This window comes from Novosphingobium sp. MBES04 (genome assembly GCF_000813185.1).
Taxonomy (GTDB): domain Bacteria; phylum Pseudomonadota; class Alphaproteobacteria; order Sphingomonadales; family Sphingomonadaceae; genus Novosphingobium; species Novosphingobium decolorationis.
In genome coordinates this window covers 223,813-273,844 of sequence record NZ_DF850488.1, presented here as the reverse complement: position 1 = coordinate 273,844, position 50,032 = coordinate 223,813, and the positions used below count along the sequence as shown (strand labels likewise).

39 protein-coding genes, 1 tRNA gene and 4 pseudogenes are annotated in these 50,032 nt (G+C 66.3%); 36 read left to right on the top strand and 8 right to left on the bottom strand.

Going from position 1 to position 50,032, the window contains the following annotated elements; genetic code table 11:
- The 3 genes and pseudogenes from MBENS4_RS01155 to MBENS4_RS01145 all read right to left on the bottom strand — a co-directional run.
- Window positions 1-886: pseudogene (locus MBENS4_RS01155) on the bottom strand (sulfatase-like hydrolase/transferase); the annotation flags it as partial.
- Window positions 887-1,278: 392 nt separating this feature from the next.
- Window positions 1,279-2,796, bottom strand: coding sequence for a Ppx/GppA family phosphatase (locus MBENS4_RS01150; protein WP_039388162.1), 1,518 nt, complete (start codon window positions 2,794-2,796; stop codon window positions 1,279-1,281).
- Between the two features lie 65 nt (window positions 2,797-2,861).
- A complete protein-coding gene (locus tag MBENS4_RS01145) occupies window positions 2,862-5,012 on the bottom strand; it encodes an RNA degradosome polyphosphate kinase (RefSeq protein ID WP_039391497.1) in 2,151 nt (716 codons plus the stop codon).
- Window positions 5,013-5,326: 314 nt separating this feature from the next.
- On the opposite strand from MBENS4_RS01145, the gene MBENS4_RS01140 reads away from it, so the two are divergent.
- From MBENS4_RS01140 to MBENS4_RS01125, 4 genes are read left to right on the top strand one after another with little or no spacing between them, the layout of a single operon-like run.
- Complete coding sequence (locus tag MBENS4_RS01140) at window positions 5,327-8,698, top strand: transglutaminase family protein (RefSeq protein ID WP_039388161.1); 3,372 nt, start codon at window positions 5,327-5,329, stop codon at window positions 8,696-8,698.
- Window positions 8,688-11,183 (top strand): circularly permuted type 2 ATP-grasp protein, encoded by a 2,496-nt coding sequence (locus tag MBENS4_RS01135; protein WP_039388160.1) that lies wholly within the window; start codon window positions 8,688-8,690, stop codon window positions 11,181-11,183. Before MBENS4_RS01140 ends, MBENS4_RS01135 begins: the two co-directional genes overlap by 11 nt.
- Entirely contained in the window at window positions 11,183-12,064 is an 882-nt protein-coding gene (locus MBENS4_RS01130; RefSeq protein ID WP_039388158.1) for a transglutaminase family protein, read from the top strand. The genes MBENS4_RS01135 and MBENS4_RS01130 overlap by 1 nt, the downstream gene beginning before the upstream one ends.
- A 12-nt stretch (window positions 12,065-12,076) precedes the next feature.
- Window positions 12,077-12,376, top strand: a complete 300-nt coding sequence (locus tag MBENS4_RS01125; RefSeq protein WP_039388155.1) for a DUF1294 domain-containing protein — start codon at window positions 12,077-12,079, stop codon at window positions 12,374-12,376.
- A 133-nt stretch (window positions 12,377-12,509) separates the two neighbouring features.
- Here the strand turns inward: MBENS4_RS01125 and MBENS4_RS26300 are convergent, their stop codons facing one another.
- Window positions 12,510-12,731 carry a hypothetical protein gene (locus tag MBENS4_RS26300; protein ID WP_242404732.1) on the bottom strand — a complete coding sequence of 74 codons (222 nt, stop codon included), beginning with the start codon at window positions 12,729-12,731 and terminating at the stop codon, window positions 12,510-12,512.
- Window positions 12,732-12,784: 53 nt separating this feature from the next.
- On the opposite strand from MBENS4_RS26300, the gene MBENS4_RS26295 reads away from it, so the two are divergent.
- Window positions 12,785-13,084 carry a hypothetical protein gene (locus MBENS4_RS26295; RefSeq protein WP_242404731.1) on the top strand — a complete coding sequence of 100 codons (300 nt, stop codon included), beginning with the start codon at window positions 12,785-12,787 and terminating at the stop codon, window positions 13,082-13,084.
- 404 nt (window positions 13,085-13,488) lie between these two features.
- Here MBENS4_RS26295 and MBENS4_RS01115 read toward each other — a convergent pair whose 3' ends face one another.
- Together MBENS4_RS01115 and ccmA are read right to left on the bottom strand one after the other, a co-directional pair.
- On the bottom strand, window positions 13,489-14,148 hold the full coding sequence (locus tag MBENS4_RS01115) for a heme exporter protein CcmB (RefSeq protein ID WP_039388154.1): 660 nt from the start codon (window positions 14,146-14,148) through the stop codon (window positions 13,489-13,491).
- Complete coding sequence (ccmA, locus tag MBENS4_RS01110; RefSeq protein ID WP_039388152.1) at window positions 14,145-14,735, bottom strand: heme ABC exporter ATP-binding protein CcmA; 591 nt, start codon at window positions 14,733-14,735, stop codon at window positions 14,145-14,147. The genes MBENS4_RS01115 and ccmA overlap by 4 nt, the downstream gene beginning before the upstream one ends.
- A 78-nt stretch (window positions 14,736-14,813) precedes the next feature.
- Here ccmA and MBENS4_RS01105 point away from each other — a divergent pair, with 78 nt between their 5' ends.
- Genes MBENS4_RS01105 through MBENS4_RS01095 form a run of 3 tightly spaced genes read left to right on the top strand, consistent with a single transcriptional unit; the run spans window position 14,814 to window position 16,674 of the window.
- Window positions 14,814-15,122 carry a 4a-hydroxytetrahydrobiopterin dehydratase gene (locus tag MBENS4_RS01105; protein WP_039388150.1) on the top strand — a complete coding sequence of 103 codons (309 nt, stop codon included), beginning with the start codon at window positions 14,814-14,816 and terminating at the stop codon, window positions 15,120-15,122.
- Window positions 15,123-15,156: 34 nt separating this feature from the next.
- Window positions 15,157-16,266 carry an acyltransferase family protein gene (locus MBENS4_RS01100; protein ID WP_039388148.1) on the top strand — a complete coding sequence of 370 codons (1,110 nt, stop codon included), beginning with the start codon at window positions 15,157-15,159 and terminating at the stop codon, window positions 16,264-16,266.
- Between the two features lie 48 nt (window positions 16,267-16,314).
- Window positions 16,315-16,674 carry a YigZ family protein gene (locus tag MBENS4_RS01095; protein ID WP_039388146.1) on the top strand — a complete coding sequence of 120 codons (360 nt, stop codon included), beginning with the start codon at window positions 16,315-16,317 and terminating at the stop codon, window positions 16,672-16,674.
- Between the two features lie 6 nt (window positions 16,675-16,680).
- On the opposite strand, the gene MBENS4_RS01090 is transcribed toward MBENS4_RS01095, so the two are convergent.
- Window positions 16,681-16,923, bottom strand: coding sequence for a hypothetical protein (locus MBENS4_RS01090; protein WP_039388144.1), 243 nt, complete (start codon window positions 16,921-16,923; stop codon window positions 16,681-16,683).
- A 243-nt stretch (window positions 16,924-17,166) separates the two neighbouring features.
- Window positions 17,167-17,784 carry a DNA-3-methyladenine glycosylase family protein gene (locus MBENS4_RS01085; protein ID WP_039388142.1) on the bottom strand — a complete coding sequence of 206 codons (618 nt, stop codon included), beginning with the start codon at window positions 17,782-17,784 and terminating at the stop codon, window positions 17,167-17,169.
- Between the two features lie 151 nt (window positions 17,785-17,935).
- Between MBENS4_RS01085 and MBENS4_RS01080 the strand changes: the two genes are divergently transcribed.
- The 28 genes and pseudogenes from MBENS4_RS01080 (at window position 17,936) to MBENS4_RS00945 (ending at window position 49,583) form a co-directional block, all read left to right on the top strand.
- Entirely contained in the window at window positions 17,936-18,253 is a 318-nt protein-coding gene (locus tag MBENS4_RS01080) for a 2Fe-2S iron-sulfur cluster-binding protein (protein ID WP_039388140.1), read from the top strand.
- A 196-nt stretch (window positions 18,254-18,449) separates the two neighbouring features.
- Complete coding sequence (locus MBENS4_RS01075; protein ID WP_039388139.1) at window positions 18,450-19,460, top strand: cysteine synthase A; 1,011 nt, start codon at window positions 18,450-18,452, stop codon at window positions 19,458-19,460.
- A gap of 17 nt (window positions 19,461-19,477) precedes the next feature.
- Window positions 19,478-19,870 carry a hypothetical protein gene (locus MBENS4_RS01070; RefSeq protein WP_239026357.1) on the top strand — a complete coding sequence of 131 codons (393 nt, stop codon included), beginning with the start codon at window positions 19,478-19,480 and terminating at the stop codon, window positions 19,868-19,870.
- Window positions 19,871-20,792: 922 nt separating this feature from the next.
- Window positions 20,793-21,296, top strand: coding sequence for a division/cell wall cluster transcriptional repressor MraZ (locus MBENS4_RS01065; RefSeq protein ID WP_039391495.1), 504 nt, complete (start codon window positions 20,793-20,795; stop codon window positions 21,294-21,296).
- The gene (gene rsmH, locus MBENS4_RS01060) at window positions 21,293-22,276 is read left to right on the top strand and encodes a 16S rRNA (cytosine(1402)-N(4))-methyltransferase RsmH (protein WP_039388137.1); all 984 of its coding nucleotides are present in this window, start codon (window positions 21,293-21,295) and stop codon (window positions 22,274-22,276) included. The genes MBENS4_RS01065 and rsmH overlap by 4 nt, the downstream gene beginning before the upstream one ends.
- The gene (locus MBENS4_RS01055) at window positions 22,273-22,854 is read left to right on the top strand and encodes a hypothetical protein (RefSeq protein WP_039388135.1); all 582 of its coding nucleotides are present in this window, start codon (window positions 22,273-22,275) and stop codon (window positions 22,852-22,854) included. The genes rsmH and MBENS4_RS01055 overlap by 4 nt, the downstream gene beginning before the upstream one ends.
- Before the next feature lie 86 nt (window positions 22,855-22,940).
- Window positions 22,941-24,627: pseudogene (locus MBENS4_RS01050) on the top strand (peptidoglycan D,D-transpeptidase FtsI family protein).
- The gene (locus tag MBENS4_RS01045) at window positions 24,624-26,096 is read left to right on the top strand and encodes a UDP-N-acetylmuramoyl-L-alanyl-D-glutamate--2,6-diaminopimelate ligase (RefSeq protein WP_039388134.1); all 1,473 of its coding nucleotides are present in this window, start codon (window positions 24,624-24,626) and stop codon (window positions 26,094-26,096) included. The pseudogene MBENS4_RS01050 and the gene MBENS4_RS01045 overlap by 4 nt, the downstream one beginning before the upstream one ends.
- Window positions 26,093-27,590: pseudogene (locus MBENS4_RS01040) on the top strand (UDP-N-acetylmuramoyl-tripeptide--D-alanyl-D-alanine ligase). The gene MBENS4_RS01045 and the pseudogene MBENS4_RS01040 overlap by 4 nt, the downstream one beginning before the upstream one ends.
- A gap of 16 nt (window positions 27,591-27,606) precedes the next feature.
- On the top strand, window positions 27,607-28,677 hold the full coding sequence (mraY, locus tag MBENS4_RS01035) for a phospho-N-acetylmuramoyl-pentapeptide-transferase (RefSeq protein WP_039388133.1): 1,071 nt from the start codon (window positions 27,607-27,609) through the stop codon (window positions 28,675-28,677).
- A 14-nt stretch (window positions 28,678-28,691) separates the two neighbouring features.
- Entirely contained in the window at window positions 28,692-30,089 is a 1,398-nt protein-coding gene (murD, locus tag MBENS4_RS01030; RefSeq protein WP_052321918.1) for a UDP-N-acetylmuramoyl-L-alanine--D-glutamate ligase, read from the top strand.
- Window positions 30,089-31,366, top strand: coding sequence for an FtsW/RodA/SpoVE family cell cycle protein (locus MBENS4_RS01025; RefSeq protein WP_242404730.1), 1,278 nt, complete (start codon window positions 30,089-30,091; stop codon window positions 31,364-31,366). The genes murD and MBENS4_RS01025 overlap by 1 nt, the downstream gene beginning before the upstream one ends.
- A complete protein-coding gene (murG, locus tag MBENS4_RS01020) occupies window positions 31,363-32,649 on the top strand; it encodes an undecaprenyldiphospho-muramoylpentapeptide beta-N-acetylglucosaminyltransferase (RefSeq protein WP_039388132.1) in 1,287 nt (428 codons plus the stop codon). Before MBENS4_RS01025 ends, murG begins: the two co-directional genes overlap by 4 nt.
- Complete coding sequence (murC, locus tag MBENS4_RS01015; protein WP_039388130.1) at window positions 32,646-34,067, top strand: UDP-N-acetylmuramate--L-alanine ligase; 1,422 nt, start codon at window positions 32,646-32,648, stop codon at window positions 34,065-34,067. Before murG ends, murC begins: the two co-directional genes overlap by 4 nt.
- On the top strand, window positions 34,064-34,966 hold the full coding sequence (gene murB / locus MBENS4_RS01010; protein ID WP_039388129.1) for a UDP-N-acetylmuramate dehydrogenase: 903 nt from the start codon (window positions 34,064-34,066) through the stop codon (window positions 34,964-34,966). The genes murC and murB overlap by 4 nt, the downstream gene beginning before the upstream one ends.
- The gene (locus MBENS4_RS01005) at window positions 34,963-35,919 is read left to right on the top strand and encodes a D-alanine--D-alanine ligase (RefSeq protein WP_039388127.1); all 957 of its coding nucleotides are present in this window, start codon (window positions 34,963-34,965) and stop codon (window positions 35,917-35,919) included. Before murB ends, MBENS4_RS01005 begins: the two co-directional genes overlap by 4 nt.
- A complete protein-coding gene (locus MBENS4_RS01000) occupies window positions 35,916-36,854 on the top strand; it encodes a cell division protein FtsQ/DivIB (RefSeq protein WP_039388125.1) in 939 nt (312 codons plus the stop codon). The genes MBENS4_RS01005 and MBENS4_RS01000 overlap by 4 nt, the downstream gene beginning before the upstream one ends.
- 49 nt (window positions 36,855-36,903) lie before the next feature.
- The gene (ftsA, locus tag MBENS4_RS00995) at window positions 36,904-38,184 is read left to right on the top strand and encodes a cell division protein FtsA (RefSeq protein ID WP_039388124.1); all 1,281 of its coding nucleotides are present in this window, start codon (window positions 36,904-36,906) and stop codon (window positions 38,182-38,184) included.
- A gap of 206 nt (window positions 38,185-38,390) precedes the next feature.
- Complete coding sequence (gene ftsZ, locus MBENS4_RS00990; RefSeq protein WP_039388123.1) at window positions 38,391-39,962, top strand: cell division protein FtsZ; 1,572 nt, start codon at window positions 38,391-38,393, stop codon at window positions 39,960-39,962.
- Between the two features lie 282 nt (window positions 39,963-40,244).
- On the top strand, window positions 40,245-42,185 hold the full coding sequence (locus MBENS4_RS00985; RefSeq protein ID WP_084591906.1) for a tetratricopeptide repeat protein: 1,941 nt from the start codon (window positions 40,245-40,247) through the stop codon (window positions 42,183-42,185).
- Between the two features lie 210 nt (window positions 42,186-42,395).
- Complete coding sequence (locus MBENS4_RS00980; RefSeq protein ID WP_039388121.1) at window positions 42,396-42,902, top strand: type III secretion system chaperone family protein; 507 nt, start codon at window positions 42,396-42,398, stop codon at window positions 42,900-42,902.
- 153 nt (window positions 42,903-43,055) lie between these two features.
- The gene (gene proC, locus MBENS4_RS00975; protein WP_039388119.1) at window positions 43,056-43,868 is read left to right on the top strand and encodes a pyrroline-5-carboxylate reductase; all 813 of its coding nucleotides are present in this window, start codon (window positions 43,056-43,058) and stop codon (window positions 43,866-43,868) included.
- Between the two features lie 144 nt (window positions 43,869-44,012).
- Window positions 44,013-44,750: a Bax inhibitor-1/YccA family protein gene (locus MBENS4_RS00970; protein WP_039388118.1), complete on the top strand. Its 738-nt coding sequence runs from the start codon at window positions 44,013-44,015 to the stop codon at window positions 44,748-44,750.
- A 189-nt stretch (window positions 44,751-44,939) separates the two neighbouring features.
- On the top strand, window positions 44,940-45,638 hold the full coding sequence (locus MBENS4_RS00965) for a hypothetical protein (protein ID WP_039388116.1): 699 nt from the start codon (window positions 44,940-44,942) through the stop codon (window positions 45,636-45,638).
- 145 nt (window positions 45,639-45,783) lie between these two features.
- Window positions 45,784-45,859, top strand: a tRNA-Ala gene (locus MBENS4_RS00960).
- A gap of 137 nt (window positions 45,860-45,996) precedes the next feature.
- A pseudogene (obgE, locus tag MBENS4_RS00955) lies at window positions 45,997-47,051 on the top strand (GTPase ObgE).
- 390 nt (window positions 47,052-47,441) lie between these two features.
- Window positions 47,442-48,620, top strand: coding sequence for a glutamate 5-kinase (proB, locus tag MBENS4_RS00950; RefSeq protein ID WP_039388115.1), 1,179 nt, complete (start codon window positions 47,442-47,444; stop codon window positions 48,618-48,620).
- 39 nt (window positions 48,621-48,659) lie between these two features.
- The gene (locus tag MBENS4_RS00945) at window positions 48,660-49,583 is read left to right on the top strand and encodes an NAD-dependent epimerase/dehydratase family protein (protein ID WP_039388114.1); all 924 of its coding nucleotides are present in this window, start codon (window positions 48,660-48,662) and stop codon (window positions 49,581-49,583) included.
- Window positions 49,584-50,032 lie beyond the last annotated feature (449 nt).

Sequence of the window (50,032 nt, the reverse complement as noted above, 5' to 3'; positions counted from 1 at the left end):
GTGCCCGCCGGAATGTGCCCGGGCCAGGACACCATCATGGGGACGCGGAAGCCGCCTTCCCAGCCGCCCACGCCCTTTTCGCCATGGAACGGGGTGTTGCCGCCATCGGGCCAGGAATTGCAGGCAGGGCCGTTGTCGGTCGAGAACATGACCATGGTGTTGTCGGCCACGCCCAGCTCCTCGAGAAGGTCGAGCAACTGGCCAACCTGATCGTCGAGCTGTTCCATGCCATCGGCGTAAAGGCCATAGCCGGTGACGCCGTCGTACTCGGGCGGCAGGTTGGTGCGGTAGTGCATGCGCGTGGTGTTGTGCCACACGAAGAAGGGCGTTCCGGCGCGGGCTGCGTCGCTTATGAAGCGTTTGGATTCCTTGAGGAACTCATCGTCGAGATGGCGTTGGCGCTCCTGCCCGAAGGGGCCCAGGTCCTCGATCTTCTTGCCACCTTTGCCGTCCGCCCAGGTGTGGACCACGCCGCGTTGCTGGAAGGCGGGATTGTCCTTGGGGTAGTCGTACTGCTCGGGATATTCGCCCGCGTTCAGGTGGTAGAGAATACCCATGAACTCGTCGAAGCCGTGCGCGGTGGGCAGGTGCTCATCGCGGTCACCCAGGTGGTTCTTGCCGAACTGGCCGGTCGCATAGCCCAGCGGCTTGAGCATCTCGCAAGCGTCGGGTCTTCCTTCTGGAGGCCGAGCTCGGAGCCGGGCAGGCCGACCGTGCTCATGCCGGTGCGGATCGGGTACTGGCCGGTGATGAAGGCGGCGCGGCCCGCCGTGCACGAGGCCTGCGCGTAGTGGTCCATGAACAGCATGCCCTTCTGGGCGATGCGGTCGATGTTGGGCGTCTTGTGGCCCATCATGCCGCGGTGGTAGGCGCTGAGGTTCCACATGCCCACGTCATCGGCCCAGATGACGAGAATGTTGGGGCGGCTGGCGCTACCCGACTGGGCGAGCGCGCGGCGCGGTGCGGCGAGCTTGCCGATGACCGGAAGGGCGGCCAGCAGGCTGGAGCCCTGGAGCAGCTTGCGCCGTGAGACATCGGACGGCGCGCGCGTTTCGGTCCGAGTGAGGGGAGGGCGGTTCTCTGTGTCCATGAGCCGGTTTCCAGTCCTTGCAATGGGCGTGTCGCCGATGTCGACGACCGGCAGCTAGGCTCGCGCAGGGCTGGAGAGAACCCCATCGGGATAAACCCTGATGCAAGCAGGGGATGTGCTGGAGATACCGAAAGTAAATGCTTTTTCGTGTGCGGAGTGGGCGAGGCCTGGGATCCTGGGGGCTGGGATCAGCCTTCGGCAATCACTTCGTCGTCCGGGCCAAGTACCCGCCAGGAGCGGCCCAGCCATTCGCCCAGCGCCTTGATGTCCTTGGCGGCGGCCGGATTGAACAGCGGCAGGCCGCGCTCCTGGAGCGAGAGCGTGATGATCTCGGGCGTCGTGGCAAGCTGGCTGAGATCGAGCGCGGTATGGCATCCGCCGTGAAGGCGGCGGCACAGGCGGATGGCAAGGCCCCAGCCGATCGCGCGGTCGAGATCGGCGCGCGTTGCCAGCCGGTCGAAGGGTTCGGGAATGCCCGAGAGACCCGCGTTGGCAAAGACGGTCATGGCCATCATCCCGCGCCCGCGCATGTCGAGCCCGATCCAGCGCTTGCGCAGCGCCCAGGTCGTGGCTTCCTCGGTGCGCAGGTTGGGCTCGGTGCGCATGGCGGCCAGAGCCAGAAGCGTCGAGGCCTGGCGCAGGATGCGGTCGTTCTCGTTGCCCGGGCCGTGTCCGTTGCTATCCTCGCCATCGTCGCAGACCGGTGCAGTCCACTTGGCCACCGCGACCGCTTCCTCGGCCGAGACCCGTACGCCAAGCGCGAAACCGGCGACGCTGGCGAGCATCGGCGGTTCGGCCTGCACTTCGGGTTCGAGCTGGGCGTAGAGCAGGCCTTCACGAAGCCCCCAGGAGGAAAACACGATCTCGCTCGGCTGGAGGGCGATCACCAGTTCGGCGAGCAGCGCAGCCGCGTCGGGCAGGCTGGCGAGGCGTGAGGAGGAAATGCGTGGGTCCGGGTTTTCGATCCGGCCCTTGGCGAACTGGCGGGCGATGCGCAGCACATCGTCGGCGGGAAGCGCGAAGCCGTGGGGGTCATCGACCGGCCATTTCAATTCGCGCATGGCCTGTTGGGCGAGCGCGCGCCAGGAACCGCCCACGATGTAGAGCGGCTCGTCCTTGCCGCCGTTCCAGCCGTTGGCCGCGAGGCGCTCGTGCACCACGGTGGAAAAGGCCTTGGCGTCATTGCTGCGCAGGCCCGGCAGGCGCAGGGTGCCGAACGGCATGGTGATGCCGCGCGGGCTGATCGTGCCGTTCTCCACGCCGATGAGTTCCAGGCTGCCGCCGCCAAGGTCGGCCACGGTGCCATGCGCGCCAGGAAAGGCGGCGATGACCGCATGGGCGCTGGCGCGCGCTTCCTCGTTGCCCGAAAGCAGGCGGGGCGAGAGGCCAAAGCCGCGCACGGCCTCCAGGAACTGGGGGCCATTGCTGGCATCGCGCGCGGCAGCCGTCGCCACGCAGTCGACATCGCGCACCCGGTGCAGTGCCAGCAGGCGCGAAAAGCGTTCCAGCGCGCCTAGCGCGGTCTTCAAGGCTTTTTCCGAGAGCGTGCCGTCGCGGTCGAGGTCACGGCCAAGGCGCGCGTTGACCTTCTCGTTCAGCATGACAACGGGCGCGCGCAGCGGCCCGTTGTAGATGACGAGGCGCACGGTGTTCGAACCGATGTCGATAATCGCGCGCTTTTCGCTCGAGTGGCTGATGCCGATCATGCTTTCCAGACGAATCCGAGAGGGACCTTGTTCCGACACTCTTGTGTCAGAACTTGGGCCCTATGTCAGATATTCCCCCGTCGAAGCGAGAGCTTGGGCACTTTTCGTCCACTGGCAAGCGAAGCACCGCGCCCCGAAAGCGAGGGATTGGTCATGAAATAGCGGTGCAGGTTGAAGGGCTCCTCGACCTCGCCCACGCGCTCCGATGTGCCGTCGGGGTGGAGCAGCCAGGACTGCTCGGTGTCGATGAAGTTGGCCAGCATGACCTGGTCGAGCACCTGGTCGTGGACCGTCTTGTTGCGCATCGGGATCATGATCTCGACGCGCCGGTCGAGGTTGCGGCTCATTCCGTCGGCCGAGGTGATGAGCACTTCGGCCTGGCGGCTGGGGAGGTCCGCGCCGTTGGCGAAGGCCCAGATGCGGCTGTGTTCGAGGAAGCGGCCGATCACCGATTTGACCGAGATGTTCTCCGAGAAGCCCTCGATGCCGGGCCTGAGGCAACAGATGCCGCGGATCACGAGGTCGACGTCCACGCCCGCCTGGCTGGCGGTGTAGAGGTGGTCGATCAGCTCGGGATCGGTGAGCGAATTCATCTTGGCCCAGATCGCGGCGGGTTTGCCCTCCCTGGCGTTCGCGATCTCGACATCGATCAGTTCATAAAGTCGCGAGCGCAGCGTCATGGGCGAGATGGCGAGCAGCTCGGTCTCGTCCGGCTCGACGTAGCCGGTGACGAAGTTGAAGAGCTTGCCCGCATCGCGGCCCGCCGCAGGGTCGGCCGTGAAATACGAAAGGTCGGTGTAGATGCGCGCGGTGATCGGGTGGTAGTTGCCCGTGCCGAAGTGGCAGTAGGTGCGATAGCCGCCCCGGCCATTGCCCAGGTCGCTTTCGCGGCGCACCACCATCGAGACCTTGCCGTGGGTCTTCCAGTCGATGAAGCCGTAGATCACCTGGACGCCCGCGCGTTCGAGCTGACCGGCCCACAGCAGGTTCTGCTCCTCGTCGAAGCGGGCCTTGATCTCGACCACGGCGGTCACCGACTTCCCCTGTTCGGCCGCCGCGATGAGGGCGGAGATGATCGCGGACTGCTTGCCGGCGCGGTAGAGTGTCTGCTTGATCGCGATCACGTCCGGGTCGCGCGCGGCCTGGCGCAGGAAGTCGATCACCACCTCGAAGCTTTCGTAAGGGTGGTGGATGATGATGTCCTTCTCGCGGATCGCGGCGAAGATGTCGCCGTCATGCTCCAGGACGCGTTCGGGATAGCGGGGCGAATAGGGCTCGAACTTGAGCTCCGGGCGGTCCTCGTCGCAGATTGCCGAGACGCCCGAGAAGCCGATCAGCCCCTCGGTCTTCATGATCAGCGCCTGGTCGAGGCCGAGCTGGCCGCGCAGCATTTCCTCGGCCGCCGGATCGAACTTGCCCTGAAGCTGGAGCACGATGACAAGGCCGCGGCGGCGGCGCTGGATCGCCGAGCGGAAGTAGCGCACGAGGTCTTCGGCGTCTTCCTCGATCTCGAGGTCGGAGTCGCGCAGGATGCGGAACACGCCGTGCCCGCCCACCTTGAAGCCGGGGAAGAGGGTCCCTGCGTTGCGGCAGATGAGGTCCTCGATGGAGATCCACGCCGCCTCATCGCCGGGGATGCGCACGAAGCGCGGCAGGGGCGCTGGGATCAGCACCATCTCCATGACCGGCGCGTTGTCGGCGATGCGGTTGAGCGAGAAGAGCACGCCGATCCCCTGGTTCGCAACGAAGGGGAAGGGGTGCGCCGGGTCGATCGCCTGGGGCGTGATGACCGGCATGATGTCGGTCGCGAAATAATCCTTGAGCCACTGCTCACGCTCAGGGTCGAGGGTCTCATCGCCAATGACCGCGATGCCCGCCTCGGCCATCTCGGCCTTGAGCCCGGCCCAGGTCTTCTGCTGGATCGTTTCCAGCTCGAGCACCTTCTCGTGCGTGGCGGCGAGCGCCTGCCCGGGGGTGAGCCCGTCGATCGAGGCTTCCTCGATCTGGCGGCGCACTTGCCCGGCAAGACCCGCCACACGAACCATCAGGAATTCGTCGATATTGCTGCCCGAGATCGAGAGGAAGCGCAGGCGCTCGAGCAGGGGGTAGTTCATGTTCGAGGCTTCGGCGAGCACGCGCTCGTTGAAGGCCAGCCAGCTCAACTCGCGGTTGAAGAAGCGCGAGGGGCAGGAGGCAAGCGCGGCAGGATCGATCATGAGGGGCGCATCGGCTTCCGCAGGTGCGGGTACCTGCGCACGGGCGGGCGACATCGTATCCGTATCTCCGGTCGGCTGCATTACGGTACCTGTCGTCTCGTCCATGTGACCCTCTTCTGGTGGTCTTGCGGTGCGGTCCAGGGCGCGGATTTCGGCCCGTGGCACGTACGTGTCTCTAAAAACGCGGCCCTTGCCAGTTCTCGATGACGCTTTTGCGGCAAATGGTACACGTAAAGGGCACTGTAACGAAAACTCTTTCTAGGCCAAGTGAACAGCGTTGCAGTGCAGCAGCGTTTCGCGCAAAGTCTCCCGCGATGATAAAAGCGGCACTGCACCACCTCACTCGCTACCGCTACTCCAAGCGGATCAAGCTCGGCCCCCAGGTGATCCGGCTTCGTCCGGCGCCGCATTCGCGCACGCAGGTGCCGAACTATTCGCTCAAGATCAGTCCGCCTGAGCATTTCATCAACTGGCAGCAGGACCCGCACGGCAACTGGCTGGCGCGGATCGTCTTTCCCGATCCGGTCGACCATTTCCAGATCGAGGTCGATCTGCTGGCCGAACTGGCGGTCATCAACCCCTTCGATTTCTTCGTGGAGCCCGACGCCGAGGAATACCCGTTCCAGTACACGGATACGATGAAGGCGGACCTGGCCGCCTATTTCGACGTGGAAGAGCAGGGCCCGCTTTTCGAGGACCTGGTCAAGCAGTACGAAGGCCACGAGGGGCGTACGGTCGACTTCCTGGTCGAGATCAACCGCCAGCTTGAACAGCGCATCGACTACGTGATCCGCATGGAGCCGGGCGTGATGACGCCCGAGGAGACGCTGGAGGCGGGGCGGGGCTCGTGCCGCGATTCGGCCTGGCTGCTCGTTCACCTGCTACGCCGGCTGGGGTTCGCCGCGCGCTTTGTCTCGGGCTACTCGATCCAGCTGGTCGCCGACGTGATCCCCAAGGAAGGCCCGCAGGGCGTGCTTCAGGACGTGACGGACCTGCACGCCTGGGCCGAGGCCTTCGTGCCGGGCGCGGGGTGGATTGCGCTCGACGCGACCTCGGGCATGTTCGCGGGCGAGGGGCACATTCCCTTGTGCGCCACGCCCCACTACCGTTCGGCGACACCCATCGAAGGGCTGGCCGAACCGGCCGAAGTCGATTTCGATTTCAAGATGGACGTCAGCCGCATTGCCGAGGCGGTGCGCATCACCAAGCCCTTCACGCCCGAGCGTTGGGAGAACATGCTGGCGCTGGGCGACAAGGTCGATGCCGATCTGGTGGCGAACGGCGTCAACCTGACCATGGGCGGCGAGCCGACCTTCATTGCCGGCGGCGACTTTGAAGCGGGCGAATGGAACGGCGAGGCGGTCGGCCCGACCAAGGCGGCCTACGCCGACCAGTTGATCCGCCTCCTGCGCCACAAGTTCGCGCCCGGTTCGCTCCTCCACCACGGGCAGGGCAAGTGGTATCCGGGCGAGACGCTGCCGCGCTGGGGATACTCGATCTACTGGCGCAAGGACGGTGAGCCGATCTGGCGCGACGATTCTCTGCTGGCAGGGGAAAAGCCGCTGGAGAAGGACGGCGATCCCGATCCGGTGCCTTCCATCGATGTGCAGCAGGCTGCGAAGGTCCTGAAGCAGGCCGCCGCGAACCTGGGGGTCGAGCCCGAGTTCGTCCAGCCGGTCTATGAAGATTCAGGCGTGTGGATGCTGCGCGAGGACGAACTTCCGGTGAACACCACGCCGATGGACCCGGCCATCGAGGACGAGGAACTGGCCCGCCGCTTCAAGCGCACCTACCGCCGGGGCCTGGAAAGGCCGGTGGGCTTCGTGCTCCCGATCCAGCGTTGGCAGACGAGGGTCGCGCCGATCCAGCGCCATTGGCAGAGCGAGCTGTGGCGCGTGCGCAAGGGCGTCCTGACCGCCGTACCAGGCGACAGCTCGCTGGGCTACCGCCTGCCGCTGGGGTCGCTGCCGCATGTGCCGCCCGCCGACTATCCCTATATCCATCCGCGCGACACTGCCGAGCCGCGCGAACCTCTGGCCGATATCCGCGCGCAGGTGACCCAACGCGGCCGCCAGATGCGCGAGGAACTGGCCAGCCAGCGCTTCGAGGCCGTGCCCGAACCTGCGCAGTTCGGCCCGCAGATCGTGGAGCAGGACATCATCGAGGGCGCGGTGCGCACCGCGCTCACGGTGGAGCCGCGCGGGGATTACCTTGCCGTCTTCATTCCGCCGACCGAGTGGCTGGAGGACTACCTCGAACTTGTCGCCGCGATCGAGCAGGTGGCCGAGGACATGGGCCTTCCGGTCCGCATCGAGGGCTATCCCCCGCCGCCCGACCCGCGCCTTACCGTCCTCAAGGTCACCCCCGATCCGGGCGTGATCGAGGTCAACATCCACCCCAGCGCCTCCTGGCGCGAGACGGTGGAGATCACCGAGACGCTGTACGACTGCGCGCGCGAGATCGGCCTGACCGCCGACAAGTTCATGGTCGATGGGCGCTCGATCGGCACAGGCGGTGGCAACCACATCGTGCTGGGCGGGCCGAGCCTGCTCGACAGCCCCTTCATTCGCCGTCCGGACCTGCTCAAGAGCTTCGTGCTCTACTGGCAGCGCCACCCCTCGCTTTCCTACCTGTTCTCGGGTCTTTTCATCGGTCCGACGAGCCAGGCCCCGCGCATCGACGAGGCGCGCCATGACGCGCTTTACGAGCTGGAAATCGCGCTGGCGCAAGTGCCCGGGCCGCAGGCGCCGCAGCCCGCGCCCTGGGTGGTCGACCGTCTGTTCCGCAATCTCCTGGTCGATGTCACCGGAAACACCCATCGCACCGAGATCTGCATCGACAAGATGTTCTCGCCCGATGGGCCCACGGGGCGCCTCGGCCTGGTCGAGTTCCGCGGCTTCGAGATGCCGCCAGACGGCAAGATGAGCCTGGCACAGCAGCTGCTCCTGCGCGCCCTCACCGCCTGGTTCTGGAAGGAGCCGCAGCAGGGCGACCTCGTGCGCTGGGGCACGCAGCTCCACGACAAGTTCATGCTTGGCCACTTTGTCTGGGACGATTTCCTCGACGTCCTCGCCGACCTTGGCCGCGCGGGCTACCAGTTCGATCCGGCCTGGTTCGAGGCGCAGCGCATGTTCCGCTTCCCCGTCCACGGCGAGGTCGAGGGCGGCGGTGTGAGCCTGGAGATCAGCCACGCGCTCGAACCCTGGAACGTGCTGGGCGAGACCGGCGCGATCGGGGGGACTGTGCGCTATGTCGACAGTTCGACCGAGCGCCTGCAGGTCAAGGCCACGGGGCTCGTCAAGGGACGCCACGTCATCACCTGCAATGGGCGCCGTGTGCCGATGACGATGACCGGGCCCGAGGAAGGCGTGGGCGGCGTGCGCTACAAGGCCTGGTGGCCGGCCGAGTGTCTGCATCCGCTGCTGGAGCCGCACACCCCGCTCACCTTCGACATCTTCGACACTTGGAATGGACGTTCGCTGGGTGGCTGTGTCTACGAGGTCGCCCATCCGGGCGGGCGCAATTACGACACCGTGCCCGTCAACGGCTACGAGGCCGAGGCGCGGCGCAAGGCGCGCTTCACACCGCACGGCCATTCGCCAGGCCCCATGGCGCCGCCGCCCGAGGAACTGCCGGGCGAGTTTCCCCATGCCCTCGATCTGAGACGTCCGCCGCGTGTCCACTAGCCCCTCGTCCCGGCGGCCGGTGCGCTCGCGGGGATGGCTCGATCGCTATTCCGCAGGGCCCGAGGGCGGCGATCTCTACACCGACGCACCCAGTTGGGTGGGGGAGCGCTGGCGGGCGGTCGCCGCCGAACTCGCCCGGCTGGGTGAGAATGACGCCGCTGCATTGCAGGAAGCGACCAGTCGCAACGCCGCCGACCTGGGTTTGACCTTTCGCGTCACCGGCGATGAAGAAGAACGCGCCTGGCCGGTCAATGCCATGCCGCTTGTCATTGGCGCGGACGAATGGGCCAAGCTCGAACGCGGCCTCGTCCAGCGCGCCGACATGCTGGAGAAGCTGGCCGCCGACATTTACGGCGAGCAGAAGCTGGTGAAGGGCGGGCATCTGCCCGCAGCCGTCATCGCCGGAAATCCCTTCTTCGTGCGCCGCATGATCGGCCATCCCCCGGCCTGCGGGCGCTTCCTGCAGGTCTACTCGGCCGAACTGGCGCGTGGGCCGCGCGGGCAATGGCGCATCCTTCAGGACCGGGTGCGGCTGGCCAGCGGCATCGGCTATACGCTGGAAAACCGCCTGGCCCTCTCGCGCACGACGGGCGATCTGCTTGCGGCAAGCCATGTGCGCCGCACGGCCGGGTTCTTTGGCGCGATGCGCGAGGGCATGGCCGCGGTCTGCGGGCGCGAGCGGCCGCGCGTTGCGCTCCTGACCCCGGGCCGCTTCAACCAGACTTACGCGGAGCAGGCGCATCTTGCGCGCTATCTCGGCCTGCCACTGGTGGAGGGTCGAGACCTCTCGGTGCTCGACAACCGCCTCTACGTCGGCACCATCGCGGGGCCCAAGCGGGTCGATGGTATCTGGCGCTGGATCAACACCGACCTGCTCGATCCGCTCGCTTTCGATGCGCGCTCGCAGATCGGCGTCGCCAACCTGTTCGAGGCCTGGACCTCGGGCGGGGTAGGTATCGCGAATGCGCCGGGCAGCGAGGTCCTCGAGTCGGCAGCGCTCGCCGCCTTCATGCCGCGCCTGTGCCGCCTCCTGATGGACGAGGAACCGCTCCTGCCCAGTATCGCGACCTGGTGGTGCGGGCAGGCCAGCGAGGGCGCCACCGTGGCCCGCCGGTTCGACGATCTGGCACTGCTTCCCGCCTTCGGGCAGCCGGTGGAAGGGTTGGCGGGGCGCGATCCGGTGGCAGGGGCCTCGCTTACGCCGGAAGAGCGCGCGCTCTTCGCCGAGGCCCTGCGCCGCCGTCCCATGGACTATTGCGGGCAGGAGATCGTCCAGCTGTCCACCGCGCCCGCGATCATCGACGGTGAAATCGTGCCGCGCCCCTTCACGCTGCGCGCCTTTGTCGCGCGCCGTGCCGATGGCGGCTGGACGGTGATGCCCGGCGGGTTCGCACGTCTGTCCTCCAGCCGTGACTTGCCGACCACGATGATGGGCGCGGGTGATCTCTCCGCCGATGTCTGGGTGGTCGATGAGACGTCGGCCGAGCAGCACCAGCGCACCACGCTTCAGGGCTCCCCTCCGATCTCGCGCGGGGGCGGCATTCTTGCCAGCCAGGCGGCGGACAACCTCTACTGGTTCGGACGCTACAACCAGCGTGCCGAACTGGTGCTGCGGGTGGTTCGCTCGCTGCTGGGCAATTCGATGGAAGGGGAAAGTGGGCCGACCGGTGGCGGGGCGGTCGCGGCCAGCCTTGTCGGCCTGCTCGAATACTGGGGCGCGGCGGATGCAGGTTCGGTTGGCAAGAAGCTGGAAGATGTCTGCGCGCAGGCCCTACTTTCATCCAACCTGCCGGGCTCGGTGGCGACGCTCCTGAAGCGCCGCATGGACGTGGGCATGAGCCTGCGCGAGCGTTTCGCGCGCGACTTCTGGCGCATCGTCAGCCGTCCGATGCCGCCTGTCACTGTCTCGCGCCCGCAGGCCATGCTCGAAAGCGCGCGCTGGCTCGGCGAGCATTTCAGTGCGCTCTCGGGCCTTGTCGCGGAAAACATGGTGCGCTCCTCGGCCTGGCGCTTTCTCAAGATCGGCGAGCGGATCGAGCGCGCGCAGGCCATCTGCCGCATGACGCACGACCTTTCCGCCTTCACGGGCGAGAGCGAGGACGTGGCAAGCGGCGTCCTTCTCGACCTGTGCGATAGCCAGATCGTCTACCGCACCCGCTACCTCACCGCGCCGATGCCCGATCCGGTGCGGGATCTGGTGCTTCTTGACCCTGACAATCCCCGAGCCCTGGCTTTCCAGATTGCCGATATTGCCACGCACCTCCAGGCGCTGCCGAGTGTTCGGGATGACAACGTGCCCGAAGCGCCCCTGCGCTCGGCCCGTGCGTTGCAGGGCGAGCTTCAGGCCGCGCTGGTCGAGGACATGACCCGTGCGCGCCTGCGCACTCTTGAGGGGCGCCTGTTCGCGCTTTCCGATGCGATTTCGCAGCGGTATTTTCTCCAGTTCGACCGCGAAGGCGCCGAACGCCGCACGAGACTTCTGTGATGCGCTATGCCGTCAGCCACAAGACCACGCTGTCCTACGCAGCGCCGGTGCGCCTCGCCCAGTTCAACGTGCGCCTGCGCCCCGCGGCCTGGCCCGGGCAGAGCGTCTCCGACTATTCCCTCACTGTTGATCCCCGTCCTGCCGCGATCTCCGAAGGGGAGGGCAGCTACCACGTCAACGAGGCGCGCTTCGGGCTTCAGGAACCGATCAGTCGCCTGGTCATCGAGAGCCGCTTCACGGTCGAGCGCGAGGATGCCCCCTTTTTCTTCGCCGAGGCCAAGGGGCCCGCGCTTGTCGAACTGCGCGAAAAGGCCATGGCGCTTCCCGACCTTTCCGCGCTGGGGCCTGCGTCCTACAGCTTTGCCTCGCCCATTGCGGTGCCCGAGCACGAGATCGCCGTCTGGGCAGGCGAATATCTGGTCGAAGAGATGCCGGTGATGGACGCGGGGCGCACGCTGATGGAGGCGATCCATCGCGAATTCAGCTTCGATTCGCGGGCCACGGCCACCGACACGCCGCCGATCGAGGCTTTCCGCAATCGCCATGGGGTCTGTCAGGACTTCACCCATGTCATGATCATCGCGGCGCGGGCACGCGGTATCCCGGCGGCTTACGTCAGCGGCTACCTGCGTACGATCCCGCCTGCGGGGAAGGCGCGGCTGGTCGGCGCGGACGCCATGCACGCCTGGGTCAACCTGTGGTGCGGCGAGGAACTGGGATGGGTGGGCTTCGATCCGACCAACAACAAGCTGGCCGATGCCGACCATATCTTCATCGGCATGGGGCGTGACTATTCTGATGTCGCGCCACTCGATGGGACGTTCCGGGGAAGCTCGGAGCAGACGATGCACTTCGCTGTCGACGTTGCGCCGCTGGACTGAGCGGCCCGCGTCATGCCTGTCCCCATCGAACCGGCCTTTGTGGTTGGCGCTCTTGTGGCGCTCAATGCGGTGACGTTCCTGCTGTTCGGCTGGGACAAGCGTCAGGCCCGGCGGGGTGGGCGGCGTGTACCCGAGGCTCGGTTGCTGCTCCTCGCCGCTCTTGGCGGCACTCCTGGTGCCTACGCCGCGCGCCGCCATTTCCGCCACAAGACGCGCAAGCAACCGTTCGTGGGTCAATTGCACGCATTGGCTGTACTGCAGGTCCTGGCGATCGCGGCGTTGATCGGCTGGAGCGCGGGTTCGCCGCTCTAAGGCATGGTGCCTTCCGGCCCTGGAAGCGTTGTCCTCGCCTCCCTGAGCCCGGCTCGAGTGCCTTCGGTGCGCTGGACGGTTTTGGGAGCCCGAGGGCGATGGCCCTCGGATCACCTGGTCTCCCCCTCAAGGTTCAATCGCGGGGGCCGCGCACGGGCGCGACCTCACCGGGAAATATCCCGGCGATGGCCATGGCCGCCCCAATGCGGGTGAGGGTGTCGAGCAGGTCGCCGACCGCGTCTTCGGCGACGACGAGTTCGAGCGTCTGGCGTGTCTCGCCAGCTCCGCGTTCGCGCAGGGACGTGACCAGTTCCAGCAGGATCGCCTCGTGTTCGGAGACGTGGTTGCAGCCCACCGGACAGAACTGGAGGGTGTCGAGGCTTCGCGGTTGAGAATCAGCATGAGGCGGTGGAAGGGCTGAAGAGCGCCGATCAGGCGCCAGCGGGCGAAGGCGGGCGCGAGCATCTGCGCGGGGCAGTTGCGCTTGGAAATCGCGGTGACCCAACCGCGCATGGAAGCAACGAGAAAGCGGCAGCCTTCATCGAGCGTGCTGAGCGGGCGGTCGACATATTTGTACATGCGAGTCTCTCCATCGGGGCTCTGGCCGCGGGTGCGGGCTGCGGTTCAAAACGACAATTTCTCAGCGACTTGGCTAAATCTCACGGCGATGTGAAATTAGGGGTTGTAGCTGCGAATGATTATCATTAGCTACTGATACGCGGCTTGATGCTTCCGTCAAGCCCCCGGGAAACGAAGTCAGAGCCGTCCGGCTCGCGTCATGGGGCTTCGATTTTCCCATCCTGTGTCCTTGGCCGGGGCGGCTCCTTGCCTTGCCCGCCCCGGCCTTTTTTTCGCGCGCCGCCAGTGCGTAGATGCACAGCTTTTACGCAGCCTATCTTCAGCTCTTGCGTAGGTTATGCACAGTGTTGTCGACATCAGGTGCGCAGAGAAAATTGTCCTCAGCTTGCCAACCGCTTCTGAACATTTTGGGAACAGGTTATGCACAGGCTTGTCGCCAGGGGCTCAAGGGCGTGCAGCCTCTAGGCTTCTTAGGATAGGCAGGGGAAGGAGCCTGGTGCCGTGCCAGCCAGACAAAGGCCCCGCTGGCGATGTCAGCCGCGTGCGGCGCGCACCGCGGCACCGCCGGCAAACGGGGCGATGGCCAGCAGGACAAGGCTGGCCGCCGCGGTCAGGGCCAGGCCGCTCTCGCCGCCGATGGCAAGGCTTCCGGCTCCAAAGATCAGGATGGGGACAGCCATCGGAATAACGAGCAGGCCGGCAAGGGCGGTGCCACCGCGCAGGCCTGCGGTCAGGGCCGCTACGGTGACGCCCAGCGCGGCGAGACCCGGGGTTCCGGCGAGGAGTCCCAGTTCGACGATGCCCAGTGTTCCGGCCTCAAGCCCGAGTAGGGCTGCTGCGGGGAGGGTGGCCAGCATGAGCGGAGGCCCGAAGCTGAGCCAGTGGGCCAGGACGCGCACCGCGATCACCAGTTCCTCGGAAATTCCGCGCAAGGCCCACTGGTCGAACTGGCCCTGTTCGATGTCGGGCTCCACCAACCGGTCGAGCGGCAGGATCGCAGCGAGAAGCGCGGCCACCCAGATCACGCCGCCACCGGTGCGGGCCAGGAGGGGCGCGTCCGGCCCGACCGCGAAGGGGTAGAGCATCGCGACCGAGAGAAAGAAGAGCACCGGCATCAGCGCGCCGCCACCGCGCCCACCTAGCAGCAGGCGCGCAAGGTCGCGTTTCAGGAGGGCGAAGACCCGGCCCGTCACGCGGCGTAGTCCGCCAGGGCGAGGCGCTGGAGCCCCCCGACCCGAAAGGGCTGGTGCGAGGCGACAAGGGCAATGCCCCCGCCCGCACAATGCTCGGCAACGATCGCTTCGGTCAGTTCGACCGCATGGACATCGAGGCCGTTGAGTGGTTCGTCCAGAAGCCAGAGCGGGGCGGCCTGGCCGATCAGGCGGGCCAGCGCGGCGCGCTTCTTCTGGCCGGTCGACAAGTAGCGCACGGGAACGTCGAGAAGATCGGTGAGGCCGAGCCGGTCGCGGGCCGCCTGTGCTGCATTCTCCGAAGTGCCATCGATCCGCGCCCAGAAGGCTAGCGCGTCGCCGAGCGCGTGCGAGGTGTCGAGCGCGGGACGTTCGTCGACCAGGCCAATGGCGCCTTCGCGCTCCACCGTGCCGGCAAAGGCCGGGGCGAGCCCGGCAACGATGCGCAGCAGGCTCGACTTGCCGATTCCGTTGCCGCCCGCAACCTGCAGCGCCTCGCCTGCGTTGAGGGCAAGCGACAGGCCGCGAAAAAGCACCCTGTCGCCGCGGCGACAGGCAAGGTCACGGATCGCGATCTTGGCCTCTTGCATGACGCCGTGCCCTAGTGGAAAGGCCCTGATCTGCCAAGCGTTCTGACGCGGCAGGCGATTCGAGGAAAGGTATCGCGCATGTCTGTCACCCCGCTCTCCGCCACCGAACTGAAATCGCTGCTGGAAAAGCACGCTGCGTGGCATTTGCGCGGTGATGGCAAGGCGATCGAACGCACCCTGAAATTTGCCGATTTCAACGCCGCTTTCGGCTTCATGACGCGGGTCGCGCTGCACGCGGACAAGGCCGATCACCACCCTGAATGGTCGAACGTCTACAACACCGTGGAGATCACGCTGACGACCCACGATTGTGGTGGCCTGTCGGGCCGCGATGCGGACATGGCGCAGTTCATCGACACGGCGGCAACGGCTGCCGGGGCCGACTGAGCGCGCACCCCGAACCCGTCCCGAGCGCGCCACCATGCAGAGCCCCTTCCTGACCCGGCCACTGTCGGTCGTGCTCGATTTCGTGCGCTTCCTGGCCGCGTTCCTGGTGGTGGTGGGGCACAGCGTGCAGCTTCAGCTCTACACCGGGCCCTATCCGTTCTCGGGGCGGCTCCAGCACTACTGCGTGATCGTCTTTTTCGTGCTGTCCGGTCTTGTCATCGCGACCTCGGTGACGGCGCGTCCCTCCAGCCTCGCGCGCTACACCATCGCGCGCGTCAGCCGTATCCTGCCGGTCGCGGTGCCCGCGCTGCTGTTCGCGGCGCTTTCAGCCTATCTTCTGGCGGGGGACGCGCACGTGCGCATCGACAATAGCCCCGATGATCCTCTGCTCTTTGCCGAGCGTATCCTTCCGCCCCTGGTCTTCCTGAGCGCCTGGCCGGGAATGCCCGCACCGGTCTGGAACCCGCCGTACTGGTCGCTGTGCTACGAGGTCTGGTACTACGCGATCTTTGCGCTGGCCTTCTTCCTCAGGGGCTGGGCGCGCGTGGCGGCGGTTAGTCTGGCGTGTCTTCTGGCGGGGCCGACGCTGCTGCTCCTCTTTCCCGTCTGGCTGATGGGCGTGGCGCTCACCGCCATGACGTCGGCGCAAAGATTGCCTCTGCGCCTCGCGCCCCTGGTTCTGGCGGGCTGCGGATTTGCGGCCTGGGGGCTGTTCCAGATCGATATGACGGTCCTTAACCCGCTGGCGGCACGGATCTGGCCTGGACCGCTGAAATGGTCCAATTGGGTGCTGTCGGATCTGGTGATGGGCACGATCATGGCCTGCGCCGTCGTCGCGCTGCGCCCGCTTGCGGCACGTCTTGAAGCTCCGATCCTGCGCACGCGAGGCGTGGCGCATGCGCTCGCGGGCTTCTCCTTCACGCTTTACCTGTTTCATTGGCCGCTGATCCAGTTGCTGCGTTCGCACGGGATCGAGGCAGGACGCAGCCCGCTCGTCTGGGCGGGGTTGCTGGTGCTGGTGTGCGGGCTTTGCGCGCTGCTTTCACGGACGACGGAGGGCATGACGCCGCATCTGCGTCGCTGGATGGAGCGGCGTTTCCAGCGCGCTGTCGCGGGGGCAAAGGTTCAGGCGGCCATCGTCTGAACCGCGCGTGCTTTGCATCGCCAGGGAACGGGCGCTAAGGCGCGGGCCATGCGCACCTTCGACAAGATCATTTCCGACAGAGGCTCGAAATACGCCGTCTCGGGCGCGCCGTGCCGCGACGCGGAAGAGGCGCGCACGCTCATCGAAGGGCTCAAGAAGGCGAAGAAGTTCGCCAAGGCAACGCACAATTCGTGGGGTCTCCTGGGCGCGGACGGCCCGGTCAAGAACGACGACGGCGAAAGCGGGGCAGGGATGATCATCCTCCAGCAGCTCGAAACGGCGGGGCTGGAGGGGCACCTTGTCGTGGTGACCCGCTGGTATGGGGGAAAGCACCTTGGCGGCGACCGCTTTCGCCACGTGCGCGATGCGGTCGCCCATTATCTGGACGCGGTGAAGGCGGAAGGCTGAGGCGCCTCAGCCTGCGAGCGCGCTTTCACGTACGGGGACATGCACCAGCGGTGCGATCCGGTCGGAGGCGGGCGTGCGCACCCGGCGAATGGTGCACAGCCGGGTTTCCTCCAGCCACAGCTCGGCGTTGCGGTCCTGGGCTTCCTTGTGCGCGAAGATCAGGGCTTCGCTCGAATCGGCAGCGGTGAACTCAAGCCGCTGGGCAAGGCCCACTTCGTCTTCGGCGAAGCGCAACTGGTAGACTGGCATCGGGCATCCTCGGGTTTCCGCCGTACGCGCCCGGTTCCGGGCTGCGCACTCTCTCTCACTCTCTGCGATGGCAGACGCGGCAGGGCATATCCTTGACCTTGCGCAATTTGCCATCGCGGCGGGAATGCGAGTTGGAGGAATTTGGTTCCCGTCCGAGACGAGGGAAGAGAGGCAGCGCGATGGGGCGTGGCGCGCCTGCGCCGGACGAGAGAAGGCGCCCTGCTTTCAGCGGCCTGGTGCGTGTCAGAGTGCCGCGTTGTTGTAGCAGTGCCAGGTGAAGATCGCCGCGGCGCCTCGGTGTGGTCGCCAGTCTTCGGCAAGCTTGCGGGTCTCCTTCTCGCTCGGCCTTTCGGCAAGGCCCAGGATCTTGCCGATGCCGACCTGGACGGCGAGGTCGCCAGCGGGCCAGATGTCGGGGCGACCTTCGGCAAAGAGCAGATAGATCTCGGCCGACCAGCGCCCGATGCCCTTGATGCGGACCAGCTCGGCAATGGCGGCCTCATCGTCATCGGGGAGGTTTGCCAGGTCGAGTTCGCCCGCCACGACCAGTTCGCACAGCGAACGCGCATAGCCCTGCTTCTGGCGCGAGAGGCCGCAGCCGCGCAGCGCGTCGAACTCGGCCGCGAGGAGGTCTTCGGGCTTCAGCTCGGGCCCCAGCAGCGATTCGAGCCTGGCCCAGACTGAACTTGCCGCGGCGACCGAGACTTGCTGGCCCACGATGGTGCGAAGAAGTGTCGCATAGCCGGTGGGGCGGGGGCGTGGTTCGGGATAGCCACACGCCTCCAGCGCCCGGGCGATACCCGGCTCGATACCGGCCAGGGTATCGAGCCCATACTCAATCTGTTGTGCGCCCAGCGCCATGATGCATCTCTCTTGTTGAAGTATGAACTTCTGGCGATTTAGTATTATCAAATCGGCTTGCCAAAGCCGAATGGCGCTTCTAGCACCTCCTGTCAGAGGCGTGTAGAAGCGCCGCCGACCAACCCGGTTTACCAAGAGGGGACACAGGACAATGCCGCAGATCACCGTCGTCAATCACGCGGGCGAGGAATCGAGCGTCGAGGCCAGCGAAGGCCGCACGCTCATGGAAACCATCCGCGACAGCGGTTTCGATGAACTTCTGGCGCTGTGCGGCGGTTGCTGCTCGTGCGCGACCTGCCATGTCCACGTCGATCCGGCCTACATGGACAAGCTGCCCGAGATGAGCGAAGACGAGAACGACCTGCTCGACAGCTCGGACCACCGCAACGAGTACTCGCGTCTCTCCTGCCAGATCCCCATCACCGCGGCGCTTGAAGGCTGCAAGGTGACGATCGCCGCCGAGGATTGATCCGGAGCCTTCGGGCTTGCGAAAAGGGGCGCAAGGTCTGTTCCGGGCACTCTGTCCGGCCGGCCTTGCGCCCCTTTTTCGTATCGGATGCAGACAATCGCGGGGAGGGCGCTGCGCGTTAACCCTCGGTCCAGCTTTTTACGCCTAAAGCGCAATTCGATTGCGACATGCAGGGACACTTCCTAAGTCAGCGGCCATGACAGCACCAAACGCCACGCCTTCCTCGATCGACCTGATCGGCAATACCCCGCTCGTACTTCTCAAAGGGCCCAGCGCCGCCGCCGGCTGCGAAATCTGGGGCAAGTGCGAATTCGCCAACCCTGGCGCCTCGGTCAAGGACCGCGCGGCGCTCTGGATCGTGCGCGACGCCGAAGCGCGCGGCGAGTTGAAGCCGGGCGGTACGGTGATCGAAGGTACGGCGGGCAATACCGGCATCGGTATCGCGCTGGTGGCCAATGCGCGCGGCTACAAGTCGGTCATCGTCATGCCCGACAACCAGTCGAAGGAAAAGATGGACACGCTGCGCGCGCTCGGCGCCGAGCTGGTCCTCGTTCCGCCCACCAAGTTTGCCGACCCCAACCACTTCGTGCACACCTCGCGCCGTCTGGCCGAGGAAACCGAAGGGGCCGTCTGGGCCAACCAGTTCGACAACGTCGCCAACCGCAAGGCGCACATCGAGAGCACCGCACCGGAAATCTGGGAACAGCTGGGTGGCCGCATCGATGGCTTCACCTGCGCGGCGGGCACTGGCGGCACGATCGCGGGTACGGGCCTTGGCCTCAAGGCTTTCGACGAGAACATCGTGGTTGCGCTGACCGATCCGTATGGCGCGGCGCTCTACAACTATTACGCCAACGGCGAGCTGAAGGCCGAAGGGTCTTCGGTGGCCGAGGGCATCGGCCAGGGCCGCATCACCGCCAACCTCGAGGGCGCGCCGATCGACACCCAGTTCCGCATGTCGGACGAGGAAGGCCTCGAGTGGGTGCGTCGTCTGCTGGCCGAAGAAGGCCTTTGCCTGGGGCTGTCCTCGGGCATCAACGTGGCGGGCGCGGTGGCGCTTGGCCAGAAGCTCGTCGCCGAAGGCCGCAAGGATGCGCGGGTTGCCACGATCCTGTGCGACACCGGCTTCCGGTACTTGTCCACACTTTACAACCCCGAGTGGCTCGAAACCAAGGGTCTGCCCGTCTTCCCGTGGCTGGTGCGCTGAGGTAACCTTTCGCCGCGATGGCAACCAAGCTCCCCCCCCAGGTCGTCGAGCCACTGACCACCCCGCAGCATTTTGCGGAACCGTCCTCGCGCGAGTTGCGCTCGCAGGCGATGCACCGGTTGCAGGTGGGGCTCTTCGGTCTGTGCGCGATGCTGCTCATCGTCGGGCTGGCGAGCATCATCATGGAGCGCGCGCGCCTTGCGGATGAGGAAGATCCCATCCGCGAGGTCGTCGCGGCCGATGCGCCCGAGAAGAAGCCGGCAAGCGATCCGCTCGCCGATATCGGCGTCATGCCCGCGGCCGAACCTTCGCCCAAGGCCAAGGAGGCCGAAGGCACGTCGGCGCGCGATGTGGAAGGGCCGCTCGATCCGCGCGCAGCGCCTTTCGATGCGCCGCTGCGCGAGGAATAGACCTCGTCCCTTGCTCTGAAGGAGGCGTGCGTAGGCCTTCGTGCCGCGCAGGCATCCTGAGAATCACCTAAAGATTTGCACCCGACTTTCGGTCTGCGTCCGTTCCTCGTGGGGAGCTGACGGGGATTGGCAGGTCGGCCTGCCGTCTCTCCTCCCGGACTATCCCTCAGGGCGATTGCCCAGGCTTGGGCGGAGTGAAACCTCGTCCCGGTCTGGGGAGGACTGGGGGCAGACCGGTGAACTACGGAGAGTTCCCTGGCTTCCGGTCTCCTCATTCTCGCACAGTATTGCGCAATTGCGGCTTGGTGCGGGTCCTTATGGGGATCTGCGGGGAAGGGTGTGAGCCGTTTCGGGGAAGGTCGGGGATTGGTTGCCTCCCTATGGGGGCGCTATGGGGACGCACCGGTCCTGTTTCCCGTGGTGAAGGGCCTCCTGAAGTACGGAAAACCGGGACTTATTGCCATGGTAGCGCCAGTAGACCTATGCGTTGGGCGAAACGGGGAGATCGCGGGATCTTATGCTCGTGATGGCAGCAATCCGTGTTTTTACGCAGGTGCTTCCGGCAGGTGTGGGGATGGCCGGGGATGGTGGTGAGTTGGGCTGTCTTCGCACTCGCAAACCCAGTGAAACTACATAAAATTACACAAATTCAAGGGTATTGTTGGATAACATGAGATTAATAAGCCCTGTGGAAAGTATGTGGGTAAAGTTCCCGGGGTACCTGATCTCGTTAAAATTCCCGTCATTCCCCAAATTTCCCTTTTATCCCCCAAGGGGGCAAGGTAGAAGGAATCGCAATCGGAATGCCTGAGTCCCGCCGCGCCGTGTTCGGTTGGTGCGGACCCTGTCGCGCATCTGCGCTTCGGGGGTGGCCTCGGTCATGCTTCGAGGCGGCAAAACCCACGGGGATCAACAGGGCGGCATGGCTGGGCAACCAACCATCTACAGCGGACAGGGCTTCTCGCTTATACGCGACAAGAAGCGCTTCGTGCTGCCCAACACCCTTCGCCCCACGGTCCGGGAATCGAGCGGCAAGGACATCATGTGCCTGGCCAAGCATCCCGAGTGGAAGTGCCTCGTCGCCTTCGGCTTGTCGCGCGTGGACGACTTTGAAAAGCAGCTCGACGCCGAGGAAGAGCGCGCGGACCGCGCCGGGCGTCCCTTCAACCGCGACAAGCGTGCGATGCAGCTCTACTCGTTCCAGCAGGTTCCCTTCGACGGCTCGGGCCGTTTTGTCCTGCCCGAGGCGCTGTCGGGTCTCGCCAACATCGAGGACCAGCTCTTCTTCCAGGGCGTGGGCCGCTTCATCACCATCTGGAACCCGGCCGAGCTCTATGCGCTCGCCGAGGATCCCGAGATGGAAACCATCGTCGCCACCTGCCGTTCGCTGGCCGACGCCGAACTTGCCAAGGCGAAGAACAAGTGAGCGAGGCTCCCCACATCCCCGTCCTCCTGGACGAAGTCGAAGCCGCGTTGCTGCCGCTTGAAGGCCAGGTGGTCGTCGATGCGACCTTCGGGGCGGGGGGCTATACCCGCCGTCTGCTGGATGCGGGCGCAACCGTCCACGCCTTCGACCGCGATCCCGACGCCATCGCGGCCGTCCACGCGAACCCTGAACGCTGGCCCGAACTTTCCAGCGTGCCGCCCCGCCTGGTCCTGCATCCCCGCCGCTTCTCCGAGATGGTCGATGCCCTGCACGATGCAGGTATCGAAACCGTCGACGGGATCGTGGCCGACATCGGTGTCTCCTCGATGCAGCTCGACCAGGCGGAGCGCGGGTTCGCCTTTGCCAGCGACGGTCCGCTCGACATGCGCATGAGCCAGGATGGCTATTCCGCGGCCGATTTCGTGAACGAGGGCGAGCAGAGCGCGATTGCCGATGTGCTCTACCTCTACGGTGAAGAGCGCCAGTCGCGCCGCGTCGCGCGCGCCATCGTTGCCGCGCGTCCGATCACCACGACGGGCGAGCTGGCGCGCGTCATCCGCAAGGCGCTCGGCCACCGTCCCGGCGCGCCCAAGGATCCCGCGACGCGCAGCTTCCAGGCGATCCGCATCCACGTGAACGGTGAGCTCGACGAGCTCGAGGCCGCGCTGGCCGCTGCCGAGGCATTGCTGCGTGAAGGCGGGCGACTGGCCGTGGTCACCTTCCACTCGCTGGAAGACCGCATCGTCAAGCGCTTCCTCAAGGAGGCGAGCGGGCAGGCGCGCTCCACCTCGCGCCACCTGCCGCTCGTCGATACCGGCCCCGAGGCGACCTTTGCGAAAGTGGCCAAGCCGGTAAAGCCCGGCGCCGCAGAGCTGGAGGTCAACCCCCGGTCCCGTTCCTCCACCCTGCGCAGCGCCATCCGTACCCACGCTCCCGCCCGTTCCGCCGAAACCCGCTCGTCCTCAAGGAAAAACCCATGAACCTGACCCAAGATCGCGTTCGCTCCATCGGGTGGATCACGGTGCTCGCCATCTGCGCGGCGATGCTCGTGGCGCTGACCTTGCGCGTCAACGCGGTGAAGAGCGAGGTCTACGCGGCCGAGAAGCGGATCGTGTACACCCAGCAGCAGATCAACTTCCTTGAAACCGAATTCCAGACGCGGGCCAACCAGCAGGCGCTCAAGAAGCTCAACGATCTGGAGTTCGGGTACGCGGCACCGGGGGCGGGCCAGTATCTGGAAGGGGAGCGCCAGCTGGCCGCGCTGGGCGCCGCGCCGGGCCCCGATGCGCCCGCGCCGATCCGCTACGCCAACGCCGAGCCGGCCGACATTCCGGGTGAGGACGTGGCCGAGCGCGCCGAGGAGAAGGCCGGCTCGCTGCTCGCCATGGTCAATCCGGTGAGCGGCGCGACGGCCGCGGCCATGCCCGAGGAAGAGCGCCGCCGCGAGGTGGCGGCCGCCAAGACGCGCGACGCAGATCGCGAGGCCCTGCGCGCGGAAGCCGCCGATCTGTCGCGCCGTCTCGCCAGCATCAATATCGCGGAGGCGCCCAACCAGTGACCGCGCTGGCTCTTCAGTCGACGGTTCCGGTCACGGTCTCGACGGGCTCACGCGGGCTCGTCAACGAACGCCAGCGCTCGCTGCTCATGGCCAAGGCGCGCACCCTCTGGGTGCTCGTTGCGTTTGTGCTGGTGGGAATGATCGCTGCGCTGCGCATTGCCTACCTCGGCACTACGGGTCCGTCGCCGCGCGAGGTGCGTCTGGCCGATCTGCTGACCCCCCAGCGCGGCGAGATCGTCGATCGCAACGGGGCGCCGCTGGCCCGCGACTTCCGGGTCTATTCGCTCTGGTTCAACCCCAAGGCGATGACCGAGGGTGAGCCGCTGATTCATTCGCCCAAGGAAATCGCTGCGGGTCTCGCGCGGATCTTTCCCGACATCGACCAGGACGAGGTGATCGAAAAGCTCTCGTCGGGCAAGGCGGGCTACATCCGCAAGTCGCTGCTCCCCGAGGACGCCAACCGCGTCCACGAACTGGGTGAGCCTGCACTGGAGTTCCCGCTCGAGACGACGCGGTACTACCCGCAAGGCTCGCTCGCCGCGCACGTGCTGGGCTATGTCGACAGCTACGGCCACGGCAAGGTCGGCATGGAGCAGTACTTCGACAAGGAGCTGGTGAGCCCGGAAGGCCGCTCGGCGCCTTCGGTGATCTCCATCGACTTTCGCGTTCAGAGCGCGCTCGAGGACGAACTTGCCAAGGGCATGGCGCTGTCCGAGGCCAAGGGTGCCGCTGGCGTGGTGCTCGATGTCGACACCGGCGAAGTCATGGCGCTGGCCTCGCTTCCCGGGTTCGACCCCAACCACGTGAAGCCCAACGACATGGTCGTGACGCCCGAAGAGGCCAAGGAGGGCGAGGTGCCCAAGGGCTTCAACCGCGCGACCAACCAGGTCTACGAGCTGGGCTCGACCTTCAAGCCGATCACAGTCGCGGCCGCGCTCGATGCTGGCACGGTCACGAACCTGGCGCGCCGCTGGCCGGCCGCGCCGCTTCATGTCGGGCGCTTCACGATCAAGGACAGCCACGCGATGGGCGCTTCGCTCAACGTGCCCGAGACGCTGATCCACTCCTCGAACGTAGTGACAGCCCAGATCGCCGATGAACTGGGCGGAGAGCGGCTCAAGGCCAAGCTCAAGGTGCTGGGCATGAACACGCGGCCCGCCATCGAGCTTCCCGCGCGGGGCTTTCCGATCTGGGACAACGGCAAGTGGCGCCGCCTGCGCACGATGACGGTATCCTACGGGCACGGCGTGGCGGTTACCCCGCTGCACCTCGCAACGGCCTATGCCGCGCTCGTCAACGGGGGCATGTGGCGCCCGGCGACCCTGCGCAAGCTAAGCGCGGGCGAAGTACCCGAAGCGCCGGGTGTTCAGCGCGGCGACCTCGGCGCGTATCCGCCAGCTTTTGCGCATGATCGTGCTCTACGGTACGGGCCGCAAGGGCGATGCGCCGGGCTTCCGGATCGGTGGCAAGACCGGCTCGGCGGAAAAGCCGGGCAACGGGGGGTATCGCCACCACTCGCTGATTTCCACGTTCGCGGCGGCCTTCCCCATGGACAAGCCGCGCTATGTCGTCATAGCCATGATGGACGAGCCCAAGGGTACGGCGGCGACCAGCTACCAGCGCACCGCCGCCTGGAACGCAGCGCCGGTGGTGGCGCGCGTGGTCCCGCGTATCGGGCCGCTCCTGGGCATCATGCCCGACGAGACCCGCGATATCGACATCTCGGATCTCAAGCCTCTCATCCCCCATGAAGTGAGCGAAGCCGAAGAATGAAACTCTCCGCCCTCTGCGCCACCGCCGGCCTTGCGCTTCCCGGTCCCGATGCAGAGGTGACCGGCTTCGCCATCGACCACAGGAAGGTCGCGCCCGGCACCGTCTTTGGCGCCTTCAAGGGCGCGCGCTTCAACGGCGAGGACTATATCGCGGACGCCATCGCGTCGGGCGCGGTCGCTGTCGTCTCGGCCAGCGAGGCTCCTGTTGAGGGCGCAGTGTCCTTCGTCGATGCCGAGCCGCGCCGCCTTTTCGCCCAGCTGGCCGCGCCGTTCTATCGTCCGGTGCCCGAAACGCTCGTCGCGGTGACCGGGACCAACGGCAAGACCTCGACGGTCGAGCTCACGCGCCAGATCTGGAACATGGTGGGGGAGCGTGCGGCCTCCATCGGCACGCTGGGTGTGACCACAGGCGATGCGCGCGTTTCGACCGGGCTGACCACGCCGGACGTGGTGACCTTCCTCGGCAATCTGGCGGGTCTCGCCCGCGAGGGCGTCAGCCACGTCGCCTACGAAGCTTCCAGCCACGGTCTCTCGCAGTACCGCATCGAGGGGCCGCGCGTGGCGGCGGGTGCCTTTACCAACCTCAGCCGCGATCACCTCGATTACCACGCGACCATGGAAGAGTACTTCGCGGCCAAGATGCGCCTGTTTGGTGAAGTGGTGGCCGACGCGGGGACGGCGGTGATCTGGGCCGACGATGATTGGTCGCAGCGGGCCATCGTCCATGCCCGGGCGCGGGGTCTCAAGGTCTTCACCGTGGGCGAGCAGGGCGAGGATATGCGGCTTGCTGCGCGCACGCCGGGTGGCCTGGGGCAGCAGCTCGAAGTCCAGTACGCGGGCGTTTCGCGCATGATCCCGCTCCCGTTGATCGGCGCCTACCAGGCCGCCAACGCGCTCGTCGCGGCAGGGCTGGTTCTGGCGACGGGCGGGAATGCGGACTTGGTGTTCGATGCGATGAAGCGGCTTGTCACCGTGCGCGGCCGTCTCGAGCGCGCCGCGATCACGCCCTCGGGCGCACCGGTTTACGTCGACTATGCTCATACGCCCGACGGACTGGAGGCCGCGATTGCCGCGCTGCGCCCGCACGTTTCGGGGCGGCTCATTGTCGTGTTCGGGGCCGGAGGCGACCGCGATACCGGCAAGCGCGCGCCGATGGGGCGCGTGGCCAGCGAACTGGCCGACATCGCCATCGTCACCGACGACAACCCGCGCGGCGAGGATCCGGCCGCAATCCGCGCCATGGTGCTTGCGGGTGCGAGTGCGAGCGCGCGGGAGATCGGCGATCGGCGCGAGGCCATTGGTGCGGCTCTTGCCGAAGCCAGGGGCGGCGACATCGTCCTCATCGCAGGCAAGGGGCACGAGCAGGGGCAGATCATCGGCCGTGGCGAGGCCATGCGCGTGCTGCCCTTCGATGACGTGGACGTGGCGCGCGAGATGGCAGGCGCGCTGGCGAAAGGAGGTGACGCATGACGGCACTGGCACGCATTCTCGATTGGCCTGCACCCGAGGCGGAAGAGCAGGGGCAGGGCCTTTGGGATTCCGCGACGCTCGAACGCGCCTTGCGCGGCTCGGCGAGTGGTCCTTTCACCGTATCGGGCGTCGAGATCGACAGCCGCGATGTCGAGCCGGGTGACCTGTTCTTCGCCCTCAAGGGCGAGAGCATGGACGGCCACCGCTTCGTCGAGATGGCCTTCGCCAAGGGCGCGGCGGCCTGCGTCGTCGACCGTCCGGTCGAAGGGCCGCACATCCTTGTCAAGGACACCACGGAGGCGCTGGAGCGTCTGGGCGCCGCGTCGCGCCAGCGCGCGCGCGGGCCGGTGATCGGGGTGACCGGGTCGGTCGGCAAGACCGGCGTCAAGGAGATGATCTTCGAAGGCCTTGAGCGTGCGACACGCGGCGATGCGCACCGTTCGGTCAAGAGCTACAACAACCACGTGGGCGTCCCGCTCAGCCTTGCGCGTATGCCTGGCCGGGCTCGCTTCGGCGTGTTCGAGATGGGGATGAACCACGAAGGCGAGATCGCCGCGCTGACGCGCCAGGTCCGCCCGCATGTCGCGGTCATCACCACCATCGCGCCCGCCCACATCGAGAACTTGGAGTCCGAAGAGGCCATTGCCGACGCCAAGGCGGAGATATTCCAGGGGCTCGAACGTGGCGGCACGGCGGTGATCCCGGCCGACAGTCCGCATTACGAGCGTCTGCGCAAGGCCGCGCTGCGCTGCGGGGCGCAGGTCGTCGCCTTCGGGCGCGGTGCCCATGCGGACGTGCGCCTGCTCGATGCGGTCGATGCCATCGGCGGCGGATCGCTCGTCACCGCGGACATGGGCGACCGGCGCGTGTGCTACACCGTCGCCGCACCCGGCGAGCACCAGGTGATGAATTCGCTCGCGGTCATGGCCGCGATCCGCGCCGTGGGCGGCGATCTGGCTCTGCGGGCGTAGCGCTCGCCGAAATGGGCGGCCTTGCCGGACGCGGGGCACGTCTTGAAATCGCGGTTTCAGGCGGGGAGGCCAACGCGGACGGTTCGCGCAGCGCGCTCCTCATCGATGAAAGCTACAACGCCAATCCGGCCTCGATGCGCGCGACGCTTGCGCAGCTCGGGCGCACCAACGCGAAGCGGCGCATTGCCGTGCTGGGCGCGATGAAGGAGCTGGGCACCCATGGTCCGGGCTATCACGTCGCGCTCGAAGAGCCGATCCGCGAGGCCGGTGTCGACTATCTGGTGCTGGTCGGCGATGAAATGCTCCCACTCGTCCGGGAACTCGAAACCCGCGCGGATGCGGGGGAAAACGCCGCCTCCTCGCTTGGCAAACCGGTTGCTTCGCGCATTGCCAGAGTGTGAGGGAGGCTGTGGATCGTGTGCGCGCTTTCGGGCTTGAAAGCGGGGATGCCATTCTCGTCAAAGGGTCCAATTCAGTGGGCCTGGCCTCGCTCGTTTCGGAGCTGAACAAGCAGGAAGGGTGAGGGTCGCTCCCGCAACATGCTGTATCTTTTCGCAGATTGGTTCGATTATCAGGGGCTTGCCAACCTCTTCCGCTACCAGACCTTCCGGGCCGGTGGCGCGCTTCTGTTCGCGCTGTTCGTCGGTCTTCTGATCGGTCCGAAGTTCATCAACATGCTGCGCGTGCGCCAGGGCAAGGGGCAGCCGATCCGCGAGGACGGCCCTCAGAGCCATCTCGCCAAGCGCGGTACGCCCACGATGGGCGGGCTGATGATCCTGACCGCGCTGATCGCGGCGATGGTCCTGTTCATGGACGTGACCAACCCGTTCGTGTGGGCCTGCATCGCGGTCACCATCGGCTTTGGCGCAATCGGCTTCATGGATGACTACGACAAGGTCGCCAAGCGCAGCACGGCGGGCGTTCCCGGGCGCGTGCGCCTGCTCATGGAATTCGCCGTGGCGGGCCTTGCCTCGTACATCATCGTCAGCCAGCTTAACACCAACCTCTACGTGCCCTTCCTGACCGGACGCTATATTCCGCTGGGGCCGCTCTACTACGTCTTCGCGGCCTTCGTGATCGTGGGCGCGGGCAATGCGGTGAACCTGACCGACGGGCTTGACGGTCTGGCGACCTTCCCGGTCTTCGTCGCTGCGGGTACCTTCGCAATCATCTGTTACCTGGCGGGCCGCGTCGACTTCGCGACGTACCTGGGCATTCCGCACGTCCCGGGCGCAGGTGAACTCGCGATCTTCTGCACTGGCATCATGGGCGCGTGCCTTGCCTTCCTGTGGTTCAACGCGCCGCCTGCAGCCGTGTTCATGGGCGACACCGGCAGCCTGGCACTCGGCGGTGCGCTGGGCTGCATCGCGGTTGCCGCGCACCACGAGATCGTGCTGGCGGTCGTGGGTGGTCTCTTCGTCCTGGAAGCCGCTTCGGTCATCATCCAGGTCTTCTGGTTCAAGCGCACCGGCCGCCGGGTCTTCCGCATGGCGCCGATCCACCACCATTTCGAACAGTTGGGCTGGAAGGAATCGACGGTCGTCGTGCGCTTCTGGATCATCTCGCTGGTGCTGGCTGTCCTCGGCCTTGCCACGCTGAAACTGCGATAAGGAGAACTGCGCAGGTGATCGTCTCCCCCGCCTTTGCCGGCAAACGCTACGCGGTCCTCGGGCTTGCCCGTTCGGGGATGACGGCGGTGCGCTCGCTGCTGGCGAGTGGGGCACACGTGATGGCGTGGGACAGCCGCGACGAGCCGCGCCAGGCGCTGCTGCGGGACTGCGAGGCGGGCACCTGCGAGATCGCCGATCCCACCAGCGCGGACCTTTCCGGCTACGACGGGATCGTTGTCTCGCCGGGCGTGCCGCTCAACAGCCATCCGATTGCCGCAGCCGCAGCGCGGGCGGGTGTGCCGGTCATCGGTGACATCGAACTCTTCGCGCTCGCCCGCGCCAGCCTGCCGGAGCATCGGGTGGTGGGCATCACCGGCACCAATGGCAAGTCGACGACGACCGCGCTCGTGCGCCACCTCCTGGAAAAGGCCGGAGTACCGGCGCGCATGGGCGGCAACATTGGCCTGCCGATCCTGGGAACGGTGCCGCTCGAGCCCAACGCGAACGGTTCGGGTGTCTATGTGCTGGAGCTTTCCAGCTACCAGATCGACCTCACCCACAGCCTCGATTGCGACGTGGCGGCGCTCCTCAATGTGACGCCCGATCACCTCGATCGCTACGATGGCTTTGCCGCCTACGCCGCCTCCAAGGCGCGTCTCTTCGCAATGCAGGCGCCCGGCCACGCGGCGGTCTTCGGCAAGGGCGATGCGCAGACGCTGGGCGTGGCCCGGCGCGAGGAAGCCCGGCGCGAAGGCAAGGGCGTTGCCCGTGTCGACGGTGCCGACCTCGACGCGCTGCAGAAGGACTGGCCTTCGCTCCAGGGGCCGCACAACCTCCAGAATGCCGCGGTCGCTATCGCCATTGTCGAGGCGCTGGGGATCGCGCGCGCCGATTGGGAGCCGGGTCTTCGCGACTTTCGCGGGCTGCCGCACCGCATGGAATGCGTCGCGCGCGCCGATGGTGTCGATTACATCAACGACAGCAAGGCCACCAACCCGGCCTCGGCCGCGCCTGCCATTGCCGCCTTCCCGCCCGATCCTGCGCCGCGCATTCACTGGATCGTGGGCGGTCTGCCCAAGGGCGAGGACCTCGACGAGTGCAAGCCCTGGTTCGGGCACATCAAGGCGGCCTACACTATCGGCGATGCGGGCCCGCTCTTTGCCGAGATCCTGGAGCCCTATACCCCCATCGTGCGCAGCGAGATGATGGCGCAGGCGATCCGCCAGGCCATGGATGCCGCCGTTCCCGGCGATGTCGTCCTGCTCTCTCCTGCGTGTGCCAGCTTCGACCAGTTCCGCGACTATGAAGCGCGCGGCGAGGCCTTCCGCCAGATCGTCGAGGCGCTGCTCGCGCCCGAGGATGGGGACGCGAAGGACGGGGAGGGGCGCGGCCAGGGAGGAGCAGCGGGCTGATGGCAAGTATTGCACCCGAAGGCCCGCAGGGCTTCACCATTCCCATGTCCGGAGCGCACCGCGGCGCGGTGAGCGGGCATTTCGCGCCCGCTACGGGCCCGCTGCCTGGCGGCAAGGGCCCTGGAGCCCGTACCCGGCGCCAGAGGCTGGCCGTGTGGTGGCAGGAGATCGACCGCTTTGCCTTGTACATCGTCCTGATCCTGATGGGGATCGGCGCGGTAGCGGTGGCGGCGGGATCGCCCGCCTCGGCGCGGCGTCTGTCGACCTCGGCCGAGCGGCTCCCCGATCTCTACTTCTTCTTCCTCCACATGCGCTGGCAGTTTGTGGGTATCGGCGCGCTGCTCTGGGCCTCCAGCCTCGACAAGGACGCGGCCCGGCGCTTTGGTATCCTGATCGCCGGCATCATGTTTGCTGCGCTCTTCCTCGTGCCGGTGGTCGGCTCGGAAGTGAACGGGGCGAAGCGCTGGCTGCGTCTGGGCTTCTCGCTCCAGCCCAGCGAGTTCCTCAAGGTGGGCTGGCCGATCCTGCTGGCCTGGATCCTGTCCTGGCGCGCGCGCGACCCGCACATCCCCGTCGTGGGCATCTGCGCCGCGCTGATGGTGGTTCTGGGCGGCCTGCTCATGCTCCAGCCCGACTTCGGCTCGACCATGCTGTTTTCGGGCAGCTTTGCGGTGATGGTGCTGCTGTCGGGCTTCGACTGGCGCCGCCTGGCGGCGCTGGGCGGCGTGGGCGTGGTCGGGCTCGTCATCATGTATTTCACCTATGACAATGGCCGGAACCGCATCGACAACTTCCTCTTCGGGGGCACGGCCTACGACCAGGTGGATCTTGCCGAGCGCACGCTGCTGAACGGCGGGTGGACGGGCCAGGGGTTCTGGATGGGCGTGCGCAAAATGTCGCTGCCCGAGGCCCATACCGACTATATCTTCTCGGTCATCGGCGAGGAGTTCGGCCTGCTGGCCTGCATGGTCATCGTCGCGCTCTACATCGCCTTCCTGGTGCGCGTGCTGATGCGTACGATCGATGAGGAAGATCTCTTCTCGGTGCTGGCCGCGGCGGGCATTACCGCGCAGTTCGGCGGGCAGGCCTTCATCAACATCCTCGTCAACCTGCAGCTCTTTCCCTCCAAGGGCATGACGCTGCCGCTCATCAGCTATGGTGGTTCGTCCACCATTGCGCTGTGCCTGACGATGGGCCTTCTTCTTGCCATCACCCGGCGCAATCCCTTTATCCAGCGCGAGCGTTTTACCTTGCGCACCAATGGAGAGCTTTCATGAGCGGCCCCTCGCGGCACTACGTTCTTGCGGCCGGTGGTACCGGCGGCCACCTGATCCCGGCCTTTGCGCTGGCCGCCGAGCTTCACGCGCGCGGGCACCATGTCGCGCTGATTACCGACGAGCGCGGCGCGAAGATTCCCGGCAAGCCCGACTACCTGACGACCCACGTCCTCCCGCAGGGCCGCATCGCGGGCAAGAACCCGCTGAACTGGCTGAAGGGCGCGCGCGGCGTGCTCAAGGGACGGAGCATGGCCAAGCGCCTGTTCGAGAGCTTCCAGCCCAGTGCCGTGATCGGCTTTGGCGGCTATCCCTCGCTCCCCACCATGCTGGCGGCCAGCGCGATGAAGATCCCGACCGTCCTGCACGAGCAGAACGCGGTGCTGGGGCGGGTGAACCGCTATTTCGCCAAGCGCGTCAATGCCATCGCCACCCCGTGCGAGGATGTCGACTTCCTCGATGCGCGCCATGAGAACAAGGTTACCCTGGTCGGCAATCCTGTCCGCGAGCAGGTGCTGTCCCTGCGCGAGGAGCCGTTCCCCGATTTCTCGGAAGACAGCCTGTTTCGCATTCTCGTGACCGGCGGCAGTCAGGGCGCGCGGATCCTGAGCCAGGTCATCCCCGAGGCATTGGCGATGCTTCCGCCCACGCTGTGCTCGCGCCTCCAGGTGATCCAGCAGTGCCGCCCCGAGGACATCGACGGCGTGCGCCAGCGCTACGCGCATCACGGTATTCCGGCCGAGCTTGCGACCTATTTCGAGGACATGGCCGAGCGGCTTGCCGGCGCGCACCTGTTCATCGGGCGCTCGGGCGCCTCGACGATTGCCGAGCTGACCGCCGTGGGCCGTCCGGCGATCCTGATCCCGCTGCCTTATGCGATGGACGACCACCAGGTCGCCAACACGCGTGAGATCGTGGCGGCGGGCGGGGCGCGCGTCATTCGCCAGCCTGCGATCACGACCGAGGACCCGGACCTGCTGACGGGCGACAAGCGCAACGCGCTGCTGCGCGAGCAGGGCGCGATCTTCGACAAGATGGCCAAGGACATCTGCCTGCAGGTCCAGGCCATTGCCAAGAACCCGCAGACGCTCGCCAACGCGGCGCATGCCTCGTGGAACTGCGGCTATCCCAAGGCGGCAAAGGACCTTGCCGATCTTGTCGAAAGCTTCGGGGCTGCCCCGATCATGGACGTGCTGCGCGTCGTGCCCGAAGGCGGAGCCCCTGCGCGGGCTGGCGAGGCGCTCGCCCGCTCCGTTTCTGCGACCAACAAGGAATTTGCCCAGTGAAAGCCGTCGGCACCGATATCGGAACCATCCACTTCGTCGGCATCGGCGGCATCGGCATGTCGGGCATCGCCGAAGTCATGCACAACCTGGGCTACTCGGTGCAGGGCTCGGACATGGCCGAGAGCTATGTTGTCGAGCACCTGCGGTCGCGCGGGATCACGGTGAACATCGGCCAGCGGGCGGAGAACGTGAACGGGGCGGCGGTTGTCGTGACCTCGACCGCTGTCAAGCGCACCAACCCCGAAGTCGTCTATGCGCTGGAGAACCGCATTCCGGTCGTGCGCCGGGCCGAGATGCTGGCCGAGTTGATGCGCCTCAAATCGACCGTTGCGGTCGCGGGTACCCACGGCAAGACCACCACGACCTCGATGGTTGCCGCGCTCCTCGATGCAGGGGGGATCGATCCCACCGTCATCAACGGCGGCATCATCAACGCCTATGGGTCCAACGCGCGCCTGGGTGAGAGCGACTGGATGGTGGTGGAAGCCGACGAGAGCGACGGCTCGTTCCTGCGCCTTGACGGCACCATCGCGGTCGTCACCAACATCGATCCCGAGCACCTCGATCACTACGGCTCGTTCGACAAGGTGAAGGAAGCCTTTGTTGAGTTCATCGAGAACGTGCCGTTCTACGGCGCGGCGCTCCTGTGCATCGACCACCCCGAGGTCCAGGCGGTGATCCCCAAGGTGCGCGACCGCCGTGTCGTCACCTATGGTTTCAGTGCGCAGGCCGACATTCGCGGCGAGAACGTGACCCCGATCCCGGGCGGCAACCGCTTCGATGTGGCGCTGCGCCAGCGCGACGGCTCGTTCCAGCGCATCGAGGGTATCGAGCTTCCCATGCCCGGCCGCCACAACGTGCAGAACGCGCTCGCTGCGGTTGGCGTCTCGATCGAGATGGGCTGTCCGCACGACGTCATCCGCACCGGCTTTTCCAAGTTCGGCGGGGTCAAGCGCCGCTTCACCAAGGTCGGCGAAATCGCCGTGGGTGATGGCACGGTTTCGGTCATCGACGACTACGGCCACCATCCGGTCGAGATCCGCGCCGTGCTGGCGGCCGCGCGCGAGGGTGTGAAGGGCCGCGTCATCGCGGTTGCCCAGCCGCACCGCTACACGCGCCTGCGCGACCACATGGACGAGTTCGAAAGCTGCTTCAACGATGCCGATGTGGTTTACATCACGCCGGTCTATGCCGCGGGCGAAGAGCCGATCGAGGGCGTGGACAGCGCGCACCTGGTCAAGGGCCTGAAGTCGCGCGGGCACCGCTCGGCACAGGAAATTGCAGGCGCCGATGCGCTTGCAGAGAGGCTGGCCGAGATGATCCTGCCGGGCGACATGATCGTGTGCCTGGGGGCAGGCGACATCACCAAGTGGGCCGCCGGGCTCGCTGCCGCGATCACGGAAAAGCGCAAGGCATGAGCGATCTCGCGGCCTCCCTTCCGCCCGTCCGGGGCAAGCTGACGGCGAACGCGCCGCTGGCCCCGCTCGTCTGGTTCAAGGCGGGTGGATGCGCGCAGTGGCTGTTCGAGCCCAAGGACACCGAGGACCTGCAGGCGTTCCTCAAAGACCTTGATCCTACGGTTCCGGTCATGGCCCTGGGACTGGGCTCCAACATGATCGTGCGCGACGGCGGCGTTGCCGGCGTGGTGATCCGTCTGGGCAAGCCCTTTGCCAAAGTGACTGCGGGCGAGGATCTCACGCTGGAATGCGGGGGCGGGGCGAGCGGTATCCTGGTTTCTTCCACCGCGCGCGACGCGGGGATTGCGGGAACCGAGTTCCTGCGCTCGATCCCGGGCACGGTGGGCGGCTTCGTGCGCATGAACGGCGGCGCCTATGGCGGCGAGGTCAAGGACATCCTGGTGGCGTGTGACGTGGTCCTGCGCGACGGATCGCTGCGCACGCTGGCCAACGCGGATCTGGGGTACACCTACCGCCATTCCGAACTCCCTGCAGGCGCGGTGGTTGTCGCCGCGCGCTTCCAGGGGCGTGCGGGCGATCCCGCCGAGATTCAGGCCGAGATGGACCGCATTTCGGCGAGCCGCGAAGCCTCGCAGCCGCTGCGCTCCAAGACCGGGGGGTCCACCTTCAAGAACCCGCAAGGGACTTCGGCGTGGAAGTTGGTCGACGAGGCCGGATGCCGGGGGCTCCAGCTGGGCGGGGCGCAGGTTTCGGAAAAACACACCAACTTTCTTCTCAACACCGGCGACGCCACCGCCAGCGACATCGAGGCGCTGGGCGAGGAAGTGCGCCGCCGGGTCAAGGAAGCCTCGGGCGTCACGCTCGAGTGGGAAATTCAACGAGTAGGATCGCATAAGTGACACTCCCCAAGCTCCACGTCGCCGTCCTGATGGGTGGCTGGTCGAACGAACGTCCCGTTTCGCTGATGAGCGGTGAAGGCGTGGCCAAGGCGCTTGAGAGCAAGGGCCACAAGGTCACGCGCATCGACATGGACCGTGAGGTCGCGCAGCGCCTGGCCGAGGCGAAGCCCGATGTTGTCTTCAACGCGCTGCACGGCGCGCCGGGCGAGGACGGTACGGTGCAGGGCATGATGGACCTGATGGGCCTCACCTACACGCATTCAGGGCTCGCGACTTCGGTCATCGCGATCGACAAGGAACTGACCAAGCAGGCGCTCGTCCCGCATGGCGTGCCCATGCCCGGCGGCCGCGTGGTCGAGACCGAGACGCTGTTCACGAAGGACCCGCTGCCCCGTCCTTACGTGCTCAAGCCCGTCAACGAAGGCTCGTCGGTGGGCGTCGCCATTGTCACGGAGGAGGGCAATTACGGGAACCCGATCAGCCGAGAGGCCAAGGGCCCCTGGCAGGAATTCGCGACGCTCCTGGCCGAGCCCTACATTCGCGGACGCGAGCTGACGACGGCGGTGATCGGTGAGCGCGCGCTGCTCGTCACCGAACTCAAGCCCAAGTCCGGTTTCTACGACTTCGATTCCAAGTACACCGACGGCATGACCGAGCATGTCTGCCCTGCCGACGTCCCCGCCGAGATCACCGAGGCGTGCAAGGCGCTGGCCTTGCGGGCGCACCAACTCCTGGGGTGCAAGGGCACCAGCCGTTCGGACTTTCGCTGGGATGACACGCAAGGGGTGGAGGGGCTGTTCCTGCTGGAGACCAACACCCAGCCCGGCATGACCCCGCTCAGTCTGGTTCCCGAACAGGCTAAGGCCTGCGGGATCGAGTACCCCGACCTTGTCGAGGCGATCATTACCGAGGCGCTGGCCGATGTGAAACCGCACAAGGCCACTTCGCCATGAGCCAGACGATCAAGCGCAAGGGCAAGACCGCCCGCAAGGCCGCAGCCGCGCAGGGCAATCGCGCCAAGGTGCGCAGCGCCAAGGCCACCGGCGGCAGCGCGCTCGACATGGCGATGGGCTGGCTGCCCTTCACCGAAGCGCAGCTCCAGCGCCTGTTCGTGCTGGCGATTCTTGCCGCCGTGGCCGCGCTGGCCTGGCTCATCGCCTCGGCGGCCGGGGTGCCCGGTATGGCCGAAGCGCGCTTCGCGCAGATCTCCAAGCAGGCCGGTTTCGAGGTCAAGCACATCGAACTGCGCGGCGTGAAGAACATCAACGAGCTCAAGATCTACGAGCGCGCGCTCGCGCAGAAGTACCGCGCGATGCCGCTGGTCGATCTGGAGCAGTTGCGCAGAGAACTGCTTGAACTGCCCTGGGTCGAGGACGCGCGTGTGTCGCGCCAGCTGCCTACCACGCTGGTCATCGACATCGTCGAGCGCTCTCCGCGTGCGGTGCTGCGCAAGGCCGATACCTATGCGCTGATCGACGAGACCGGGCACGAACTCGAAGTGATCGACCGTTCGGCGGCCAAGGGCAAGCTCATCGTCTCGGGCGAGGGGGCAGGGCAGGAGATCATCCAGCTCTCGCACCTCCTGGAGGCCGCTCCCGCGCTCAAGCCCCGCGTGCGCGAGGCGCAGTGGGTCGGCAATCGGCGCTGGAACCTCGTGTTCGAGACAGGCCAGGTCCTGGCGCTTCCCGAAGGCGTCAAGGAATCGGCCGGGGCGCTTGTCACCTTCGCGCGTCTGGACGGCACCAACCGCCTGATCGGGGGCAGGGCCATCGCCATCGACATGCGCGCGCCCGATCGGGTCTATTTGCGGGTGCCCGAGGGCGAGGTTCAGGAGATTCCGACCACGGGCGGCGCGGTTGCGCTCGCCTCGGGCGGGAACGGGCAGTGAGGCTCCGCGCGGCGCATGGGCGCGCGGCAACAGGGGAAGGGCACGCCTGATGGCGGCGACACGCATCAGCAAGGTTTTCGGGGCGGTCAACATCGGCTCGTTCCGCATTTCCGCAATCATTGCGGGCATCTCCGAGAGCGGTGAGCTTGTCGTGCTCGGTTCGGGCCATCGCGCCAGCCAGGGCATCAAGCGCGGCTTCGTGACCGACATGGCGGCCGCGACCTACGCGGTGCGCGACGCCATCGAGCGCGCCGAGCGCATGGCGGATGTCTCGGTCCAGAAGGTGTGGATCGGCTGTTCCGGGGCGGGGCTTGCCAGCCGTCTCCAGCCTTTCGATGCCGAGATCGGCGGACGCCGGATCGAGCAGGAGGACATCGACCAGCTGCTCGTCGCCGCGCGCGATGCGATCCAGCCCGATGGTCGCATGGTGCTTCACGCCCAGCCCGCGCAGTACCGGCTCGACGGCGCGCACGGCGTGGGCGATCCGTGCGGACTCCACGCCGAGCGGCTTGGTGTCGATATCCATGTCATGCTGGCGGACGGGGCCCCGATCCGCAACCTGACCGAAGCGGTGCAATCCGCCCACCTCGAGGTTGAGGCGGTGGTAGGCTCGCCGATTGCGGCCGGGCAGGCCTGTCTCTCGCCCGAGGAGAGGGATCTGGGTGTCGCGCTTGTCGAATTCGGCGCGGAGGTGACGAATGTTTCGCTCTATGCAGGCGGCATGCTGCGCGACATGATCTCGATTCCCATCGGCTCCGCCGATATCACCGACGCGATTGCTTCGGCGTTCGGTATCCGTCGCTACCAGGCCGAGCGGCTGAAGTGCGTGAACGGTTCGGCCATCGCCTCGCCCCACGACCATCGCGAGATGATCCCGGTGAACGCGCCCGGCGAAGAGGGGACCGGGCCCATTGCGCGCCACGCCGATGACAAGAACCGCATTCCGCGCGCCGAACTGATCGGTGTCATCACCGGGCAGCTTGGCATGCTGATGGAAGAAGTCAGCAAGGCTCTGAAAGTCATGCAGTTCTCCAGCCAGCGCGGCAAACAGGTGGTCTTCACCGGCGGCGGCGCGGAACTGGTGGGGCTGGCCGATTACGCGCAGGCGGCGCTCGGCCGTCCGGTCCGCATCGGACGCGTGCCGCACCTTCCCGGGCTTGCCGAAGCGCACCTCAAGCCCGGCTTCTCGACGCTGACGGGGCTGGTTCTCTACGCCGCCAACGACCCGGTCGACATCCGCAGTTTTGCCCGTCCTTCGAACAGAACCGTGAAATTGGGCTGGAACACAATGTTTTCCCGGATCTTTCAAGCGGTTCGAGAGTATTTCTGAACGCGCCTGCCGCGCGTTCGGTTCCCGGCCCGAATAGAGGCTGTGGACAGGACGTGCCAGAGGCGCGACAACGTGGCAGAAACCGCCGGTATCGGGCGTTTTTGCCTGTGGACAACACAAGGCCATCCTTTGCTTCGCCAAGTCGAAGCGTGCAATCAGGATGGTCGAGAAATATCTGACGCGCATGTGTCTGGCAGGAGTCACTAATGAGCATTAACATCGGACTGCCGACGATCGACGAACTTCGCCCGCGTATCGTCGTCATCGGCGTAGGCGGGGCGGGCGGCAACGCCATCGCCAACATGATTGAGGCGCAGGTCGAAGGGGTCGATTTCGTCGTCGCCAACACCGATGCGCAGGCTCTCAACAACTCGATCGCGGAAACCCGCATCCAGCTCGGCCACGAGATCACGCAGGGCCTGGGCGCCGGTGCGCGTCCCGAGGTCGGCCGCGCCGCTGCCGAGGAATCGATCGAGGAAATCGGACGCATCCTCGAAGGCGTGCACATGGTCTTCATTGCGGCCGGCATGGGCGGCGGCACCGGCACCGGTGCGGCCCCGATCATCGCGCAGGCCGCACGTGAACGCGGCATTCTGACGGTCGGCGTCGTCTGCAAGCCGTTCCTGTTCGAAGGCACGCGCCGCATGCGCGCGGCCGAGGCGGGCATCGAGGAGCTGCAGAAGAACGTCGACACGCTCATCGTCATTCCCAACCAGAACCTGTTCCTCATCGCCAAGGCGGAGACCACCTTCAAGGAGGCGTTCCAGCTTGCGGACGAGGTTCTGCAGCAGGGCGTGCGCTCGATCACCGACCTGATGATCATGCCCGGCCTCATCAACCTCGACTTCGCCGACGTGCGCTCGGTCATGGGTGAGATGGGCAAGGCGATGATGGGCACCGGTGAGGGCGAGGGCCCCAACCGTGCGCTCGAGGCGGCCGAACACGCCATCGCCAACCCGCTGCTGGATGGTGTTTCGATGCAGGGCGCCAAGGGCGTCATCATCTCGATCATCGGCGGCGAGGACATGAAGCTTCTCGAAGTCGACGAAGCGGCGAACCATATCCGCGAACTCGTCGATGCGGATGCGAACATCATCTGGGGTTCGGCCTTCAATCCCGAGCTTGACGGCAAGATCCGGGTTTCGGTCGTCGCGACCGGCATCGAACAGACGGCCGAACAGGCCGACGCACCGGCGCGCCCGATGGCGATTGGCGGCGGGCGCGGTCCTGTCCGTCCGGCCGTGCAGGCGCCTGCGTCCAGCGCACCGGCACCGGCGGCACCTGCTCCGGCTCCGGCGCCCGAGCCTGCCCCGCTCGATCTCTCCACCCCGGCTCCCGAAGCCGAGAGCGAGAAGACCCCGGAGGCGGCCAGTGGCTCCAGGCCTTATGTGCCCGAACCGTTCTCGCCGTCTGCGGAACTGGAGCTTGGCGCGACCGAAGAGCTTGAGGACGAAGGTCAGGACGACACCGACGAGAGCAACTACGCCAGCATTTCGGGCTCGCGCAGCTTTGCTCCGCGCAGTCCGCAGCAGACCCCGCCGACCCGCCAGGACGAGCTGTTCGGCGGTGAGAACAAGGCCGCGGCGCCCGCACCGAGCCCGGCACCCGCTCCGGCCCCGCAGCGCCCTGTTGGCGGCGGTGGCAGCACCCTGTTCGAGCGCATGACCAGCCTTTCGCGGCCCAAGCCCGCCGCGCCCTCGCGCGAGGGCGGTGAGGGTGAGGACGATAGCGGATCGCTCAGCATCCCGCGTTTCCTCAACCGCCAGAACAACCAGTAAGGCCAAGCCATTGGGGCACCCGAAGCAGGGGAACTGCTCCGGGCTGCCTCTAGCCAGGCTTCACAGTAGGAAGGGCCACGGATGCGCGCAGCAGCGCATCTGTGGCCCTTCGTCCATCCGGTGGGCGGTATACCGCTTGGCGGGATGGGGCGGGCCGTGGGGGCGCTGCGGCCAGAGCGCTTGGCCTTCGGGCTCTGTGAGGATATGGTGTATCCCAGATAACAGATGGTCCGAGGTCGCCGTGGCTGCGCGGACCCCATGATACGAGATGCAAGGTCCCAGATGATCCGGCCCAAGGCCCCGAGCGTACTTCGCGCTGCCCTGCGCGCGTCCATTCCCGCTTCCCGTCCGACGTTTCCTGCGCTTCGCTATGCGCTGGGTTGCGCCCTGCTGGCCGGAGTATCCGGCCTGGCGGTGCAACCCGCCATGGCCAGCGAAGTGGTCCAGGCGCTTCCCGATCCCAACACGGCGCGGCTCGGTGATGCGCTGACCCGTCTGGCGCGCGACCAGAACGATCTGGAGGCGTTGCTGGACGCGGGCAACGCGGCGCGCGAACTGGGTGATTTCGATGCGGCCAAGGGCTTCTTCGAGCGGGCGCAGGACGTGGCGCCGCGCGATGGCCGGATCGCGGAAGGCCTGGCCCGCACCACGCTTCGTGCAGGTGATCCGGTCGGGGCGATCACGTATTTCGAGGATGCGCGCAAGGCCGGGCGGCCCGTTGCGGCCCTGGCAAGCGATCAGGCACTTGCCTACGACATGGTGGGGGATACGGTCGCCGCACAGGCGCTCTATCGCCGCGTTCTCTCGGGAGGCGCGCTTACGTCGGATGAGGAAAACCTGGTGCGCAGGCGGCTTGCGGTCAGCCAGGCTATCGGCGGTGATCTCGAGGGTTCCGAAGACACGCTGATGCCGCTCCTGCGGGCGCAGGATAAGCCCGGTTGGCGCACGCGCGCCTTCACGCTGGCGATTGCCGGCGACACCAAGGAGGCGGTGCAACTGGCCGAGCGCATCCTGCCTGCGCCGCTTGCCGAGGATGTCGCGCCCTATCTTCGTTACATGCCGCGCCTGACCGCCGCCCAGCAGGCGGCCGCCGCCAATCTGGGGCGCTTCCCCAGAGCATCGGAGATCGGTCGCGACAGCGCGCGGATCGCGGCCTACGAACCCGCTCAGCCCAGCGTGCCTGCCGCTACGGCGAGCTCGGGCGCGCCTGTCGCCAGTACGGCGAAGTCTGCACGCTCGGCCGAGGCGCAGGCGGCGAGCCGCCCTGCACGCCGTTCACGACGCTCGCTGCGTCTGGGCGAGCGTAATGTGGACGAGGCAGTGCCGGGGGAAAGCGCGCGTCGTCCCGCTCGTCAGCCAGAGGCGGAAGTCGAGGCTGAACGTGTAGCGCCGCCCGAGCCCAAGCCGGGCATTGAAGTGGTCCCGGGCGATGGAGGCCCTGTGCTGGGTGCCAATGGCGAACTTCCGCCGGTTTCGGCATCGGCCTCGGCTGCCGCGCGTGACCGGATTGCGCGCGCCGCGCCAACCCCGACGCCGCTTGCGTCGGCGAGCGCCGTGGCGGCCTCGGGCTCTGCCGCTGTCACTACTGCCACTGCCACTGCTGCACTGCCCGCCGCGACACCCGCTGTCGCAACGACGGCACCTCCTGTCTCGGGCGGCGCGATTCCCACGCGCTCGACCGTGCCCGGATTCGATCTGGCTCGGGCAAGCCAGGCGCGGGTAACCCAGGCCGAAGCGCCCCCCGCGCGTAGCGGTGAAGGGCCTTCAGAGGCAGCCGAAGAGGCTGTCGCGCAGATGTCGCTGAGCGAAGCTTTCGCGGACCTTGGCAAGCCGCGTTCGCCCGATACGCCTGTCGCGGGCGCGGTCGATATTCGCAAGGTGACGCCGGCGCGTCCGGCACCGCCGCCGCCGCCTCCGCCGCCCAAGCCCAAGAAACCCGCGCATCCAAGCCGGATCTGGGTGCAGATCGGCGTCGGGCGCGACACCGATGCAATTGCCTTCGACTGGCGGCGCTACACGCGTCGCAACCCCGCGCTGTTCAAGGGGCAGGAAGCGCATGTCACCGACATGGGGCGCACCCATCGCATCCTCGTCGGGCCCTTTGCCACGCGCAAGGCGGCTGACGGCTTCGTCGATGATTTCGCCGAGGCAGGCAACGGCCAGGCGCTGGTCTGGACCAGCCCGGCGGGCCAGGTCGTCGACGCGCTTGACGCCGGGGGCTAGATTTTCCAAGGGAGCACAGCGCACTAGCGCCGCCCTTGGAACGGGGCGGGAACAGCTGTCCCGGGATCGGACACGCGGCGCGCTTATCCACATCCTGTAAACAGACTTGTCGGGTTTTGCCCCGGTGATGGAGGCCGCTCCATTGTGCTGACAGGGGCAGGCAAAGCATCCCTCTAATCGAACACGCGGATAGGGGGCTGCTTAGCCAATATGAGAATTGTGCGCGACACTATCGGACACGACGACGACGCCGCTCCCGTGGAGATGCTGGCGTCGCTCTTCGAGGCGCGCGACTGGCCTATCGCCCATGCCAGCGAGGACGAGATCTCGGCCGAGCTGAAGGGCGCCTGGACGACCTACCAGTTCCAGGCGATCTGGCGGCGTGAGGACCATGTCCTGCAGCTCCTGTGCCTGCCTGAGCTGCGCATTCCCGAGGAGAAGCGCGCCTACGTCTACGAGGCGCTGGCGCTGATCAACGAGCAGCTGTGGGTTGGCCACTTCGATCTGTGGTCGAACGGATCGGTCGTGCTCTACCGCCACGGGCTGATGCTGGGGCAGGACGGCCTCCTGGGGCCGGGCCAGGCGCAGATGGTGGTCGAGGCTGCGATTGAGGAATGTGACCGCTTCTACCCGGTCTTCCAGTTCATCCTGTGGGGCGACAAGACGCCGCAGGAGGCGCTTGTCGCTGCGCTTGTGGAGGCGCACGGCGAAGCCTGATCCGGTCCATTCCGGAGTAAACGGGAAGGGCACGGGGCTCCTTCCCGCCCTGCCGGCGGGCCACCAGCGCGGGGCACCGGCCTTGCCCCATCCGGTTCCCGTCCCTAAGTCGAAGCCCGATTTCGACTGACAGCAGACAACGGGAAACGCACCATGGCGAACTTTGAATCCATCCTCATCTACGGCTGCGGCAACATGGCCGGGGCCATGCTGGACGGGTGGCTCGCCGGTGGCATTCCGGCCTCCAACTTCACGGTCTACAACCGTACGCCCAAGCCCGTGCCCGAAGGTGTCGAGCAGGTGAACGAGGTCCCGACGGGGCGCGATTTCGACGCCGTGATGATCGGCGTGAAGCCGCAGGTTCTGCCCACTGTCCTGGACACGATGGAGCCGCTGGTCGGGCCGGGCACGACTGTCTTCTCGATCCTCGCAGGTAACGAACTGGCAAGCCTTGCCGCGCAGTTCCCGCGCGCCCACGCGGTTCTTCGCATCATGCCCAACCTTGCCTGTGCGCTTGGAAAGTCGCCGATCGCGCTGGGTTCGAGCGGTCTCGACGAGGATGAGAAGGGCAAGATCACCAAGCTCATGGAGCCGCTGGGCACGCCGGAATGGCTCGAGGACGAAGAGCAGTTCCACGCCGTCACCGCGCTTGCGGGCAGCGGTCCGGCCTATGTCTACCGTTTCATCGATGCGCTCGCCAAGGGCGCGGCCGAGTTGGGCGTGGAGCCCGGGACGGCGCAGCGTCTCGCGACCGCGATGGTCGAGGGCGCCGCTTCGCTGGCGAGCGCATCCCCGCTGTCGGCGGGCGAGCTTGCGGACAAGGTGGCGAGCCCGGGCGGCACGACGCGCGCGGGCATGAACGTGCTCGACGAGGACGGTGCGGTGAACGCACTGATGCTGGCCACGCTTACCGCTGCGCGCAACCGCAGCGCCGAGATGGCGCAGGAAGCGCGGGGCAAGGACTGAGCCCGGCACGGCGCTTCTGTGCCCACGACACATTTCGTTACACGAAAGCGGCGCCGGTTTTCCTTGAAAAGGGCGCCGTGAAGGCAGATATTGGCAAGGTATCGGGAGGCGGCATCATGCGCGCTTCCCCCAAGGGAGTTTAACATGGCAAATTGGAACGACCCCCAGCCCCGTCAGGGCTTCGGTGCGTCTCCGATTGATGGACGCACCGCTGGCCGCGCCACCTACGATGCGGGCCTGCGCAAGTACATGCTGTCGATCTACAACTACATGGCCTCGGGCGTGCTGCTGACGGGCATCGTGGCGATGCTCTTCGCTTCGTCGGGTCTGGCCTACTCGGTTCTGACCACGCCACTGCGCTGGGTGGTCATGCTTGCCCCCTTCGGCTTCGTCCTTGCGATGAACTTCGGCCTCAACAAGATGAAGACCTCGACGCTGCAGATCCTCTACTGGGGCTTTGCCGTGGTCATGGGTCTTTCGCTCTCGTCGGTCTTCCTCGTCTACACCGGGGAATCGATCGCAACGACCTTCTTCGCGACGGCTGCTGGATTCGCAGGTCTGAGCCTGTTCGGCTACACCACCAAGAAGGACCTTTCGGGCTTCGGTCGTTTCCTGATCATGGGCCTGGTCGGCATTCTCGTGGCGATGCTCATCAACCTGTTCGTGCAGTCGAGCGCGCTCCACATGGCGATCTCGATCCTGGGCGTGCTGATCTTCGCGGGCCTGACCGCCTACGACACGCAGAAGCTCAAGATGCAGTACCAGTACCTGCAGGGCACCGAGTTCCTGGGCAAGGCCGTGATCATGGGCGCTCTGACGCTCTACCTCGACTTCATCAACATGTTCCTCTTCCTCCTCAACTTCCTTGGTCAGCGCGACTGAGGACACGGGAAGAGCCTCCTTTACCGCGCAAAAGCGGTAAAGCGTGGAAACAATGCGATGCCCCGGTGCGAAACCTCGCGCCGGGCATTTTCTTTGTTGGACAGAGCGCGTAACATGGTTGGTAACGAGGTAACTTCTTTCTTGAGGGTGGGTACGAAGGTGAAGAGCACGCTTTCCGGGCTTCGGCGGATGCTGAGTGGCGCAAGCCTGATGGGGCTCGCAGCCCTGGCCGCCTGTGGCCCCAAGGAGCACGTCGTGACCGCGCCGCCGCCGCCGCCGGTCGTGGTCATTCCGCCCAAGCCCACGCCGCCCAACGGCGCGCAGCTGACCATGAACATTCCGCCGGTGAACGAGCAGGGCGAACGTCACACCGTGAACTACGGCATCTCCACGCCGCAGGCGGTGTGGAACCTGCGCTCGGCCTACAATGTGGCCGCGCTCAATTGCATCGAGCCCAAGTACGCGCCGATCCTTGAAGGCTACAAGCGCTTCCTCACGCTCTATGATGCCTCGCTCGACAAGGCGAGCGCGGCGATCGACCGCAGCTTCCGCCAGGGCCATACCCGCCGCGATGCGATCAAGGCGCGCGAAAGCTACCAGACACAGGTCTACAACTACTTCTCGCTTCCCCCTGTCGATACCGGCTTCTGCGAGGCCGCGATGGGCGTGACGCAGGATCTGGAAACGGTCGATCCCAGCCAGTTCGAGACCTGGTCCTTCATCGGGCTGGCGAAGATGGAAAAGCCCTTCAAGGAATTCTTCGACGCCTTCGAGCAGTACCGCGCCGATCTAGCGGCCTGGGAATCGGCCTATGGTGGCGGCCTTGTTACCGTGCGTCCCAGCTTTGAACAGCAGACGGCCCGCGCTCAGGAAACTTACGAGCAGTAAGAGGGCGGTGACTGCCGGGCTGAATAGCCCGGCGGGCGGCTGCACCCGGCCCCCTTTGTCAAAAAGGGGGCTTTTCAAGCGTCCCAAGCTTCGCTAAGGGGGCGCTCCTGCCACGGTAAAGCTCGGGGCAGGGCGATACTGGAACGGGGCCGTAGCTCAGATGGGAGAGCGCGTCGTTCGCAATGACGAGGTCAGGGGTTCGATCCCCCTCGGCTCCACCAGTACCACACGCCAGATCACGATCCGGTACAAACTGGATTGCCGCCCGGTCGCCATGGCCGGGTTTTTTGTTTATGGGCATAGGGCGCACCGTGGCGCGCGACGTGCCCCTTTTTGGAACCGTTGGGACCCCTAGCCCATGCATTTTCTCGACCAGGCCAAGATCTACATCCGCTCGGGCGCCGGTGGCCCCGGAGCGGTCTCGTTCCGCCGCGAGAAGTACATCCAGTACGGCGGCCCCGACGGCGGCAACGGCGGCAAGGGCGGTGACGTCGTGTTCGAGGCCGTGGCCGGCCTCAACACCCTCATCGACTTTCGCTACACGCAGCACTTCAAGGCGAAGCGCGGCGGGCATGGCATGGGCAAGAACCGCAATGGCGCGGCGGCCGACGACCTGGTCATCAAGGTGCCCGTAGGCACGCAGGTGATCTCGGACGAGGACGGCGAAACCGTGCTGCTCGATCTCGTCGAGGCGGGCCAGCGCGAGGTCCTGATCGAAGGCGGCATGGGCGGTCGTGGCAACGCCAGCTACAAGACCAGCACCAACCGCGCCCCGCGCCAGCACCAGCCGGGCATCCCCTACGAGGAGATGTGGGTCTGGCTGCGCCTTAAGCTGCTTGCAGACGTGGGTCTCGTCGGCCTGCCCAACGCAGGCAAGTCGACCTTCATCAACAAGCTCTCGAACGCCAAGGCCAAGGTCGGGGCCTACGCCTTCACCACCTGCGTCCGCAGCTGGGCGTGGTCTACCACAAGGGCCGCGAGTTCGTGCTGGCCGACATCCCGGGCCTGATCGCGGGCGCTTCGGATGGGGCGGGGATCGGCGACCGGTTCCTCGGGCACATCGAGCGTTGCCGCGTGCTGCTCCACCTCATCGACATCTCGGTCGACGATCCGGTCGAGGCGATGAAGGTCGTCGAGCAGGAACTGGAAGCCTACGCGGGCGAACTGGCGAACAAGCCACGCCTTGTCGCGCTCAACAAGGTCGATCTGGTCGATGACGAACTCGCCGCCGAATACGCGCGCGAACTGCTCAAGGCCGGTGCGCACGAGGTCTTTCCGATCTCGGGTGTGACCGGACAGGGCCTTCCCGCGCTGCTCGATGCGGCGATCGAGCATCTGCCCGCCGCGACGGTCACCGAGCGTCCCGAAGGCGAGCAGGAAGAGGCGAACGAGACGCCCTGGTCGCCGATCTGATTCGGCGCTTCAGCCAGGCGGAGCGCGAGCCGGTGTCGGCGCCGGCTCTGCCACTATCATGGAATGACGCGAAGAGCGCGCAGGAGGCGAGGTGCCCCCTGCGCGCTCTTCGTTTGAGCCGGAGAGGGCCGCATTTGCGGCCCTTGGAGCCCGGCAGGTGATTCGCCATTCGCGCACAGGATCCGCGTCAGAACGGCCGGGGCGGATCTTGTGCAGGTGCGAAAAGAGGGATGTGAGAGGGAACATCCCAGATGTGCCCGCGTTGAAAATTGCTCACAGCACGAAAAGGGGACTTTCGTGCGGCTTCCACGTGCCGAAACGCCGGTACGCTGCGCCGGTTCGTTGGGTCCACCTTTGCACTCTTGCGCAATTCTTCTAGAAGCCGAGCTTATGCCTATTACCAAACTTTCCGACCTCGCCGATCCTGAACTCAATCCCTGTCTCGTCATCAAGGTGGGTTCGTCCCTTCTTGTCGACGACGACGGGGTCCGTACGGTCTGGCTCAACGGCCTCGTCGGTGAAATTTCCGAAGCGCGTCGGCGCGGGCAGAATGTCATTGTCGTGTCCTCCGGCTCGGTGGCTCTGGGCGCGCGTACGCTCGGTTTCGACAAGGGTGGGCGCGGCTCGCTTGCAGATGCGCAGGCTTCGGCCGCCGTCGGCCAGATCGCGCTCTCGGGCATGTGGGCCCAGCTCCTGGGCAACCACGGCCTGACCGCCGCGCAGATGCTGGTCACGCTGATGGATCTTGAAGATCGCCGCCGTTACCTCAACATCACCGCGACCATCGAACGCCTGCTCGATGCCGGTGTGGTCCCCGTCATCAACGAGAACGATTCGATCACCACGCAGGAGCTGCGCTTTGGCGACAACGACCGTCTGGCCGCGCGCGTTGCGCAGGCCGCGGGCGCCAGCTCGGTCCTGCTGATGTCGGACATCGACGGCCTCTATGATCGCCACCCCAAGGAGCCGGGCGCGACCCGTCTCGAAGTGGTCAAGGGCATCACGCCTGAAATCAAGGCGATGGCGTCCACCGAATCGAATTCGGGAATGGGCTCGGGCGGCATGGTTTCCAAGCTCCAGGCTGTCGAGATCGCCGCGATTGCGGGCGCCTGCGTCGTCATCGGCAACGGCTTCCACGAACGTCCGGTCGAGCGGGTCATGGGCTCGCGCGACGAGGCGGGCGTGGGCACGCTGTTCCTGCCGCGCCGCCGCCGCGGGGCGAGCAAGCCGGGCGCGCGCAAGGTGTGGCTGGGCGGACGCCTGCGCACCAAGGGCAAGATCATCATCGATGACGGCGCGATGAAGGCGCTGATCCACGAGGGCGCGAGCCTGCTTGCCAAGGGCGTGATCGATGTCGACGGGCGTTTCCGCCGGGGCGATCCGGTCTCCATCGTCAATTCGGAAGGGGTCGTTGTCGCCAATGGCCTGTCCGAGTACGACGCCAAGGAGATCCACGCGATTCGGCGCCTGCACTCGAATGAACAGCAGACGGTCCTGGGCTACGCGCCGCGTTCCTCCGTCGTTCATCGCGACCTCATGTCGATCAAGTATGTGCCGACCGTCGCCTGATTTTCAGGCGCGGGACAAGGCTGAAGGACCACACACCGCATGCACAGCGAGAGCCCCATCGTCGCGCTTACCGGCGCGACGGGTTTTGTTGGCCACAGTGTTCTCACAGAAGCGCTCGCCCAGGGCTATCGCGTCCGCGCGCTCACACGGCGCGAACAGGAGCCTCGCGAGGGGGTGACCTGGGTGCCGGGCGATCTCTCGGACACCGCCGCGCTCTCGGAATTGACGCGCGGGGCCGAGGCGACGATCCACGTGGCGGGCGTGACCAACGCGCCCGATGCGGCGGGGTTCGAGGCGGGCAACGTCGCAGGTACGCTCAACCTCATCGAGACGGTGGTGGCCAAGGGCATCCCGCGTTTCATCTTCGTCTCCTCGCTTTCGGCGCGCGAACCGGGCCTTTCGGCTTACGGCGCCTCGAAGGCGCGTGCGGAAAAGCTCCTCAAGGCGAGCCCGCTCGACTGGACCATCGTGCGCCCGCCAGCGATCTTCGGGCCGCGCGACAAGGAAATGATGGAGCTCTTCCGGGCGGCGCGCTGGGGCCTGGTCCCGGTTCCGGCGCAGGGGCGCGCCTCGATGATCCATGTCGAGGACCTCGCGCGCCTGCTGGTCGCTCTGATCCTGCCCGGCGATGCGGTCCACCGCATGACTTTCGAGCCCGACGACGGCAAGCCCGAGGGCTGGGAGCACACCGAGATGGCGCTGGCTATCGGCCAGGCCATGGGGCGCCGTCCCAAGGTGATTGGCCTGTCGCAAAAAGCGCTCGAACGGGTCGCCAGCCTCGACAACTTCGTGCGCGGCACCAAGGCCAAGATGACCAAGGACCGTGCGGCCTATTTCGCGCATCCCGACTGGGTCGTTTCGCCCGGTGCGCGGCCGCCCGAGGCGCTGTGGCGGCCTCGGATCGAGACCCGCGAGGGTCTTCGTTCGACAGCCGAGTGGTACCGCGCCAACAAGTGGCTGTAGGCGGCGTGGACAAATTGGCTTGGCATAGCTGCGGGGTGGGGTAGCATGTGAGGATGCGCTTCCGATCCATTATCGCTTTGGTCCCGATCCTTGCTGGTTGCGCCACACCTCGCGCGACCGATAGCACTCAGTCAGCCCCGGCGCTGCCGACCGCTGAAGAAGTGGGCCGATATGTCTCGTTGCACTGGCGCGACGTGAGCAAGACCTTCGCCCACTTCGCAAACCGCCCTGGACAAACGGCCGAGTTGATAGAGACATCAGAGGTTTCCTGCGGTTACACCTACACGACGCCAGAATGCTCGTATCAGGTTACTGGACGTTTCGGAGACGAGCCGAATGTTCAGCACCGTTTGTTTTCGCAGTTTGAGCGGGACGATGCCGGTAACTTAGTCGAAGTGATCGTTATGTGGCACGAGCGACGCCGATGATTGAAATTTTCCCGTGGTGGC

Bases quoted from the DNA above. Each gene is read 5' to 3' on its own strand.
- MBENS4_RS01100 (WP_039388148.1), top strand. From the start codon at position 15,157: ATGCAGAGCCCCTTCCTGACCCGGCCACTGTCGGTCGTGCTCGATTTC.
- mraY (WP_039388133.1), top strand. From the start codon at position 27,607: ATGCTGTATCTTTTCGCAGATTGGTTCGATTATCAGGGGCTTGCCAAC.
- MBENS4_RS01140 (WP_039388161.1), top strand. From the start codon at position 5,327: ATGATAAAAGCGGCACTGCACCACCTCACTCGCTACCGCTACTCCAAG.
- ftsZ (WP_039388123.1), top strand. From the start codon at position 38,391: ATGAGCATTAACATCGGACTGCCGACGATCGACGAACTTCGCCCGCGT.
- MBENS4_RS00970 (WP_039388118.1), top strand. From the start codon at position 44,013: ATGGCAAATTGGAACGACCCCCAGCCCCGTCAGGGCTTCGGTGCGTCT.
- MBENS4_RS01130 (WP_039388158.1), top strand. From the start codon at position 11,183: ATGCGCTATGCCGTCAGCCACAAGACCACGCTGTCCTACGCAGCGCCG.
- MBENS4_RS01000 (WP_039388125.1), top strand. From the start codon at position 35,916: ATGAGCCAGACGATCAAGCGCAAGGGCAAGACCGCCCGCAAGGCCGCA.
- MBENS4_RS01125 (WP_039388155.1), top strand. From the start codon at position 12,077: ATGCCTGTCCCCATCGAACCGGCCTTTGTGGTTGGCGCTCTTGTGGCG.
- MBENS4_RS01080 (WP_039388140.1), top strand. From the start codon at position 17,936: ATGCCGCAGATCACCGTCGTCAATCACGCGGGCGAGGAATCGAGCGTC.
- MBENS4_RS01065 (WP_039391495.1), top strand. From the start codon at position 20,793: ATGGCTGGGCAACCAACCATCTACAGCGGACAGGGCTTCTCGCTTATA.
- MBENS4_RS01055 (WP_039388135.1), top strand. From the start codon at position 22,273: ATGAACCTGACCCAAGATCGCGTTCGCTCCATCGGGTGGATCACGGTG.
- murG (WP_039388132.1), top strand. From the start codon at position 31,363: ATGAGCGGCCCCTCGCGGCACTACGTTCTTGCGGCCGGTGGTACCGGC.
- MBENS4_RS01045 (WP_039388134.1), top strand. From the start codon at position 24,624: ATGAAACTCTCCGCCCTCTGCGCCACCGCCGGCCTTGCGCTTCCCGGT.
- MBENS4_RS00945 (WP_039388114.1), top strand. From the start codon at position 48,660: ATGCACAGCGAGAGCCCCATCGTCGCGCTTACCGGCGCGACGGGTTTT.
- proC (WP_039388119.1), top strand. From the start codon at position 43,056: ATGGCGAACTTTGAATCCATCCTCATCTACGGCTGCGGCAACATGGCC.
- MBENS4_RS01105 (WP_039388150.1), top strand. From the start codon at position 14,814: ATGTCTGTCACCCCGCTCTCCGCCACCGAACTGAAATCGCTGCTGGAA.
- ftsA (WP_039388124.1), top strand. From the start codon at position 36,904: ATGGCGGCGACACGCATCAGCAAGGTTTTCGGGGCGGTCAACATCGGC.
- murB (WP_039388129.1), top strand. From the start codon at position 34,064: ATGAGCGATCTCGCGGCCTCCCTTCCGCCCGTCCGGGGCAAGCTGACG.
- proB (WP_039388115.1), top strand. From the start codon at position 47,442: ATGCCTATTACCAAACTTTCCGACCTCGCCGATCCTGAACTCAATCCC.
- MBENS4_RS01145 (WP_039391497.1), bottom strand. From the start codon at position 5,012: ATGATCGATCCTGCCGCGCTTGCCTCCTGCCCCTCGCGCTTCTTCAAC.
- MBENS4_RS01075 (WP_039388139.1), top strand. From the start codon at position 18,450: ATGACAGCACCAAACGCCACGCCTTCCTCGATCGACCTGATCGGCAAT.
- MBENS4_RS01070 (WP_239026357.1), top strand. From the start codon at position 19,478: ATGGCAACCAAGCTCCCCCCCCAGGTCGTCGAGCCACTGACCACCCCG.
- MBENS4_RS00985 (WP_084591906.1), top strand. From the start codon at position 40,245: ATGATCCGGCCCAAGGCCCCGAGCGTACTTCGCGCTGCCCTGCGCGCG.
- MBENS4_RS01085 (WP_039388142.1), bottom strand. From the start codon at position 17,784: ATGGCGCTGGGCGCACAACAGATTGAGTATGGGCTCGATACCCTGGCC.
- MBENS4_RS01150 (WP_039388162.1), bottom strand. From the start codon at position 2,796: ATGATCGGCATCAGCCACTCGAGCGAAAAGCGCGCGATTATCGACATC.
- ccmA (WP_039388152.1), bottom strand. From the start codon at position 14,735: ATGCAAGAGGCCAAGATCGCGATCCGTGACCTTGCCTGTCGCCGCGGC.
- MBENS4_RS00965 (WP_039388116.1), top strand. From the start codon at position 44,940: ATGCTGAGTGGCGCAAGCCTGATGGGGCTCGCAGCCCTGGCCGCCTGT.
- MBENS4_RS01095 (WP_039388146.1), top strand. From the start codon at position 16,315: ATGCGCACCTTCGACAAGATCATTTCCGACAGAGGCTCGAAATACGCC.
- MBENS4_RS01025 (WP_242404730.1), top strand. From the start codon at position 30,089: ATGGCAAGTATTGCACCCGAAGGCCCGCAGGGCTTCACCATTCCCATG.
- MBENS4_RS00980 (WP_039388121.1), top strand. From the start codon at position 42,396: ATGAGAATTGTGCGCGACACTATCGGACACGACGACGACGCCGCTCCC.
- MBENS4_RS01090 (WP_039388144.1), bottom strand. From the start codon at position 16,923: ATGCCAGTCTACCAGTTGCGCTTCGCCGAAGACGAAGTGGGCCTTGCC.